This window comes from Pseudomonas sp. NPDC087342 (assembly GCF_044744265.1).
In the GTDB taxonomy this organism is placed as follows: domain Bacteria; phylum Pseudomonadota; class Gammaproteobacteria; order Pseudomonadales; family Pseudomonadaceae; genus Aquipseudomonas; species Aquipseudomonas nunensis.
The window spans coordinates 1-56,646 of the sequence record NZ_JBIUXZ010000033.1 but is presented as its reverse complement, the minus strand read 5'-3'; the positions used below and the strand labels follow the sequence as shown (position 1 = coordinate 56,646).

General features: G+C 59.3%; 51 protein-coding genes, 1 other RNA gene and 1 pseudogene. 28 read left to right on the top strand and 25 right to left on the bottom strand.

Annotated features, from left to right (window positions below; translation table 11 throughout):
- Positions 1-458, top strand: a 458-nt coding sequence (locus ACIOYV_RS31460) for an outer membrane protein assembly factor BamE (protein WP_401330126.1), incomplete at its 5' end; no start/stop codon positions are given.
- Positions 459-519: 61 nt separating this feature from the next.
- Here the strand turns inward: ACIOYV_RS31460 and ACIOYV_RS31455 are convergent.
- The 3 genes from ACIOYV_RS31455 to ACIOYV_RS31445 are packed head-to-tail and all read right to left on the bottom strand — an operon-like array spanning position 520 to position 2,672.
- Positions 520-834, bottom strand: a complete 315-nt coding sequence (locus ACIOYV_RS31455; RefSeq protein WP_401330123.1) for an RnfH family protein — start codon at positions 832-834, stop codon at positions 520-522.
- Positions 827-1,261, bottom strand: a complete 435-nt coding sequence (locus ACIOYV_RS31450; protein WP_054050071.1) for a type II toxin-antitoxin system RatA family toxin — start codon at positions 1,259-1,261, stop codon at positions 827-829. The genes ACIOYV_RS31455 and ACIOYV_RS31450 overlap by 8 nt, the downstream gene beginning before the upstream one ends.
- Positions 1,262-1,268: 7 nt before the next feature.
- Complete coding sequence (locus ACIOYV_RS31445) at positions 1,269-2,672, bottom strand: sodium-dependent transporter (protein ID WP_054050073.1); 1,404 nt, start codon at positions 2,670-2,672, stop codon at positions 1,269-1,271.
- A 118-nt stretch (positions 2,673-2,790) separates the two neighbouring features.
- Between ACIOYV_RS31445 and smpB the strand changes: the two genes are divergently transcribed.
- Positions 2,791-3,273, top strand: coding sequence for an SsrA-binding protein SmpB (gene smpB, locus ACIOYV_RS31440; protein WP_007900551.1), 483 nt, complete (start codon positions 2,791-2,793; stop codon positions 3,271-3,273).
- 107 nt (positions 3,274-3,380) lie between these two features.
- Here the strand turns inward: smpB and ACIOYV_RS31435 are convergent, their stop codons facing one another.
- Positions 3,381-4,148, bottom strand: a complete 768-nt coding sequence (locus tag ACIOYV_RS31435; protein WP_163908333.1) for an FCD domain-containing protein — start codon at positions 4,146-4,148, stop codon at positions 3,381-3,383.
- 261 nt (positions 4,149-4,409) lie between these two features.
- Between ACIOYV_RS31435 and ACIOYV_RS31430 the strand changes: the two genes are divergently transcribed.
- The 13 genes and pseudogenes from ACIOYV_RS31430 to ACIOYV_RS31370 all read left to right on the top strand — a co-directional run bounded on the left by ACIOYV_RS31430 (position 4,410) and on the right by ACIOYV_RS31370 (position 17,133).
- The gene (locus tag ACIOYV_RS31430; RefSeq protein ID WP_265043110.1) at positions 4,410-6,104 is read left to right on the top strand and encodes a lactate permease LctP family transporter; all 1,695 of its coding nucleotides are present in this window, start codon (positions 4,410-4,412) and stop codon (positions 6,102-6,104) included.
- A 150-nt stretch (positions 6,105-6,254) separates the two neighbouring features.
- On the top strand, positions 6,255-7,079 hold the full coding sequence (locus tag ACIOYV_RS31425; RefSeq protein ID WP_290025581.1) for a (Fe-S)-binding protein: 825 nt from the start codon (positions 6,255-6,257) through the stop codon (positions 7,077-7,079).
- Entirely contained in the window at positions 7,076-8,530 is a 1,455-nt protein-coding gene (locus tag ACIOYV_RS31420; protein WP_401330117.1) for a LutB/LldF family L-lactate oxidation iron-sulfur protein, read from the top strand. The genes ACIOYV_RS31425 and ACIOYV_RS31420 overlap by 4 nt, the downstream gene beginning before the upstream one ends.
- Positions 8,530-9,201 (top strand): lactate utilization protein, encoded by a 672-nt coding sequence (locus tag ACIOYV_RS31415; RefSeq protein WP_265043108.1) that lies wholly within the window; start codon positions 8,530-8,532, stop codon positions 9,199-9,201. Before ACIOYV_RS31420 ends, ACIOYV_RS31415 begins: the two co-directional genes overlap by 1 nt.
- Complete coding sequence (locus tag ACIOYV_RS31410) at positions 9,198-12,017, top strand: FAD-binding and (Fe-S)-binding domain-containing protein (RefSeq protein ID WP_401330114.1); 2,820 nt, start codon at positions 9,198-9,200, stop codon at positions 12,015-12,017. The genes ACIOYV_RS31415 and ACIOYV_RS31410 overlap by 4 nt, the downstream gene beginning before the upstream one ends.
- Positions 12,018-12,136: 119 nt before the next feature.
- Complete coding sequence (locus tag ACIOYV_RS31405; protein WP_163908323.1) at positions 12,137-12,412, top strand: hypothetical protein; 276 nt, start codon at positions 12,137-12,139, stop codon at positions 12,410-12,412.
- A gap of 245 nt (positions 12,413-12,657) precedes the next feature.
- Complete coding sequence (locus tag ACIOYV_RS31400) at positions 12,658-12,909, top strand: hypothetical protein (protein WP_054050090.1); 252 nt, start codon at positions 12,658-12,660, stop codon at positions 12,907-12,909.
- Between the two features lie 108 nt (positions 12,910-13,017).
- Positions 13,018-13,414: a transfer-messenger RNA gene (gene ssrA / locus ACIOYV_RS31395) on the top strand.
- A gap of 130 nt (positions 13,415-13,544) precedes the next feature.
- Positions 13,545-14,006 (top strand): isochorismatase family protein, encoded by a 462-nt coding sequence (locus tag ACIOYV_RS31390; protein ID WP_401330110.1) that lies wholly within the window; start codon positions 13,545-13,547, stop codon positions 14,004-14,006.
- A 163-nt stretch (positions 14,007-14,169) separates the two neighbouring features.
- Positions 14,170-14,538: a DUF6124 family protein gene (locus ACIOYV_RS31385; RefSeq protein WP_401330107.1), complete on the top strand. Its 369-nt coding sequence runs from the start codon at positions 14,170-14,172 to the stop codon at positions 14,536-14,538.
- Positions 14,539-14,711: 173 nt separating this feature from the next.
- Positions 14,712-15,209: pseudogene (locus tag ACIOYV_RS31380) on the top strand (DUF433 domain-containing protein); the annotation flags it as partial.
- Positions 15,206-15,619, top strand: coding sequence for a hypothetical protein (locus ACIOYV_RS31375; RefSeq protein ID WP_401330105.1), 414 nt, complete (start codon positions 15,206-15,208; stop codon positions 15,617-15,619). The pseudogene ACIOYV_RS31380 and the gene ACIOYV_RS31375, both read left to right, overlap by 4 nt.
- 107 nt (positions 15,620-15,726) lie before the next feature.
- Positions 15,727-17,133 carry a DUF2252 domain-containing protein gene (locus tag ACIOYV_RS31370; RefSeq protein ID WP_401330102.1) on the top strand — a complete coding sequence of 469 codons (1,407 nt, stop codon included), beginning with the start codon at positions 15,727-15,729 and terminating at the stop codon, positions 17,131-17,133.
- A gap of 158 nt (positions 17,134-17,291) precedes the next feature.
- Here the strand turns inward: ACIOYV_RS31370 and ACIOYV_RS31365 are convergent, their stop codons facing one another.
- On the bottom strand, positions 17,292-17,822 hold the full coding sequence (locus ACIOYV_RS31365; RefSeq protein WP_401330099.1) for a GNAT family N-acetyltransferase: 531 nt from the start codon (positions 17,820-17,822) through the stop codon (positions 17,292-17,294).
- Positions 17,823-18,012: 190 nt separating this feature from the next.
- Here ACIOYV_RS31365 and ACIOYV_RS31360 point away from each other — a divergent pair, with 190 nt between their 5' ends.
- The 5 genes from ACIOYV_RS31360 (at position 18,013) to ACIOYV_RS31340 (ending at position 23,099) form a co-directional block, all read left to right on the top strand.
- On the top strand, positions 18,013-18,447 hold the full coding sequence (locus tag ACIOYV_RS31360) for a hypothetical protein (RefSeq protein WP_239511939.1): 435 nt from the start codon (positions 18,013-18,015) through the stop codon (positions 18,445-18,447).
- Positions 18,444-19,901: an ATPase domain-containing protein gene (locus ACIOYV_RS31355; RefSeq protein ID WP_163908277.1), complete on the top strand. Its 1,458-nt coding sequence runs from the start codon at positions 18,444-18,446 to the stop codon at positions 19,899-19,901. The genes ACIOYV_RS31360 and ACIOYV_RS31355 overlap by 4 nt, the downstream gene beginning before the upstream one ends.
- Positions 19,902-19,910: 9 nt before the next feature.
- Positions 19,911-20,933 (top strand): sensor histidine kinase, encoded by a 1,023-nt coding sequence (locus ACIOYV_RS31350; RefSeq protein WP_401330095.1) that lies wholly within the window; start codon positions 19,911-19,913, stop codon positions 20,931-20,933.
- Between the two features lie 55 nt (positions 20,934-20,988).
- Positions 20,989-21,576, top strand: coding sequence for a ribosomal protein S5-alanine N-acetyltransferase (gene rimJ / locus ACIOYV_RS31345; RefSeq protein ID WP_401330092.1), 588 nt, complete (start codon positions 20,989-20,991; stop codon positions 21,574-21,576).
- Between the two features lie 83 nt (positions 21,577-21,659).
- A complete protein-coding gene (locus tag ACIOYV_RS31340; protein ID WP_401330090.1) occupies positions 21,660-23,099 on the top strand; it encodes an ArnT family glycosyltransferase in 1,440 nt (479 codons plus the stop codon).
- 176 nt (positions 23,100-23,275) lie between these two features.
- On the opposite strand, the gene ACIOYV_RS31335 is transcribed toward ACIOYV_RS31340, so the two are convergent.
- Positions 23,276-24,109, bottom strand: coding sequence for a phosphatase PAP2 family protein (locus ACIOYV_RS31335; protein ID WP_401330087.1), 834 nt, complete (start codon positions 24,107-24,109; stop codon positions 23,276-23,278).
- A 22-nt stretch (positions 24,110-24,131) separates the two neighbouring features.
- Positions 24,132-24,803 carry a histidine phosphatase family protein gene (locus ACIOYV_RS31330; protein ID WP_401330084.1) on the bottom strand — a complete coding sequence of 224 codons (672 nt, stop codon included), beginning with the start codon at positions 24,801-24,803 and terminating at the stop codon, positions 24,132-24,134.
- Positions 24,804-25,065: 262 nt separating this feature from the next.
- Between ACIOYV_RS31330 and ACIOYV_RS31325 the strand changes: the two genes are divergently transcribed.
- A complete protein-coding gene (locus ACIOYV_RS31325; RefSeq protein ID WP_401330081.1) occupies positions 25,066-26,985 on the top strand; it encodes a methyl-accepting chemotaxis protein in 1,920 nt (639 codons plus the stop codon).
- A 126-nt stretch (positions 26,986-27,111) separates the two neighbouring features.
- On the top strand, positions 27,112-27,576 hold the full coding sequence (locus tag ACIOYV_RS31320) for a hypothetical protein (RefSeq protein ID WP_401330078.1): 465 nt from the start codon (positions 27,112-27,114) through the stop codon (positions 27,574-27,576).
- A gap of 144 nt (positions 27,577-27,720) precedes the next feature.
- On the opposite strand, the gene ACIOYV_RS31315 is transcribed toward ACIOYV_RS31320, so the two are convergent.
- From ACIOYV_RS31315 to ACIOYV_RS31275, 9 genes are all read right to left on the bottom strand, one after another.
- Positions 27,721-28,089, bottom strand: a complete 369-nt coding sequence (locus ACIOYV_RS31315; protein ID WP_401330075.1) for a glyoxalase superfamily protein — start codon at positions 28,087-28,089, stop codon at positions 27,721-27,723.
- A gap of 118 nt (positions 28,090-28,207) precedes the next feature.
- Entirely contained in the window at positions 28,208-29,665 is a 1,458-nt protein-coding gene (locus ACIOYV_RS31310) for an amidohydrolase family protein (RefSeq protein ID WP_401330072.1), read from the bottom strand.
- Between the two features lie 14 nt (positions 29,666-29,679).
- Positions 29,680-30,318 carry a YdcF family protein gene (locus ACIOYV_RS31305; RefSeq protein ID WP_401330069.1) on the bottom strand — a complete coding sequence of 213 codons (639 nt, stop codon included), beginning with the start codon at positions 30,316-30,318 and terminating at the stop codon, positions 29,680-29,682.
- Positions 30,315-30,989 carry an HAD family hydrolase gene (locus ACIOYV_RS31300; protein WP_401330067.1) on the bottom strand — a complete coding sequence of 225 codons (675 nt, stop codon included), beginning with the start codon at positions 30,987-30,989 and terminating at the stop codon, positions 30,315-30,317. Before ACIOYV_RS31300 ends, ACIOYV_RS31305 begins: the two co-directional genes overlap by 4 nt.
- A 1-nt stretch (position 30,990) precedes the next feature.
- Positions 30,991-32,166 (bottom strand): MFS transporter, encoded by a 1,176-nt coding sequence (locus ACIOYV_RS31295; RefSeq protein WP_401330064.1) that lies wholly within the window; start codon positions 32,164-32,166, stop codon positions 30,991-30,993.
- 64 nt (positions 32,167-32,230) lie between these two features.
- A complete protein-coding gene (locus ACIOYV_RS31290) occupies positions 32,231-33,952 on the bottom strand; it encodes a carbamoyltransferase (protein ID WP_401330062.1) in 1,722 nt (573 codons plus the stop codon).
- Positions 33,953-34,460: 508 nt separating this feature from the next.
- On the bottom strand, positions 34,461-35,354 hold the full coding sequence (locus tag ACIOYV_RS31285) for an NAD-dependent epimerase/dehydratase family protein (protein WP_401330060.1): 894 nt from the start codon (positions 35,352-35,354) through the stop codon (positions 34,461-34,463).
- A 103-nt stretch (positions 35,355-35,457) separates the two neighbouring features.
- Positions 35,458-36,369 carry a LysR substrate-binding domain-containing protein gene (locus tag ACIOYV_RS31280; RefSeq protein ID WP_401330057.1) on the bottom strand — a complete coding sequence of 304 codons (912 nt, stop codon included), beginning with the start codon at positions 36,367-36,369 and terminating at the stop codon, positions 35,458-35,460.
- 232 nt (positions 36,370-36,601) lie between these two features.
- The gene (locus tag ACIOYV_RS31275; RefSeq protein WP_401330054.1) at positions 36,602-37,192 is read right to left on the bottom strand and encodes an NAD(P)H-dependent oxidoreductase; all 591 of its coding nucleotides are present in this window, start codon (positions 37,190-37,192) and stop codon (positions 36,602-36,604) included.
- Between the two features lie 161 nt (positions 37,193-37,353).
- On the opposite strand from ACIOYV_RS31275, the gene ACIOYV_RS31270 reads away from it, so the two are divergent.
- A complete protein-coding gene (locus ACIOYV_RS31270) occupies positions 37,354-37,668 on the top strand; it encodes a putative quinol monooxygenase (RefSeq protein WP_054050153.1) in 315 nt (104 codons plus the stop codon).
- On the opposite strand, the gene ACIOYV_RS31265 is transcribed toward ACIOYV_RS31270, so the two are convergent.
- Complete coding sequence (locus tag ACIOYV_RS31265) at positions 37,658-38,422, bottom strand: sulfite exporter TauE/SafE family protein (RefSeq protein ID WP_401330050.1); 765 nt, start codon at positions 38,420-38,422, stop codon at positions 37,658-37,660. The two genes, ACIOYV_RS31270 and ACIOYV_RS31265, sit on opposite strands and share 11 nt — an antisense overlap.
- Before the next feature lie 230 nt (positions 38,423-38,652).
- Here ACIOYV_RS31265 and ACIOYV_RS31260 point away from each other — a divergent pair, with 230 nt between their 5' ends.
- The 4 genes from ACIOYV_RS31260 (at position 38,653) to ACIOYV_RS31245 (ending at position 41,032) form a co-directional block, all read left to right on the top strand.
- Positions 38,653-39,537, top strand: coding sequence for a LysR substrate-binding domain-containing protein (locus tag ACIOYV_RS31260; RefSeq protein ID WP_401330047.1), 885 nt, complete (start codon positions 38,653-38,655; stop codon positions 39,535-39,537).
- A 45-nt stretch (positions 39,538-39,582) separates the two neighbouring features.
- Positions 39,583-40,158, top strand: coding sequence for an NAD(P)H-dependent oxidoreductase (locus ACIOYV_RS31255; RefSeq protein WP_401330044.1), 576 nt, complete (start codon positions 39,583-39,585; stop codon positions 40,156-40,158).
- Positions 40,159-40,206: 48 nt separating this feature from the next.
- Positions 40,207-40,596 (top strand): MerR family transcriptional regulator, encoded by a 390-nt coding sequence (locus tag ACIOYV_RS31250; protein WP_054616202.1) that lies wholly within the window; start codon positions 40,207-40,209, stop codon positions 40,594-40,596.
- Positions 40,597-40,687: 91 nt separating this feature from the next.
- Positions 40,688-41,032 (top strand): cupin domain-containing protein, encoded by a 345-nt coding sequence (locus ACIOYV_RS31245; protein WP_401330041.1) that lies wholly within the window; start codon positions 40,688-40,690, stop codon positions 41,030-41,032.
- Between the two features lie 180 nt (positions 41,033-41,212).
- Here the strand turns inward: ACIOYV_RS31245 and mmsB are convergent, their stop codons facing one another.
- Together mmsB and ACIOYV_RS31235 are read right to left on the bottom strand one after the other, a co-directional pair.
- Positions 41,213-42,100, bottom strand: coding sequence for a 3-hydroxyisobutyrate dehydrogenase (gene mmsB / locus ACIOYV_RS31240; RefSeq protein WP_265042933.1), 888 nt, complete (start codon positions 42,098-42,100; stop codon positions 41,213-41,215).
- Positions 42,101-42,110: 10 nt separating this feature from the next.
- A complete protein-coding gene (locus tag ACIOYV_RS31235) occupies positions 42,111-43,637 on the bottom strand; it encodes a CoA-acylating methylmalonate-semialdehyde dehydrogenase (protein ID WP_401330038.1) in 1,527 nt (508 codons plus the stop codon).
- Between the two features lie 149 nt (positions 43,638-43,786).
- Here ACIOYV_RS31235 and ACIOYV_RS31230 point away from each other — a divergent pair, with 149 nt between their 5' ends.
- On the top strand, positions 43,787-44,734 hold the full coding sequence (locus ACIOYV_RS31230) for a LysR family transcriptional regulator (RefSeq protein ID WP_401330036.1): 948 nt from the start codon (positions 43,787-43,789) through the stop codon (positions 44,732-44,734).
- Here the strand turns inward: ACIOYV_RS31230 and ACIOYV_RS31225 are convergent.
- From ACIOYV_RS31225 to recC, 6 genes are all read right to left on the bottom strand, one after another.
- Entirely contained in the window at positions 44,731-45,183 is a 453-nt protein-coding gene (locus ACIOYV_RS31225) for an OmpA family protein (protein ID WP_152981063.1), read from the bottom strand. The genes ACIOYV_RS31230 and ACIOYV_RS31225 overlap by 4 nt on opposite strands.
- 56 nt (positions 45,184-45,239) lie before the next feature.
- Complete coding sequence (locus ACIOYV_RS31220) at positions 45,240-46,508, bottom strand: diguanylate cyclase domain-containing protein (protein WP_054050176.1); 1,269 nt, start codon at positions 46,506-46,508, stop codon at positions 45,240-45,242.
- Positions 46,505-47,080 carry a YfiR family protein gene (locus ACIOYV_RS31215; protein WP_054616207.1) on the bottom strand — a complete coding sequence of 192 codons (576 nt, stop codon included), beginning with the start codon at positions 47,078-47,080 and terminating at the stop codon, positions 46,505-46,507. The genes ACIOYV_RS31220 and ACIOYV_RS31215 overlap by 4 nt, the downstream gene beginning before the upstream one ends.
- Before the next feature lie 132 nt (positions 47,081-47,212).
- A complete protein-coding gene (gene recD, locus ACIOYV_RS31210) occupies positions 47,213-49,309 on the bottom strand; it encodes an exodeoxyribonuclease V subunit alpha (RefSeq protein WP_401330031.1) in 2,097 nt (698 codons plus the stop codon).
- Positions 49,306-52,995, bottom strand: a complete 3,690-nt coding sequence (gene recB / locus ACIOYV_RS31205; protein WP_401330028.1) for an exodeoxyribonuclease V subunit beta — start codon at positions 52,993-52,995, stop codon at positions 49,306-49,308. The genes recD and recB overlap by 4 nt, the downstream gene beginning before the upstream one ends.
- Entirely contained in the window at positions 52,992-56,444 is a 3,453-nt protein-coding gene (gene recC / locus ACIOYV_RS31200) for an exodeoxyribonuclease V subunit gamma (protein ID WP_401330025.1), read from the bottom strand. The genes recB and recC overlap by 4 nt, the downstream gene beginning before the upstream one ends.
- Positions 56,445-56,646: the final 202 nt, after the last annotated feature.

The following is a 56,646-nucleotide window of genomic DNA, read 5'->3' as shown; positions in this document are numbered from 1 at the left end:
GCCCCGGGGTTTACAAAATCGACATCCAGCAGGGCAATGTCGTCACGCAGGACATGATAGACCAGTTACGCCCGGGAATGACCCGTCGGCAAGTACGGTTTATCATGGGTAACCCTCTGCTGACCGACACGTTCCATGCCGATCGCTGGGATTACCTGTATAGCCTGCAACCGGGTGGTGGTGAACGCCAACAGGAACGCATAAGCGTTATCTTCAACCCTAATGACCAGCTTGTCAGCCTGTCGGGCGATTTTATGCCCGGTGTGAGCCGCGACGAAGCCATTCTCGGCAAGGAACCCGGCACTACTGTGACCGCTCCTGCAGAAAACACCGAGAAGCCAAAACCGGAAAAACCGGTGAAACCAGGTTCGCTGCTGGACCAGATCCAGAAGGACGTAGACGGTGTAGAAACCGTTCCAGTCCCGAGTCCGGAACCACTGGACACCACGCCGCAATAATTTGCGACGCAATAAAAAACCCGGCATGTCCGGGTTTTTTATTGTCTGGCGTTTGATCAGATCACTGATTGCGCGCTTTGGCCTCGGCAGCCTTGGCGGCACGCAAGCGGCGGACCTCTTTGGGATCGGCGAGCAGCGGTCGGTAAATCTCGATGCGATCACCCGCCTGAACCACGCGGGCATCGGGATCAGCGATCACTTTGCCGAAGATTCCGACCGGACATTCGGCCAGATCCAGCTCAGGAAACTCGGCACCTACACCGGATTCGAGCAGAGCGGCCCGAACCGTAGCGCCCGCTGGTACCGCCACAGCCAGCAACACCTGACGATCGACGGCGGCATACACCACCTCAACCTCGATCACCGGCTCAACCATGCATCTGCTTGGCGCGCTGACAGAACGCGTCCACCAGAGTGTTTGCCGCCTGATTGAACAAAGGCCCCAACGTTGCGCGCACGATTGGCCCGGCGTAGTCGAACGACAGGTCCAGGCTGATCTTGCAGGCCTTCTCGCCCAATGGCTTGAACACCCAGACGCCATGCAACTGGTTGAACGGACCTTCTTCGAGATTCATCTCGATCGAATGCCCGGGCACCAGCGTGTTGCGCGTGACGAAATGCTGACTCAAGCCACCCTTGGCCACACCCACACTGGCACGCATGTGCTCGGGGGAGCTTTCCAGCACTTCGGCCGCGGAGCACCACGGCAGGAACTCCGGATAACGCGCCACGTCGTTGACCAAGTCATAGAGGGCTTGTGCCGGATACGGCAACAGGGCCGAGCGTTGAATATGTGTCGTCATGTCAGCGTCACTTCCACAGCTGGGCGGCAAACACTACGAGAATGCCGATGGGCGCCACATAGCGCATCAAAAACAGGGACAGGTTGAACAACATCGGGTTGCGGATCGACAACTCATCGCGAACCGCTTCACGCCCCATGATCCAGCCTGCAAATACCACGAAACACAAACCACCGAGTGGCAGCATGATCCGCGAGGTGAAGAAGTCGATCACACCGAAGAAGTCCAGGCCACCGGCCGCACCCCATTGGTAGAGATGAAACATTCCACCTTCGTTCACGAAAAACTTGGCTTCCTTCCATATATTGAAGGAAAACACCGTGCCCAGACCAACGAACCAGCAGGTGAATGCCAGCCAGAACGTCACCCAGGCGCGGCTGATTTTGGTGCGCTCAACAAGGTAAGCCACCATCGGTTCGAGCAAGGAAATGGCCGAACTCCAGGCGGCAACCGCCACCAGTACGAAGAACACTACGCCCATCAACTGACCGAACGCTACGTTACCAAAGGCAAATGGCAGGCTTACAAACATCAGACCAGGGCCTTCGCTCGGGTTCAGGCCCGCGGCGAACACAATCGGAAACAATGCCAGCCCGGCTACCAGCGATACGAAGGTATCAAGCAACGCCACACCGACCACAGTGCCGGAAATCGACGAGTTCTTCGGCATGTACGCGCCGTAGATCATGATCGAACCCACGCCCACGCTCAGGGAGAAGAACGCGTGCCCCATGGCGGGCAACAAGCCGTCGAGGACTTTTTCCGGGTGGAAGTCGAACATGAAATGCACCCCCTCCATGAAATGCCCGGTGGTCATGCTGTAACCGAGCAGCACAATCACCATCACGAACAGCAACGGCATCATGATTCGCAGGCTGCGCTCGAGCCCGGCGACCACGCCTTTGGCGATCACCACGGCGGACAACAGCATAAAAATCGTGTGCCAAAGTGTCAGGCGCCAAGGATCGGCGATTACATTGCCGAAATAAGCGCCGACCTGATCCGCCGTCACGCCCTGGAAATCGCCCCGGCCCATGTCGATGATGTAATCCAGCGACCAGCCGCCGACCACGCTATAGAAAGACAGGATCAGCAACGCCGTGATCATCCCGGCGAATGCGCCCCAGGACCACTTGCCGGAATGCCCCGCCTCCTGCGCCAACACCTTCAGGGCATTCGCCGGACTTTGGCGCGCGCGGCGGCCGATCAGGGTTTCAGCCAGCATGACCGGCACCCCGATCAGCGCGATGCAGGCCAAAAACATCAGCACAAAGGCGCCGCCGCCATAGACGCCGACCATGTACGGGAATTTCCAGATGCTACCCAGCCCCACGGCCGAACCGGTCGCGGCGAGTATGAAGACCCAGCGGCTAGCCCAACTGCCGTGGACAGAAACCTTGTCTGTCGACATCGTTATCACGCCCAAGCGTTCAAAAAAGAGGCCGCATTGTCCGGGATTCAATCAACCTGCTCAAGCACGTAGCGATACCGTAGCCGACTCGCGCGCAACTCCCTATAATGCCGCCCCTATGGCTAAACAGAAGAAACACCCAACAGGGACCATCGCGCAAAATAAAAAGGCGCGACACGATTACTTCATCGAACATAAGTTCGAGGCTGGTCTGGTCCTGGCCGGCTGGGAAGTAAAAAGTCTGCGGGCAAGCAAGCTACAGCTTGTTGACAGTTACGTACTGCTCAAGGATGGCGAAGCCTGGCTGCTCGGCAGCCACATCACGCCGCTGATGACCGCCAGCACCCACGTGATTGCTGATCCGACCCGCACCCGTAAATTGCTGCTCAACCGCCGCGAGCTGGAAAAGCTCGCCGCCGCCGTGCAGCAAAAAGGCTATGCCTGCGTGTGCCTGTCCTGGTACTGGAGCAAGCACATGGTCAAGTGCGAGATCGCTCTGGGCAAGGGCAAGAAGGAATACGACAAGCGTGATACCGAACGCGAACGCGACGCCGGTCGCGAGTTGCAGCGTGCGGTGCGGAACAAGGGCAAGGAAGATTAATCTTTCTCCTTGAGATCGCTTTCGCGGGCAAGCCTCGCTCCTACAGAAGAACGTAACCCTGTAGGAGCGAGGCTTGCCCGCGAATGTTTCACCACCCATCTTCCTGGCTACATCCCCTTGCGTCGCTCCGCCCGAGCCATGCGCTGCACTTCCTGACGCACCTCCTCCAACACTTCCTGCACATACAAAATGTGTCGGCTGGAGACTTCCCGCGCCTGTTCCGCACGCCCTTCGATAATCGCCAGGTACAACTCCCGATGCTGACTGATCAACATGTCGCGGGTCTCGGTGCGCTGCTTGTACATCCCACCAATGTTGGTCACCACATTGCGCTTGAGCAAATCGAACAGCCCACGAATGGTGTGCAGCAGCACAGCGTTATGACTGGCCTCGGCGATGGCCAGGTGAAATTTCGCATCCGCCGCGCCCTCTTCCAACCGGCTCACTTCATCGTGGCGTGTGTAGCAATCCTGCAATTCTTCGAACGCCGCCGTCAGCCGCTCGCGATCCACATCGGTGGCGCGCAACGCGGCGTAATAAGCGCAGGACGCTTCCAACGTATGGCGAAACTCCAGCAGATCACGCTGCGCCTCGGGGTTGCTTTCCAGCAGATGCAGCAGCGGATCGCTGAAGGTCGAGCCGAGGGAATCCACCACATAATTGCCGCCGCCCTGGCGACTGACCAGCAAGCCTTTGGCCGCCAGCTTCTGAATCGCTTCGCGCAACGAAGGGCGTGACACGCCGAACTGCTCGGCCAACGCGCGCTCGGCCGGCAGACGCTCACCGGACTTCAGCGTGCCCTCGAGAATCATCCCCTCGAGCCGCTCGACAATATCGTCAGACAAACGGCGCTGACGAATCTGATCAAACCCCATAACTCAATTCTCCACGATCCCGGCAGCTCGCCGGGCTCTCTATTCTGGCCTATCGGCGCTGTGGCAGCACCTACCAGACGACGCTTGATCGAACAGATCAGATGCGTTGTGCACCGCTTATTCGACAAAAGTTTTAGGGCGGCAAATTGACACACCCCATACAAGGCTTTTACCCTAGCCAACAGCGATTGTAAATTGGTATTACCAATTAACCAAGAACGCTGACAGTGCCTGACCAACAACAATTAGGGGCCACCCCATATGCAAACCTGGCAACAGCTCTACAGCCCGCTCGGCAGTCTCGGCGTGTCCGCACTCGCGGCCGTCATCCCCATCGTATTTTTCTTCCTGGCCTTGGCCGTGTTCCGTCTCAAAGGCCACGTGGCCGGCAGCATCACCCTGGCCTTGTCGATTGCCGTAGCGATCTTCGCCTTCCAGATGCCGGTAGACATGGCCTTCGCCGCGGCCGGATATGGCTTTGCGTATGGTCTGTGGCCGATTGCGTGGATCATCGTCGCGGCGGTGTTCCTCTACAAACTGACGGTCAAGAGCGGCCAGTTCGAAGTGATCCGCAGCTCGGTGCTGTCGATCACCGACGACCAGCGCCTGCAAGTGCTGCTGATCGGCTTCTGCTTCGGCGCGTTCCTGGAAGGTGCAGCCGGCTTCGGCGCGCCGGTAGCGATTACCGCCGCACTCCTTGTAGGACTTGGTTTCAACCCGCTGTACGCCGCCGGCCTGTGCCTGATCGCCAACACCGCGCCTGTCGCGTTCGGCGCCCTCGGCATTCCGATCATCGTGGCCGGGCAAGTGACTGGCATCGACGCGTTCAAGATCGGCGCCATGACCGGCCGGCAACTGCCGCTACTGTCGCTGTTCGTGCCGTTCTGGCTGGTGTTCATGATGGACGGCCTGCGCGGCGTGCGGGAAACCTGGCCGGCCGCATTGGTCGCGGGCTTGAGCTTCGCCATCACCCAATACTTCACTTCCAACTTCATCGGCCCGGAACTGCCGGACATCACATCGGCCCTGGCCAGCTTGATTTCCCTGACGCTGTTCCTGAAAGTCTGGCAGCCAAAACGCGCTGCAGGCCAGCACATCGCCGGCGCTGTTTCGGCATCCGTTGTGACCGCCAGCGCCGGTGGTTTCGGTCAGCCGCGCAGCACCGTGGCGTCACCGTACAGCCTGGGTGAAATTTTCAAAGCCTGGTCGCCGTTCCTGATCCTCACCGTGCTGGTCACCATCTGGACCCTGAAACCGTTCAAGGCAATGTTTGCCGCCGGCGGCTCGATGTACAGCTGGGTGTTCAACTTCGCCATCCCGCACCTGGACCAAATGGTGATCAAGGTCGCGCCGATCGTGACGGTTCCGACCGCCATTCCGGCGGTGTTCAAACTTGATCCGATTTCCGCGACCGGTACGGCGATTTTCTTCTCCGCACTCATCTCGATGTTGGTGCTGAAGATCAATTTCAAAATTGGTCTTACCACCTTGAAAGAGACCTTCTACGAACTGCGCTGGCCGATCCTGTCCATCGGCATGGTGCTGGCTTTTGCGTTCGTCACCAACTACTCGGGCATGTCATCGACCATGGCCTTGGTGCTGGCGGCAACCGGCGCGGCGTTCCCGTTCTTCTCGCCGTTCCTCGGCTGGCTGGGCGTGTTCCTGACCGGCTCCGATACCTCATCCAACGCACTGTTCAGTTCGTTGCAAGCAACCACCGCGCACCAGATAGGTGTCAGCGATGTGTTGCTGGTGGCCGCGAACACCAGCGGCGGCGTGACCGGCAAGATGATCTCGCCGCAATCGATCGCCGTGGCCTGCGCCGCGACGGGGCTGGTGGGCAAGGAATCGGATCTGTTCCGTTTCACCCTCAAGCACAGCCTGTTCTTCGCCACGATCGTCGGCCTGATTACCTACGTCCAGGCCTATTGGTTGACCGGCATGCTGGTGCACTAAGACTACGAGCAACACGGAAAAAACCGACGCCGGACCACGATTCCGGCGTCAGCTATTCACTACCCGGTCTGTAAGGCTGCTGAAAGCTTGCCGCTCTATATTCAGCAGCCTCAACGGACGGATAACCGGGACCACCCGGAGACACGCCTGATGAGCGAGCTTTTTTACAACGCCGTGCCGAACGCGACCCGCGTCGCCCCGCCACTGCCCAAGCCTCGGCAATACCCCAGCGAAAAGCCGTCACGGGTTTACCTGTTCGGGACCTGCGTGGTGGATTTGTTCTACCCCGAAGCCGGGATGGACGCGATTCACCTGCTGGAACGCGAAGGCATCCGTGTCGACTACCCGCAAGGGCAAAGCTGCTGCGGACAACCGGCCTACACCTCGGGTTACACCGAACAGGCGCGGACCGTGGCGCGCTCGCAACTGGCGCTGTTTGCCGGGGATTATCCGGTGGTGGTGCCGTCGGGTTCTTGCGCAGGCATGTTGCGTGAACACTACGCCGACTTGTTTAAGGACGAGCCGGACACGCTGAAACAGGTTCAGGCGCTCGCAGCCCGGACTTATGAGTTGGCGGAATTCTTGCTGTTTGTCTGCAAGGTACAGCTCAAGGACGGCGGCGAACCGGTCAAAGTGGCGCTGCACACGTCGTGCTCGGCACGTCGCGAGATGAACACGCACCTGCACGGCCGCGAGTTGTTGGCGCAGTTGGGCAATGTGGAACGGGTCGAGCACAGCCACGAAAGTGAATGCTGTGGCTTTGGTGGGACTTTCAGCGTCCGTATGCCAGACATTTCCGGCGCGATGGTGGCTGACAAGACCCGCTCGTTGAAGGAATCCGGCGCGCACCAGGTGCTGAGTGCCGATTGCGGTTGCCTGATGAACATCAACGGTTCGTTGGAGAAACAAAAGGAAGCGCTGCGCGGCCAACATCTGGCCAGTTTCCTGTGGCAGCGCACCGGGGGTGTTCAATGAACGCTTCCGTGATTATTCCTACGGTTACCGTGGAAGAAGATTTCCGCAGCCGGGCTCACGAGGCTTTGGCTGACACGCAATTGCGAAACAACTTTCGCAGTGCGATGGATTCACTGATGACAAAACGGGCAGCGTCTTTCAGCGATGCCCACGAAAGAGAAAATTTGCGCGTGCTGGGCAATGCTGTCCGCGCCCGTGCGTTATCCAACTTGCCCGACCTGCTCGAGCAGCTTGAACAGAACCTGACCCGCAACGGTGTGACAGTGCACTGGGCGGAAACGGTGGACGAGGCCAATGGCATCGTCCTCTCGATCATCCGCGCTCACGAGGGGCGGCAAGTGATCAAGGGCAAATCGATGGTCAGCGAAGAAATGGAGATGAATCATTTCCTCGCTGAACAGGGCATTGAATGTCTGGAATCGGACATGGGCGAGTACATCGTCCAGCTCGACCACGAGAAGCCTTCACACATTATTATGCCGGCGATCCACAAGAATGCCGGTCAGGTCGCGTCCTTGTTCCACGACAAACTTGGCGTGGAATACACCAAGGACGTTGACCAACTCATTCAGATCGGTCGCAAGGTCTTGCGACAGAAATTCTTCGAAGCGGACATCGGCGTCTCCGGCGTCAACTTCGCCGTGGCCGAAACCGGCACCCTGCTGCTGGTGGAAAACGAAGGCAATGGCCGCATGACCACGACGGTCCCGCCGGTGCACATTGCCGTGACCGGCATCGAAAAAGTCGTTGAAAACCTGCGGGACGTGGTCCCTTTGCTGTCGCTGCTGACCCGCTCCGCGTTGGGCCAGCCGATCACCACTTACGTCAACATGATCTCCGGCCCGCGCAAGGAGCATGAACTCGACGGCCCGCAGGAAGTGCACCTGGTATTGCTCGACAATGGTCGCAGCCAGGCCTTTGCCGACAGCGAACTGCGCCAGACCCTGAACTGCATTCGCTGCGGCGCGTGTATGAATCATTGCCCGGTCTACACTCGAATCGGCGGCCACGCCTATGGGGAGGTTTACCCTGGGCCTATCGGAAAAATCATCACCCCGCACATGGTCGGCCTGGCGAAAGTCCCGGACCATCCGAGTGCCTCGTCGCTGTGCGGTGCCTGCGGTGAAGTCTGCCCGGTAAAAATTCCGATCCCGGCACTGCTGCGGCGCCTGCGGGAAGAGAACGTCAAAGCCCCGGACAGCCCACATAAAGTCATGCGCGGCCAAGGCAGCAAGTACTCGCGCAAAGAACGCTATATCTGGAATGCCTGGGCGAAACTCAACAGCTCGCCGACGCTCTATCGTTTGTTCGGCTTCTTCGCCACTCGCCTGCGCGCCCTTGCGCCAAGCAACGTTGGCCCATGGACGCAAAACCACAGCGCGCCAAAACCCGCTGCCCGCTCGCTGCATGACATGGCCCGCGAGCATTTGGCCAAACAGGGAGACCGTTGATGAGCGCCAAGCAAAATATCCTCGCCAAATTACGCAATAGTCTGACCGGAACTACACCGGTACCTGACGAGTTCGACGTCGAACTGCTGACCGCGCCTTACACCTACACGCCTGAGCAACGCATCCCGCAACTGCGCAAACTGATGGAAGCGGTGCACACCGAAATTCATCTGACCTCGGGCGAAGATTGGCCCGAGCTGCTGGCGCAACTTTTAAGGGATCGCCAGTTGCCGAGCCTGTTGATCGCGCCAACGACACCTCACGGTCAACGCATCACACAGCACTGGTCGAAAAATCCCGGCCTGCCGACGCTCAAATCCTACGATCGCCCAGTCGAAGAATGGAAAGCCGAATTGTTTAACGACACCCCGGCCAGCCTCACCACCACACTCGGCGCAATCGCCGCGACGGGTAGTCTGATTCTCTGGCCGACACGGGAAGAACCGCGCCTGATGAGCCTGGTGCCGCCGGTACATTTCGCCCTGCTCAAGGCCAGTGAAATCCGCGACAACTTCTATCAAGTGCAGCAGGAATTCGAGTGGGCCCAGGGCATGCCGACCAACGCCTTGCTGGTGTCCGGTCCGTCGAAGACCGCCGACATCGAACAAGTGCTGGCCTATGGCGCCCACGGTCCGAAAGACCTGGTGGTATTGATCCTGGAGGACCAATGACCCTACCGGCGGCTTTCCTGCGTGATGCGCAGCAACTGATTCCCCAGGACCGACGTTTCGATGATCCGCTGTCGACGTTGGCCTTCGGCACCGACGCCAGTTTCTACCGGTTGATTCCACAACTGGTGATCCGCGTCGAGTCCGAAGACGAAGTGGTCGAGCTGCTGAAACTGGCGCAACGAGATCAGGTCCCGGTGACGTTTCGCGCGGCCGGCACCAGCCTTTCCGGGCAGGCCATCAGTGATTCGGTATTGATCGTGCTCGGGGATAACTGGAACGGTCGCGAGATTCGTGGACAAGGCACGCAAATCCGTCTGCAACCCGGCGTGATCGGCGCCCAGGCCAACGCGTGGCTGGCGCCGTTTGGACGCAAGATCGGTCCGGATCCGGCCTCGATCAACGCCTGCAAAATCGGCGGCATCGTCGCCAATAATGCCAGCGGCATGTGCTGTGGCACGGCGCAAAATACTTATCACACCTTGGCCGGGATTCGCCTGGTGCTGGCCGATGGCAGTCGTCTCGATACCGAAGACGCCGCCAGTGTTGCCGCGTTTCGCCAGAGCCATTCCGAACTGCTGGAGCGTCTGGCGACATTGGGCCGCGAGACCCGCGCCAATTCCGAACTGGCTGCAAGAATTCGCCACAAATATCGTCTGAAAAATACCACCGGCCTGTCGCTCAATGCGCTGGTGGATTTCGACGAGCCTGTGGATATCTTGAGCCACTTGCTGGTGGGCTCCGAAGGCACGCTCGGCTTCATCAGCGCAGTGACTTACGACACGGTGATCGACCACCCGAACAAAGCGTCGGCATTGATCGTTTTCCCGGATGTTGAAACGTGCTGCAACGCCGTGACCGTGCTGAAAAACCAACCGGTGTCAGCGGTGGAGCTGCTGGATCGCCGCAGTCTGCGCTCGGTGCAGGACAAACCCGGCATGCCCGCTTTCGTACAGCAGCTGTCGAATAATGCCTGTGCATTGCTGATCGAATCCCGCGCCGCATCGCCCACTTTGCTGCGCGAACAGCTGGCACAGATCATGGCGTCCCTGGCTTCCTTCCCGGTGGAGAAGCAAGTCGATTTCACCGAGGATCCAGTGGAAAACGCCCGGCTCTGGGCGATCCGCAAGGACACCTTTCCGGCGGTCGGCGCAGTACGCAAAACCGGGACCACGGTGATCATCGAAGACGTGACCTTTCCGGTGGAACAACTGGCCATCGGAGTGAACCGCCTGATCGAGTTGTTCGACAAACATCACTACGACGAAGCGATCCTTTTCGGACACGCACTGGAAGGTAATCTGCACTTCGTCTTCACTCAAGGCTTCAACAATCCGGAAGAAGTCGCACGCTACCAGGCGTTCATGGATGACGTGGCGCAACTGGTGGCCGTGGAATTCGGTGGGTCGCTTAAGGCCGAACACGGCACCGGTCGCAACATGGCGCCCTTCGTCGAACTGGAATGGGGCAGCGATGCTTACCAGTTGATGTGGCAACTCAAACGCCTGCTCGACCCGAACGGCATTCTCAACCCCGACGTGGTGCTCAGCAACGACCCACAGATTCACCTCAAACACTTGAAGCCGCTGCCCGCCGCCGACGAAATTGTGGATAAGTGCATCGAGTGCGGCTTCTGCGAGCCGGTCTGCCCGTCGAAAGGACTGACCCTGAGCCCGCGCCAGCGCATCGTTATCTGGCGTGATATTCAGGCGAAAAAACGTGCCGGCGTCGACACCAGCGAACTCGAAGCGGCTTATGAATATCAAGGCATCGACACCTGCGCCGCCACCGGGCTATGTGCGCAACGTTGCCCTGTAGGAATCAATACCGGCGAACTGGTGAAAAAGCTTCGCAGCCGTAAGGCGACGCATACGAAAACCGCCAATTGGCTTGAAGGAAATTTCGCCACTGCGCTGCAAGGTGCGCGTTTCACTTTGCACGTCGCCAACGGTGCGCGGATGTTGTTGGGTGCGCCACGATTGGCAAAGCTCTCGGCAACGCTGACGCGATTGTCCAAAGGTCAGGTCCCACAATGGACCAACGCCATGCCGCAGCCGGAAAAAGCCATTCGCTTCAGCCCGGTCGTGTCGGACGAACGCCCTCGGGTGGTGTACCTGGCGGCCTGCGTCTCGCGGGCAATGGGTCCGGCGGCGGGTGATAAAGAGCAGATGTCGCTGTACGACAAAACCCGTGGGTTGCTGGAAAAGGCCGGCTACCAGGTCGTCTTCCCGGACAACCAGGACAACCTCTGCTGCGGTCAGCCGTTCGCTTCCAAGGGCTACGCCGAACAGGCCGAACACAAACGCCAGGAACTGATTGGCGCGCTGCTACACGCCAGCCGCGGAGGGCTCGATCCGATCTACTGCGACACCAGCCCCTGTACGTTGCGGCTGGTTCAGGACCTCGGTGAAGTGCGCCTGGACCTGTACGATCCGGTGCGTTTCATCCGTACGCATTTGATGGAGCGTCTGGATTTCACACCGCAGGAAGCGCCGATCGCGGTGCACGTCACCTGCAGCACTCAGCACTTGGGTGAGAGCCAGGCGTTGATCGATCTGGCACGCAAATGCAGCAACAACGTGGTCATTCCCGAAGGCATTCACTGCTGTGGATTTGCCGGTGACAAGGGTTTCACTACGCCAGAGCTGAACGCGCATTCACTGCGCTCGCTCAAGGAGGCGGTGCAGCATTGCAGCGAGGGGATTTCGACCAGCCGCACCTGTGAGATTGGCCTGACGCAGCACGGAGGAATTGACTACCACGGGTTGGTCTATCTGGTGGATCGGGTGACCCAAGCGAGGGTCATGCAAGAAAAATAGAACCCTGACGAACCGCCGTAGTCCACAGATTAAGCCCGGTAAATGCCGGGCCTTACCCAAACTCGGCAGCCCGTCCTGATGGCCAGCGATGCCTGGACCCTCAGTTCAAGGAGATACACATGAAACGTTCTGTACTGTTAGGTCTGTTCGTTACTGCTTCGCTGATGGCATCCACCTCGTTTGCCGCCGAAGACCTCTGTGCGGTCAACTTGAAAACCATCGAAAATGCCAAAGCTCAGATCTCTCCGGAGATGACTGAGCAGGTACAGGCTTCCGTCGAAAAAGCCAAAGCCGATCACGCGACGAACACCAAAAAAGGCACTGAAGATTGCATCGCCGAAACGACCCAGACGATTCAGGATATTCAGAAGTCCAGTGACGGCGGCAAACAATAGTCCCCGACAAGGCCAACCTTCGGGCTGGCCTGCTTCGCAGACGCTGATGTAAAGCACACAGGCTTGTTGCTCATCTGAATTCAGAGGGCAACAGGCCTGTCGTCGTTCACGATTCTCAAAACCGAATTACTTCGCAGCGCCGTGGTCTTTTAAGTAGGCCCCATCCATCGTGGCCAGTTTTCAGACCTCGGCCGAGCCGCCCGCTCATACGGCAGCACCGAGACCATCAGTCTTAGGAGATATCCATGAAACGTACCGCACTCGCTGGTCTGTTCATGTCTGCTGTTATGTTGGCCTCTCCCGTATTTGCTGCGGACAACAACCTGTGTACAAGCAAGCTGCAAGAACTCGAAGCCAAAGTGAATTCGCTGCCAGCGACCTCTCCCAACGCACCGGAGATCAAACGACTGCTGGCCAGCGCCAAGGCTTCGCAAGCCTCAAAAGACGACAAGAAATGCGCCACCGAGGCCAGCCAGGCATTGTCGATGGCAAACTGAGCAGCGAACCCTGATCACTCGCGGCTAACCTTCGGGTTGGCCTTCTGACGCGCGTTGGCGTACACTGCACACGTCTGTTGCTCACTTGATTCACCGAGCAACAGACACGGGGCCGTTTAGGATTCGACGCCGGTCGCGAAACTTTAGGTGCATGCCGAGTTGGTAACAGAACTCGTAAATCCACTGTTGCAACTTCTTATAGTTGCCAATGACGAAACCTACGGCCAGGAATTCTCTCTCGCTGCGTAAGCAGCTTTAGACCTGAGCTTCTGGTACCTTCGGGTCCAGCAATCACCAGGGGATGTCTGTAAACCCAAAGTGATTGTCATATAGAACAGAATCGCCGTGCAGTACGTTGTGGACGAAGCGGCTAAAACTTACACAACTCGCCCAAAGCACCCTGCCCTTCGGGTCGCTGAGGGTTAACTTAATAGATACGGCTACGCATGTAGTACCGACAGCGGAGTACTGGCGGACGGGGGTTCAAATCCCCCCGGCTCCACCAAATATGAAGCAAACCAAAACCCGCCAAGTGCGGGTTTTGTTGCATCTGGGGTTTGATGATTAAAATCCCCTGTGGGAGCGGGCTTACACGCGAAGAGGTCAGCCAGACCAACATACTTTCGGAGAAGCCAGTGAACCAAGCCCTCCTTATCATCGACGTGCAACCCAGCTTCGCACCGCCCCAGTGGCTGATTGACGGCATCCAGTCCCTCATCGGCACGCTCCCAAGCATCGCCACGGTCGAGCGCCATGACGAAGCCAAAACCCCGTTCCAGAAACAACTCGGCTGGCACCCGGCACCGGACGACGACAGCCTGATCCAGGCCGATCGCATTTTCATCAAGTACGGTTATGCGCCGCCTCCGGAAACCATCGAATATTTGAAAAGCCTGAAGGTGGATCGGGTGTTGGTCTGTGGGTTGCAGACTGAAACTTGCTGCCTGGCGGCCGGGTTTGCGCTGTTCGATGCGGGATTGCAGCCGACGTTGATCACGGATCTGACGGTGGGATCGTCGCTGGATCGGACGGGTGGGTTGGGGGTGCGGCTTTGGGAGCATCATTTCGGGCACACAGTGAGCTCGCGGGATCTGTAATTCCTACTTAGCACGTCCTAGGAAATTTCCCTCAAGTTGTGTCGAACTCCATGAAGTATCGGGCAACCAGCCGAGAAGATAACCTCCGATTTGTGCTGCAACCCGGCGAACGGTTTTGACAGACCGTAAAGCGTAGGGACACTCAATCTTTCGGAGTTCTTCCATGAAAAAGCCCCGCTTGACCTTGATTAAAAATCCGAACTTCTCAGATTCGGACGCCCTCGATCTGAACGAACTCACCCAAGCCGTCGAACACTATCGCAGCGTTCGCCAGAGCAACCCCAGACCACCTGTTCCGGCGCGAAATATCTACGTCGTCAACCCGGATATCGACGCACGCTCCCTGCTCGCTTACGCCAGCGAGAACCTTGCCTTGGCGACGTCTATTGCTGCCGACCTGACCACCCAGCTCGAAGATCCGCATCGCAGCGTGGCATACGCGATTCATCGGCTGGCTGGTTTGGCAGAATTGTCGCTCAATCAATTGCTGGCAAAAATCGAAGCGTCTGAGTCCGGGATCAAACCGGTCTGATGCTGAGTGGGCGCATTCGCTAATCAACTAACCGGTTCATCAACCAAAAAAATGGCACCTTGCGAGAATATCCCTGGTGCCTTTGTGTTTGAACGGAATACCGCTAGCCCGAAGACTCAACAGAAGGTTTCACAAACTGTAACTTTCTGTCGAGCACCCACACGGGCAAACCCGAGCGGCTGGAAATTCGTTTTGTTCATGCCTTTCGGCAACATGGCGTCAGCCTGCAAGCTATCCGCAGCGCCTCGCAACAAGCCAAAGAAATGTTTAACCAAGCTTACCCATTTACCTGCAAGCGCTTTCAAACTGATGGCCGAAGCATCTTTGCGACCGTTTTGAGTGAAACGGGAGATGAGGCGCTTCTGGACCTGGTCAAGCGGCAGTACGCGTTCGAGCAAGTCATCAAGCCTTCGTTGTATGAAGGCATCGATTACACCGGATCAGGTGATGCTCAACGTTGGTATCCGGTAACGCGCAGTAAGGCCATTGTTCTAGACCCTTCCAGAAATTTCGGAAAGCCCGTTCTCACTACCGTGGGAATCGACACGGCAGCTATTTTTAGTGCTTATAAAACTGAAGGTCAGAGTACCAAGCGTGTAGCACTTCTATACGAGATCCCCACTTCCTCAGTTGTGGCAGCCGTACGTTTTGAGCAGAGCATGGCGGCTTGAAGTTCCTATTGGATAATAATCTGCCACCCGCCTTGGCCCGTGCGCTGAATGAACTGACCAAAGCTCACGCTGAGGGGCATTCGGTATTGCCTTTAAAAGATAAATTCCCACAGGGCACCGCAGATATCGAGTGGATTTCAACGCTAAGCGATGAAGGCGGATGGGCTGTCATTTCTCAAGACAAATTTACAAAAGGTGATATCGAAAAGAGAGCGTTCCGCGAATGCGGACTACCTATTTTCTGCCTGGCCAAGCACTGGGGGAACGAATCCTATTGGAACAAAGCCCATAACCTGGTGCGTTGGTGGCCCGCGATCATGAATCAAGCCGAGCTGATCCGCGGCGGAGCTGCCTTTCGCGTGCCGTGGAAATTCCCCGCACACGGAAAGTTTGATCAGATAAAGATGTAAAGCCCGGCCTCCACCGGGCTTTTTTCACTTCGACGATTACAACGTCACCCCGAGCCCCTTCTACACTCACTCCGCACACGCCCTCCCCAACGCGGACCGAATCCCCCATGACCACCCTCAAAGACCGCCTCAAACAAGGCAAGGACGCGCGAAAGACCTGCCCCCGCAACACACAATCGGCCTTGGGCAATATTGACCGCGACCCACTGCCGCTGATCAAGGCATCCAGCGAGGGCCGGATAAAATCGCTGGTCGAATTGCGCTACGGGCGCATGCTGGTTTCCCCGTTCACCTTCTATCGCGGCAACGCCCTGCTCCAAGCCCATGACCTGGCTGGCACGTCGAGCATGGGCCTGATTTCGCCGATCTGTGGCGACAGTCACTTGATGAACTTCGGCGGTTTTGCCACGCCTGAACGCAATCTGCTGTTCAGCGTCAACGACTTCGACGAAGCGCATCCGGGGCCGTGGGAGTGGGACCTTAAAAGGTTGGTGGCGAGTTTTCTGATTGCGGCGCGGGATCTGCGTCATGGTGAGACGGTCGAGGAAGATGTCTGCCGCCAAGTGGTCGCGGCCTATCAGAAGACCATGACCGAGTGCGCCGAACAAAGCGCCCTGGAAACCTGGTACGAGTCCATCAGCTACGACGATTTGCTGGAGCAAGCGAGCAAAGCCACCTTGGAACATGTGGAGCGAGCCATCGAGAAAGCGGAGCGCCGCACCCATGCCGAGTTGCTGCCAAAAATCTGTGAGCGTGATGCCCACGGCCGTTTGACAATTCGCGATGACTTGCCGGAAATCTTCCACCTGCACACCACCACGACGTTGCTGGATGCCGACGATGACTGGCTGCGTCTTTCGGATTGGAAGCCACTCTACGAAACCTTCATGGGCGACTATCGGGCCACGCTGCAAGCGGACCGTCGTGAGTTGTTGTCGCGATTTCATGCCCACGACATGGCATTCAAAGTGGTGGGTGTGGGCAGTGTCGGCACCCGTTGCCTGGTGGCGCTGTTGACTGACGAACAGGAGAACCCGTTGTTCCTGCAATTCAAGGAGGCGCGACGCTCGGTGCTCGCCGGTTACGTCAAGACCAAGTCGCGGGTGCAGCACAACGGGCAGCGTGTGGTGAACGGCCAACGGCTGATGCAATCGGCCAGCGATCTGTTCCTCGGCTGGACCACCGGGCCGAGTGGTCGACACTTTTATGTGCGCCAATTACGCGACATGAAAGTCTCGGCGGAGCTCGAGACGTTCGATGCACCCACCTTCGCCGCCTACGCACGCACCTGCGGCCGCGCCTTGGCCCGAGCCCATGCCAAATCCTCAGGACAAGCCGCGCAGATCAGCGGCTACATCGGTAAAAGCGATGCACTGGCCGATGCGCTCTTCAAGTACGCCGAAGGCTATACCAAACAGAATGAGCAGGACTTCGAGCGCTTCCAGCAGGCGTGTCGCAAGGGTCGCTTGAGGGCGCGTTCAGATGCCGATTTTGCGGCGGATCATCTGCCCTAGAGGCCGCTATTGGCCGAGGCGTTAACGTAGATGAATTTTTCTTCACCCTATCGCCCCGCGCCAACCGGTACATTGCCCTCGCTCATTCAAGAAACTACGGTTTGCCCGCCCTCCCGCGGGCTTTTTTTTGCCTGTCGAATGGCCCCCGACGGCTGCGCCTACAGGTTTTTCAAGCGATACAAGTAAGTGTCCTGAACGCCATGACTTGTAGTCTGCCGTGCTCGCGCAAACACCCTGATCAACTGAAACCCTGCCGCCACCGCCAGCCGCTGACTGGGCAGGTTGGCTGAGGATGTCGTCAGGTAAAACGTCTGGTCAGGCAGGCTTTTGACCAACGCCTCCAGCGCCCGGCGCATGTAACCTTTGCCCGAAAACTCGGTGTTGACCCAATACCCCACCTCATGGCGATTGCGCCCCCGAGGCTTCAGGCCTATGCAGCCAATGATCGCCGGGCCCTGATCCGCGACGATAAAAAACCGCCGCTCGCCTGTTTCGCTGTTGAAGTCATCGACCGAGCGCAGCATGAACGCCCGCGCTTCATCCTCGCTGGTATAGGGCTTGGCCCAGGGCAGAAACTCCGAATGCGCTGCAAAACTGAGATTCAGCGCATCCTGCAATGCTGTGCACAAGACGGGGTCCGGCGCCCGCAAACTCATAAAGGGCAGATCCGTTGGTAACGAGAACTCCATATTTCATCCTTAAAACAGCGTCCGTCAGCAGCGACGTTTAGATATTTGTGCAGCAAGTCGTGGAATTTTGTAGACCCTACAGGATTGAAAGCCCCTGTTTGCGGGGCGTGATTTTATCGTTGATGCAAATCACGTCCCCCCTCCCCATAGGGTGTACCATCAAGTTCTGTCAATCAGATATCAGTTAGCCATGTCCACGCTGAGCGAAGAGAGCCGCCAGATCGTAGCTTCTCTGGCGCACCGTGTTGGTCCCAACGCTGACACCGCAAGGATTGCCCAGGCGATCGTTACCACCTTGCAGGATATGAACGCAGCCCTGACGCCGATCATCGGCCAGCAAGGGGTTGTCGCGCTATACCGTCGCAGCCTCCATCTGTGCGCTTCCACTCATCCGCGTCTGGCCGACACCTTTGGCAGTGTCCAGGCCGCGCTGGATCTGATTGCCCTCAAATCCGTACTCGTCGAGCAAAACGAAGTCGATGCGCTGTTTTTCGGTGAAGTGTTGCTGACTACGTTTTACGAGTTGCTGACCACGCTGATCGGGCCCTCGCTCACCGCACGTTTGCTTCGTAGCTGGTGGGAACCTTCTTTGAGCGACACCCCTTCGCAGGAAACTTTGCCATGAGCACCAAAGTGACTATCAACCGTCTGGCCACCGGCGTGCCAGGCCTGGACGAGGTGCTGGGCGGAGGTTTGCCGGAATTTTCGTTCAACCTGATCGCCGGTCCTCCTGGCTGCGGCAAAACCACGCTGGCACATCAGATGATGTTTGCCTTGGCAACGCCTGAACGCCCGGCGTTGTTCTTTACCGTACTCGGCGAACCGCCGCTGAAGATGCTGCGTTATCAGCAGCAATTCGACTTTTTCGACAGCGAAGCGATCAATCAGTCGATCCGCTATGTAAACCTCGCCGACGATACCCTCGCCGGTGATCTGGACGAAGTATTGCGGCGCATCGTCAGCGAGGTAGAGGCTCACTCGCCGTCGCTGGTGTTTGTCGACTCGTTCCGCTCCGTGGTCCTGGCCAGCCAGACCCAGGACAACCCCAACAACAACCTGCCGCAGTTCGTTCAGCAGCTCGGCATGTTGATGACCACCTGGCAGGCGACGACCTTCCTGATTGGCGAATATTTCACCGAAACCGACACCAATCCGATCTTCACCGTCGCCGACGGCCTGATCTGGCTGCGCCAGAGCGTTCAACGCAACTCGATGGTGCGCAAGATGGAAATCATGAAGATGCGCGGCCAGCCGACATTGCCGGGGCTGCACACCTTCCGCATTGCCACATCGGGGATCAAGGTCTTCGCGCCTGCCCCACTCACTCCGGTGGAAACACCGCTGGAATTCCCGATCAAACGCCTGAAAATGGGCGTGCCGCAGCTCGACGAGATGCTCGGCGGCGGTTTACCCCGGGGTTATTCGTTGCTGGTGGCCGGGCCGTCGGGTTCGGGCAAAAGCATTCTGGCCGCGACCTTCCTTGCCGAAGGCGCGCGCAATGGCGAAACCGGCGTGATCGCGGTGTTCGAGCAACGGCCCAACCATTCGCAAAACGCGACGTTGGCCAGTTTGATCCAGAAGGGTCAGGTCGGCCTGGTGGATAGCCGTGCACCGGATCTGTCCATCGATGAAATCGTCCAGTTGCTGCTCAGCGAGATCCGCCGACTCAACGCCACCCGGGTAGTCATCGATTCGTTGTCGGGATTCGAGCTGGCACTGGCGCCGACCTTCCGCGACGACTTCCGCGAGTCGCTGTCGCGCATGGTCACCGCGCTGACCAGCGCCGGGGTCAGCGTCCTGATGACCTCCGAGCTGGAAGACCGCTACACCGACCTGCGCTTCAGCCCCTACGGCACAGCGTTCTTGACCGACGCCATCATCGTGCAACGCTACATTGAAGTAGAGAGCCGTCTGTTGCGCATCATGGCGGTGGTCAAGGTACGCGCCAGCGCTCACTCCGATGAGCTGCGCCAGTACCACATTGACGATAACGGCCTGCAAATCGGCGAGATGCTGCCGGACCAGGAAGGGCTACTCGGCGGCCGGCCGACCCGGCAGCGCAGCAAAGACAAGGTGTAAGCCAGGATCATGACAGAGGCCAATGGCACGAACGCACAAGCGATGGCTACGGCTGCTCGCGAGTTGTTCCTGCTTGGCCAGAAAACCGTCGAAGCCCGCGCGGTGCTGGCGGCGCTGCAGAAAGAACTGAGCGACACCAACAACCGTTTGGTGGACGCCCAGCAAATCGAACAACTGGTCGAAGCCAATCAGCAATTGGTGCTGGCGATTCTGCTGGCGCAAACGGACGCGGAAAAACCCCAGCGTTCGAAAGAAGAGCAACGGCTGTTCCTGGAGATGCGCGAGGCCAATGCACAATTGGTGATAGCCGCCCTCAGCGCGCAAAACCTGCAAGCCTCGGCAGAACATACGCTGGCGCAGCAACGCAACATCCTTACCCTGGTCGCCCATGAATTGCGCAACCCGCTGACGCCCATCAGCATGATCGCCGGCCGCCTGGTACGGGTGCCCGCCGAAGAGCTGCCGCGCATGCAGGCGCTGATCGAAAGCCAGGTGGCGCACATGTCGCGGCTGGTGGACGACTTGCTCGACGTGTCCCGCGCCAGCACCGGCAAGTTGCGCCTCGATTGCGAGATCGTCGACATGGTGCAGATCATCCAGAGCGCCATCGACGTGTGCAGGCCGGTGATGAACACCCGACACCTGCACTTCAACGCCGAACTGCCCGCTCGCGCGCTGTCGGTGGACGGCGATCCGGTGCGCCTTACGCAGATCCTTGGCAACCTGCTGGGCAACGCGGCCAAATACACACCTGCCGGGGGTAATGTCACGCTGTCGGTCACGACTACGGACGATGTGCTGGAGATGCGCATTTGCGATGACGGCATCGGCATTTCCGCGCAGGCCCTGCCGTTTATCTTCGAGCCGTTTGTGCAGGACGTGCATGCCATCGGCTTCAACGGCGCGGGCCTGGGCATCGGCCTGACCGTCGTTCGCGAGTTGGTGGAAGCCCATGGCGGCACCGTCGTCGGCATCAGCGACGGCGATGGCCGGGGCAGCACCTTTATCGTGACATTGCCGCTGGTGATTTGAGTTTTTCCGCCGGCCACGCAATGCTTGCGCATCGACCGCGTAACCCGGAGCGCCCATGCCGCTGCTGACCCTGCCCTGTAAACGCCTGACGCTGGCTGTCCTCGCCCCTGAAGAGGCGGCGCTGGAAAGCGACTTCTATCGGCGCAACCAGCGGCACCTGGCCCGATGGTCACCGATTCGCCCCGCCGACTACCACAGCCCTGAACGCATCCGCCCGCGCCTCGAAATACAAGCCAGCGCTTTGATCGCCGGTTTGGCGGTGCACTTCGCGCTGCTGGATCCGGACAGTGGCCAGATGATCGGCGCGTGCAACTTCAGTGGCATCACGCGCGGCGCGTTCCAGGCCTGCTACCTCGGTTACCACATCGACGAAGCCCATCAAGGCCAAGGCTTAATGCAGGAAGCACTGGAAGTGGGCATCGGCTACATGTTCGATGAACAGAAACTGCACCGGATCATGGCCAACTACATACCCGGCAATGAACGCAGTGCGCGGCTGCTGGAACGCCTGGGATTTGAACGTGAGGGCTACGCCAAGGCTTACCTGAGCATCGCCGGACGCTGGCAGGATCATGTGCTGACAGCGTTGATCAATGATCGATTTGAAACCCCGGAGCAGCGCTGGTCCAGACCGCTCAAGTAATACTTCGCAGCCGTTCACAATTTGTTAAGTATTCACCCCGTATGCTCGGGCTTCCCGTTCCCCTGTCCGGTAGCCAGAAGCCCATGTCACGAGCCGTCTCCTCTCTGTTTCTGCTTGCCGCGCTGCTGTTTTTCTTCGCCCTGGGCAATCATCAACTGCAAGGTTCCACCGAAGCCCGGGTCGCCGGGATCGCCATGGAAATGCACGTCGATAATGACTGGGTGACGCCGCGCCTGTTTGGCGAACCGTTCCTGGAGAAACCGCCCCTGAGCTTGTGGCTGGATGCCGGAGCAATCCGTGCATTTGGCGGTACGCCGTGGGCCGTGCGACTGGCGTCGGCGTTTGCCGGATTGTTCAGCGTGATGCTGTTGTACGGCATGCTGCGACGGTTTGGCCGCCCCAGAGCCGTGGCCTGGACCGCGGGTTTTATGCTGGCAACCATGGCCAGTTACTGGAGCAACACCCGTGGCGTCGGTGAGGACGGCTTGCTGACCCTAGGCGTGACCATGGCGTTGCTGGCGTTCTTCCAGGGGTTGCGGCAATCGACCGTCGGCACCTCGCTGCTGTTTGTCACCGGGATTACCATCGCCACCTTGAGCAAAGGTGTGCTGGGCCTGGCCATGCCGGGGGTGGTGATCTTCGCGTTCTTGCTGGCCGAGAGCCTGATGGATAAACGCCTGAAGGTCGGCGACTGGCTGCGTCCGGGCCTGTTGACGCTGGTGGGTTTGATCCCGCTGCTGATCTGGCTCGTCGTGCTGTATCAGCGTGGCGGTGCCCATGCCGTCACCGAAGTGCTGTTGACCAACAGCGTCGGGCGCTTCAGCGGCTCCTTCGTCGAGGCCGGGCATTACGAGCCGTTCTATTACTACCTGATTAAACTGCCCCAGGCCTTTCTGCCCTGGAACATTTTGGTGTACCTGGGGCTGTGGCACTTTCGTAAAAGCCTGATGGCCAATCGGTATTTGCTGTTTTTCACGGTATGGATATTGGCGCAGTTCCTGATGCTGACCCTGGCGTCGAGCAAGCGCACGGTGTACCTGATGTCCCTGGCGCCGGCTGCTGCGGTTATTGCTGCCGAATATGCGCGGGTGTTGTACGAAAAGTTGCAGGCCCACGAAGGCGCTTCGAGCCTGATCGGCCGCATTGCACGTCACCGGCATGCTTTGATCGGCGGTTTGTTGGTGGTAGTGCTGGGTTGCTACCTGATCAGTGCGCAATGGCTGCTGCCTCATGCGGATCGCAAGTTGTCGTTCGTGCCTCTGGTCGAGCAGATTCAAGCGCTGCAAGCCAATGGGCAAAACGTCGCGTTGTTCCAGGCCGATGAGCGGGTCGGTGGTGCCAGCGTGTTTTATACCCAGCGGGTGCTCAAGGGGTTAGACACTGAGGCACAGTTGCATGCGTTTCTGACGGCTTCACCGACTAACGTGGCGGTCATGGCGGGTGCGAGTGAGCCGGTGGCGCCGTTGAAGGTGCTTAAGGTCATGATGGTCGGGCGGCAGCCGTATTACTTCGTTGGGGAGTGATATCGCGTTATCGTTCTTCGCGGGCAAGCCTCGCTCCTACAGATCCAGAGATCCCCTGTAGGAGCGAGGCTTGCCCGCGAAGACAATCTCCCAGCCACCGCAAGCCCCAAACCAGACAACAAAAAACCCGCCACCCTCGATCAGAGGCTGGCGGGTTTTGTCATTCAAACTATTGGTCAGCCAGCAACCTGCGCCTGCGCAACCGGTTCTGCCCGCTCATGCCTCTGCAACACCGGCACTTCCAACCGCGCCCGCCCATAAAACGCCAGCGCCGTCAGCAAACATGCCAGCCACACAAAGATCCCCGCCCAGAACGTGTGGGACATGTAGTGCCATCCCTGCAGGACCCGCGTGGTGCCATAGATGAAACCCAGCAACAACGATCCCCACATCACGGCTTTCGAAAAACGCCAACGGTAACGACGCGCCACAAAATACAACGCCAGCATGGTGAACCCGCCCGAGGCATGCCCGCCCGGCCAGCAGCGACCGTCGCCCGCTTCCTTGAATAGCTGGAAGTTGTTGTACCACTCCACATGGGCAAGTTTGCCGCCATACAGGGTCGTCTCAATCGGGCAATACACGCTGGTGTGGGCCTTGAGGAAATGGATCACTCCGGTGCAGATGGCAAAAGCGAACACCACAAACAGAAAATCCCTACGGTGCCCGTGGGCAAATCGCAGCACCGGCGCGACTTTACTGCGTTCAAGAAAACCGCCAAGCCGAGGACGCTTTTGCGGATTGATCAGCGGCCAGACAAACGACAGCATCGCGCCGATCAATGCGATTTCCGCCGTCCAGTTCGGAATAATCCGCGCCCACTTGTGAGTGAGCTTTTCAAAGAAGTGCACCTTGTCCAGCGGGAAGGTCTGGCTGACCGGATCAAACAGCAAATTGCTGAAGGCGATGTCGATGTTGGTCATGTCGAACATCAGGAACACCACCGCCGCGCAGGCCAGTGGAATACCGAAGTTCACCCAGTAAAAGCGGTAAGGGGAAACAGTCTGCATTGTCAGTCCTGAGCCAAAGAAATTATCGGGTCGTCACCGAGCGCCAGTCAGAGGCCTCGATGTAACCGAGAATGGACGGCGCTTGCGGGATTTCGGTGGAAACGAACAGCGAGGCGCCATAACCCAGCGTGTCTGTCGAAACGTTCATGCTTTTTTCCAGTTCGGTCATGCACTCGCTGTGGGTCACCAGGATCAGATTGCGGCCCGGCACCTTATGCGCCAAGGCGTCGCGCAGCATCGTGCCCTTGCAACTGATCAACCAGTCTTCACCGACACCCACCGAGTTGAACATGTAGCCGGCGGTCTGCGCGGTACGCACCATCGGGCTGTTGTAGATATCGGCCTTGGACAGGCCCAGGCGTTCGAAATGAGAGCCAACCGCCACCGCGACGCTGCGGGAGCGATCGGTGATGCCATCGTTGCCACTCAGGCAGGCAGCCTTGGAGTGATCGCAACGCTCGACGTGACGCACCAGCACGATCATGTCGCCCTTGGCCCAACCCGACAGCAACGCCTTGGCACCGGCCACATTGCCATGGGCCAAATCCGGGACAGCGGCGGGCGCCAGCAGCCAGAGCGTCAGTGGAATGACCAACAGCGCCGAGGCGATTACCACCCAGGCATTGCGATAGCGGGCAAAAAAGCTCAGATCAATCGAGCGTTTTATCCCGAACAGACTCAGTCTCAATTCCACAAAAAGCCGCCCCGCCGGCATGTCGCACCTGTCATTAGATGCCGCGAGGGTAGAGAGGCGGGCGTCGCCAGCAGGTGAAACCCATGTGAAAAAAAGCTTAAGACCTGCCACAAGTCTTGTTACAGGTTCTGTCCGACAAAAACCTTTCAGCTCTCGGGATTGCTGCCGATACAGGTCTGCAACACACCTTGCTGGCACCTAAAAACAACAATCTTCCAGCCAACTGACGATAAAGAAACACTACGTTCCTGGAGGAATTGTGATGAATAGCTGGTTCGGTAACATCAGTGTGAACATGAAGCTGGGCCTGGGATTCGGCCTGGTCCTGGCACTGACCTGCATCCTTGCCCTGACCGGCTGGACAAGCCTGGGTGGCTTGATTGACCGCAGCAACTGGATGAGTGATATCACCCAGCTCAACGCCGGCCTGACCAAGCTGCGCGTGGTGCGCCTGCAATACATGCTGACCAACGGCGACGAAACCGCCGCGCAAAACGTACAGACCACCCTCGACAGTTTTGTGACTCAGCAAACCGCTTTGCTGGGCAGCTTCAAAAACCCTGAAAACGTCAAGATGCTCAAAGAGCAGGCCGCGACCATCGCCGCTTACCAGACGTCCCTGAACAAAATGCGCAGCGCCTACCGCACCGGTAACAGCGCCCGCGACGCCATGGGCGCCAACGCCGAAAACGCCAGCACGCTGATCAACACCATCAGCACCCGCGTGCAGGACATGCCCCTGAGCGATCAGCGTTTCGAACAGTTCCAGGCCATCACCCAGGCCAAGGAAGCGTTCATGCTGGCGCGTTACGAAGTGCGTGGCTACACCGCCAGCACCAACGCCGAGACCGAGCAAAAAGCCGTCGGCCAACTGGACGCGGCCATCGCCAGCCTGAAGCCGCTGAACGTGCATTTCGCCGACACCCAGCAAGACGCCCTGCGTCAGTTGGACACCGCGCTGACCAACTACCGCAGCGCCCTGATGGCTTACAAAGCCGCCAACACCGATGCCGTGCAGGCGCGCAAGGAAATGACCGACCAGGGCACCGCCATCGTTGATCTGAGCGACAAGCTGTATCAATTCCAGCTCGATCGTCGTGACGTCGAAAGTGCCCAGGCGCGCACCCTGCAACTGATCAGCACCTTGCTCGCGTTGCTGGTCGGCGTGATCGCTGCCGTAGTCATCACCCGCCAGATCACCGGTCCGTTGCGCGACACCATGACCGTGGTCGACCGTATCGCCAGCGGAGACCTGACCCAAGACGTAAAAGTCACCCGCCGCGACGAACTCGGTGTGTTGCAGCAAGGTATCGGCCGCATGGGCGTGACCCTGCGGGACCTGATCAGCGGCATTCGCGACGGCGTCACCCAGATCGCCAGCGCTGCCGAAGAGTTGTCGGCCGTGACCGAACAGACCAGCGCCGGGGTCAACAGCCAGAAGATCGAAACCGATCAGGTGGCCACCGCGATGCACGAGATGACTGCCACCGTGCAGGAAGTCGCGCGTAACGCCGAAGAAGCCTCCCAGGCTGCCGCCGCCGCTGACGGCGAAGCCCGCGAAGGCGACAAAGTGGTCAACGAAGCCATCGCCCAGATAGAACGCCTGGCCACTGAAGTGGCACGTTCCACCCAAGCCATGAGCGTGCTGCAACAGGAAAGTGACAAGATCGGCAGCGTCATGGATGTGATCAAGGCTGTGGCCGAACAGACCAACCTGCTGGCGCTCAACGCGGCAATCGAAGCGGCCCGTGCCGGTGAAGCCGGTCGTGGTTTTGCGGTCGTTGCTGACGAAGTCCGTGGCCTGGCCCAACGCACGCAGAAATCCACCGAAGAAATCGAAGGCCTGGTGGCCGGTTTGCAGAACGGCACCCAACAAGTGTCGGCGGTGATGAACAACAGCCGCGCCCTGACCGACAGCAGCGTCGCCCTGACCCGCAAGGCTGGCGTCTCCCTGGAAAACATCACCCGCACGGTGTCGAACATCCAGTCGATGAACCAGCAGATCGCCGCTGCCGCCGAAGAGCAAAGCGCCGTGGCTGAAGAAATCAGCCGCAGCATCATCAACGTGCGCGACGTCTCCGAACAGACCGCCGCCGCCAGCGACGAAACCGCAAAATCCAGCGTTGAACTGGCGCGGTTGGGCGGTCAGTTGCAGCAGATGGTCAGCCACTTCCGGGTCTGACACCTCAGACCTGATCGTTCCCACTCCCGTGTGGGAACGATCAACCCGGCACGGTGCTTGTAGGCATGTTCCGAGCCTGACAGGCTACGCTCGAAGCAAATGCCGAGGCGCAACATGACAAAAAGAATGTCTACCAATAAGCGATTTTTTCTAGGGTTGGCCGTGTTGGTGCTTCTTAACGTGGCGGCGCTGACACCAGTTGTGCTCAATCATTTATCAAGCGCCTATGGCCTGAAAATGATCAAAACCAAAGAACCTCTTCTTCTTGAAGGGCCGAACGGCGATGAACATGACTATGTACTGCCCGTCGGAACAACCCTCTATCACGATAAAAGCTACCCCGAAGGGTTTGATCGCTATTTGGTTTATTTGAATCACAAAGGCGTTATCGCCCACGAAGTAGTGCCGATGAAGCCAGAGTACGGTGGAGCGCTTATTGATCCGCTCTGGCTATCAAATATCGATGCCGATACGTTGAAGGACCTGTTCAAACGCTTCCCACTGTCCAAGGAAGACGTCGCTGCCGCGATAAAGGCCAATGAAATCACCAAGGACGATTTGGCAGACATCATCCGCTCGATGCCGGAGTGATACAGCCATCGCGAGCAGGCTCGCTCCCACAGTGGAGGGTGGGCGTGCATAAAATCTGTGGTCGACATCGCCTCCCTTGTGGGAGCGAGCCTGCTCGCGAAGGCTATCTAACGAACAACCGAGCGCATCGGTTGTATTCCACTCTCAAGCACTGATCGCATTGGTAAACACCAGGCGATTGCCAAACGGATCGGTCACGGTCATGTCCTGACTTCCCCAGGGCATGGCCTGGATCTGGGGTTTGGCAAACATGTATTCCTTGGCGATCAATTGCTGCTGGAACGCTTCCAGTTCATCGGTCTCGATGCGCAGTGCCGAGCCCGGTGTGGCGTCGCCGTGGTGTTCGGACAGGTGCAGCACGCATTCGCCCCGGGAGACTTGCAGGTAAAGCGGGAAGTTGGCTTCGAAGCGGTGCTGCCAGTCGATCTTGAACCCCAGGAAGTCGACGTAGAACGCCACTGCCTTGGCTTCATCGAAGATCCGCAGGATCGGAGTGGTTTTGCCGAAGCTCATGGGGGTGCTCCCTGGTTGGAATAGCCCAGTGTAGCTGGGCTGGATGTCAGCGCTTCGGCTTGGTGATGGCTTTCTTTAATTGCACAACGCCATCAGTGTGACGCACCACTCGAAATGCTTACTGAAAGCCATCCCGCAAATCCCCATCCCGCGCCAGAAACCGCCCTTCCCTGCGCCCGTTCGCCTGGCCATCCACATAACTCAACGCACCGTTGACCCACACCCCGTCAATCCCTTCCGCCGCCCGTTGCGGGTCATGGAAATCCGCCACGTCGCGAATGGTCAGCGGATCAAATAACACCAGGTCCGCCCAATAGCCTTCACGAATTTCACCCCGCTCCTTCAGGCCAAAACGCGCCGCCGACAACCCGGTCATCTTGTGCACGGCGGTGTGCAGCGGAAACAACCCCACATCACGGCTGAAATGTCCGAGCACCCGTGGGAACGCGCCCCACAAGCGTGGATGCGGAAACGGGTCTTCCGGCAGACCGTCGGAACCGACCATCGACAACGGATGCGCAAGGATCCGCCGCACATCCGCCTCGTTCATGCCGTAATACACCGCGCCCGCCGGTTGCAGGCGTCGCGCGGCATCGAGCAGCGGCATGCCCCATTCGTTGGCGATGTCGATCAGATCGCGGCCACTTATCTCCGGATGCGGCGTCGACCAGGTGATGGTGATGCGATGGGCATCGGTGACTTGCTTGAGGTCCAGGGTCGAGGAACTCGCAGCGTAGGGATAACAATCGCAGCCCACCGGGTGGGTTTTCGCCGCGTGCTCAAGGGACGCCAACAACTCTGGACTGCGGCCCCAATTGCCGACGCCGGCACACTTGAGGTGAGAAACGATCACCGGGGCTTTCGCGTGACGGCCAATCTGGAACGCTTCGTCCATGGCCTCCAGCACCGGTTCGAACTCACTGCGCAAATGGGTGGTGTAGACCGCGCCGAAAGCCGTCAGCTCTTCGGTCAGTTGCATGACTTCATCGGTCGACGCCGAGAACGCGCTCGCGTACGCCAGGCCTGTGGATAATCCCAACGCACCGGCCTCAAGGCTTTCACGCAGCTGCTCGCGCATGGCGCTGATTTCATCGGCAGTGGCCGTGCGAAACAGATCGTCGAGGTGATTGCTGCGCAGCGCCGTGTGGCCGACCAGCGCCGCCACGTTGAGCGTGGTATTCGCCGCTTCGACCGCCGCGCGGTAGTCGCGGAACGTCGGATAAACGAACGCCGCACGCGTGCCGAGCAGGTTCATCGGGTCCGGCGGATCGCCGCGCAAACTGACCGGCGAGGCGCTGATCCCGCAGTTGCCGACGATCACCGTGGTCACGCCCTGGCTGAGCTTGGGCAACATCTGCGGATGGCGGATCACCACCGTGTCGTCGTGGGTGTGCACGTCAACAAAACCCGGTGCCAACACCCGGCCGGCGGCGTCGATTTCTGCTGTGGCGCGGGCGTCGTGCAAGTCGCCGATGCGCGCAATGCGGCCATCCAATATCGCCAAATCAGCGGGATAGCCGGGGCGGTTGCTGCCGTCAATGATGAGGGCATTGCGGATCAGCGTGTCGTACAACATCTCAGTCTCCTGGGTCAGCTCCTGCCTTTGATCAAATGGTGATCGAAGCCTTGCTCCACCAGATAACGCCAGGCGATCTGGACGTCTTCGGGAATCACCTGCTCGGCCTGAAAGCCCAACGAAGGGTAAACCATGATGCGGTGCACATCACCGACCATTTCGTCGATCAACCCCAGGACGCCGATCAGGTTGCTGACCTCGCCGGGGAAACCGAAAGACGGCGCATCCACGCAAGCCTCGAGCCCCGGCCACTGAATGGGCAGGGTCAGGGCCACGCGGCGGATCGAGTTCGGTTTGGTCAGGAAGGTCGCGCGGCGCACGTGCGGAAACAGTGCCTTGGCAAACGCGATGTTCTCGGCGAAGTTGGTGGCGCGAGGCTCCAGGGTGAATTGATCCGCCGTCACACCCAGCGCCAGGGCCCGTTGCGCAAAAATGTCGGCTTCGGTTCTTTCCCACAAATGCTTCGTCCAGTTTCCGGTATTGCCGGTAAACAAAAGATGCGGGGCGACGCCGTTTTTCAGCAGCTCGCAGGCGTAATCGCAGACCCGCAGATCGTACGATCCACAGACCACGATCAGCTCGCAATCCCGATGTTGGCGCCCCGCGCCGAGGAAGTCCCAGAGGACCGTGGCGTGTTGCAACGTGAGCGTCATGAGTGAGCAAACCTGCGGGCACCCGGCCCGCTGATAAACAAACCGCCGTCAGCATAGGCGTGTTTTCCCAGCTCGGTCATCGAGACCGGAAGCACCGTGAAATCCGCGTGCAACTGTGTTGCGCCGTGAGCGGGCAACGATTGATCGTCGCCGATGCCGATGCACAGCGCACCGCTGCTGACAGCCGAGCGTACGCCGCTGACAGAGTCTTCGAACACCAGACATTCATCGCTCTGACGCTCCAACTGCGCCGCCGCCAAGCGGTAGGCGTCGGGCGCCGGTTTGCCACGACGCACATCATCCCGACAGATGATGCTGTCGAAAGCCGAAGTCAGGCCGTGTTGCTGCAAGACGTTGTCGACACGCTCTCGCCAACTGCTGGTGACCAGCGCCATGGGCACCGCGCACGCCTTCAACCGGGCGATAAACGTAGCGACACCCGGCACCAGATCACAGGTCGAAACCTGCTCGATGGCATCGACTTCCTTTTTGATCATCAGGCGTTTCTGCTCGTCAAACTGGCCGAACAGGGCCTGCAAGGTATGGCCGCCCGGGCGACCGTGAATATGATCGTTGATAAACGCCTGATCGACGGCCACACCGTGGTGCCGCGCGACGGTGGTCCAGGCGAATTCAATGACCTCGCGGGACTGGATAAGTACGCCATCCATATCAAAGCAGACGGCTGTAAACGTTCGTTGTGTCATGAGTTGAACTTCGCATCCTCTGATGAGCAATAAACGCCAGCACCGTGCCGATCAAGGCAAACAGCGCCATCACGTAGTAGGACCACTGCGGCTGCGTTTCATACAAATAGCCGGCAAAAGGCGTGGCCAGGCCCATGGGCAGCGCAACGGCCAGGGAGTAATAAACGCCCTGGGTAAAGACCTGGATATCTTGCGGCGCATGGTCGCGAATGAACCGCATGATCGCCGAGTGATAGGCGGCAAAACTCAACGCATGCAGGCACTGCCCCAACAGGATTACCGACATCGCATCACTGTTGGAAAACAACGCCCAACGCAGCGCCGCACACACGCTGGAAAAGATCACGATGGACAACGGCGAGCAATACGCCAGGACCTTATTGGAGAGCGCGAAATAGGTAATTTCGGCAATCACCGCCACCGACCAAAACGCCCCGATAGACGCTGAAGAGTAGCCCTTCACGCCCCAGCCGATAGATGCGGTGGAAAAATACAGGGTATGGCTTAGTTGAATAAAACTCGCCGCCGCAATCGCGATCAACAGACTTTTTTGCGCGAACAGCGCTTTCCAGTCCGGACGTTTAATCGTGCGGCTGAGCGGTTGCAGATGCGCTTTGGAGACTTGGCGCTTCAATCGCAAACAGGCCAGCGCGGTGAACAACATGCTCGCCGCAATCACGATTGGCACCCAGGATTGGCTGAATTGCGCAAACAACAAACCGCCGAGGGTCGAGGTCAGGATAAACGCCGAAGAGCCCACCGCACGGACCCAGCCATAGTTCTGCAGCGCTTGCTTGTCACGCTTGAGCAGGTAGGACTCGGACAAGGGCAACACCACCATCCACAGCCCGCCAAACAGAACGCTCAGGCACACAAAGACCCACAGGTGCGCCGGCATAAAATAAAACAGCAACGTACAGAACGCCGCCGAGAACCCAAGAAAAGCCGCGAGACGCAGTTGGTCCACGCGCCAATCGGCCACGTAAGTAATGAACACCCCGGTGAACACCTGGGGCCAATAAGCCGCCGCAATCAACAGCCCTATCTGGCTGGCGCTGAAACCCAGCGAGTCCAGCCACGTCGGCCAGAACGGATAGATGATCCCTTCTGCCGCAAAGAACCCGAAAAAGATTAAATACATTCGTTAACCATACGCTCGAAGCTCCCTATCAGGGCTCCAAAGGAGCCCTGAAAATATCCATGCATTACTCGAAGCGTTGCTGGGTGAAACTGTTTTTGCCTTTGCGCCAGACGATCAGCGATTCACTCATCACCACCAGATCGACCATCCCTTCTTTCAACGCATCCAATGCATCTTGGGAAGAACACACGATCGGCTCTTCATGGCGGTTGAACGAGGTGTTGATCAACGCCGCCTGACCGGTCTTGTCGTACCAGGCATTCAACAAACGGTGCATAAACGCGTCGCCTTGCGGGCGGATAATCTGCGGCCGCGCCGTGCCATCGATGTGCACCACCGCCGGGCTCGCCTCGCGAAACTGCGGATGACAATCGTAGGTCATGGTCATGGTGTCCGCCGCCACTTGATCCTCTTCCCAACCCACGTAACACGCAGGCGCCTGCTCAATGGCCGTGACCGGGCCGAACGGCATGAACTCGGTGCGGTGCATGCGCTTGTTGAGCCAATCGTTCACCTCGGCATCCTGGGCGTGATAGACGATGCTGCGGTTGCACAGCGAACGCGGGCCGAATTCCATCTTGCCCTTGAACATGCCCAGTACCTGATTCTCTGCCAGTGCATCGGTCAGGACCTCGATGATGTTTGAGGGCGTGTAGTAACCGAGTTCAGGGTAGTCGCGAATGATCAGGTTGATGTTCTGCGAAACGCTGCGCGACTCCGGCCCGAGGGTCATCGCCGGGTTCTTGAAGCGGGTGCCGTTTTGCAGATAGGCCGCGCCAACCGCAGCGGCCAGCGCCAGGCCGCCATCGCCCATGCAGGGCAGCACATAGACGTTTTTCACCCCCGGAATTTCCCGCAGGCGCTGATTGAGTTTCACGTTGCCGAACACGCCACCGGCCAGGCACAGGTTGGTGCTGCCCCGATGGGCCAGGTGATGCGTGACGGTCGCCACCAGCAGGTCTTCGGTATGGCGTTGTACCGCTGCGGCGATGTCTTCCGGGGTTTCCCGGGCGAACAGGGTTTCCAGCGGTTCGCTGTAGTGGTTGTAGGACGGCAGGAACAGATCGCCGCAGCACGCCTTGATGCGCCCGTCCTCAAAACGGATCATCTGCTGCATCACCCCCAGCAGTTTTTGCGGATCGCCAAACGCCGCCAGGCCTGTGACTTTGCCTTCATGCCGGTTGGGTTTGTAACCCAGCAAGTGGGTAATCCGGCCGTAGAAATACCCCAGGCTGTCGATGCTGGTTTCACGCTGCAACACAGTGGTTTCGGTTGGGCTGTACCAGGTCACGGTCAGGGACTGGAAATCGCCGCGCCCGTCGCACGTCAGGGTCAACGCTTCGTCAAACGGTGAACAGACATAAGCGCCGAGGGCATGGCATTCATGGTGATCAATGTAATACGCCTTGCCGGTCAAACCATTGGCGGCAATGTATTCGTCAAACTCGGCGCGTTTCTCTTTATCGTTGCTTACTTCATCGGTTACACGCTGACGAAACTGCGCAAGCCCTTGGGGATTGTTTCTGACCTCTTCAACGATGCGATCGAAATACAACTCCAGGTGTTTATCCGCATTGAAACCGGCATTCCATCCATAGGCCACATAATCGACATCTTCCAGTGATACGCCCGCTTGACCCAATACAAACTCAATCGACTTTGCAGGCCAGATCTTATGATCTTTTATGCGGGCAAAACGCTCTTCACTGACCGCCGAAAGAATCTGACCATCACGTACCAGGCAGGCACCCGACAAATCATTGTTAGTAATGCCTAAAATGATCATAACTACTCCTTGTTCTTGCCAATTCCAATGATGACTGTGCCCGCACTCGATGAGCACGGCGCTCTAGCCTGGGTTTATGGACGGATTAACGGCATCAAGGGCCGAACGTCATAACGATTGAAGAGACGAAGTCATTTGATTCGCCCGGGATATGCCTTTACGAGAAGACATCAAGAAAGTGTGGTGCCATCGCAAAGTCCTTTTGCAAAAAAAGTCCACGGACATTGACCTGTTTATCCGGCTGTATGCCTGAGTAACAAGTTGGCTGTGTTTGTCCGGGTGAAAGACTAGTAGGAAATTTCCGAACAGCCTCATACACCTGCCACTAAAAATTAAATATCGCCTTATGTAGAAATTAAATAACTCTTTAACCTCCCCTGTTTACGGGGACTTGAACGACATGAAAAATATCATTTCATCCGGCACAAAAAAGCCCGCCGAGGAACATATTGCTCATCGGCGGGCTAATTTGTTCTGAAACTTGTAAAAGAATCAGCGGGTGTTTACATCACACCATTTCGTGCAAGATCCACTCGGTCACCGAAGTACGTTTCGGCGCCCAGCCCAGCAGTTCACGGGCATGTTTGCCGCGCACCCGGCTGTTGGAACCCAAGCCATAGTTGGCCATTTCATAACCCCACTCGGCTTCGGCGTCTTTCAGCGGCCAGTCTTGCGGCTCGCCGAGGTCCAGGGCTTTCGCCATGGCGGTGGTCATCTCGATAAACGACGATTCACCGCTTTCAACGAAGTAGAACGTGCCCGGGATGTTTTTGGTCAGTGCCAGCAAGTACAGGGCGACGACGTCTTCGATGTGCACGTTGGACCAGATGTTCTGGCCGGTGCCGACGTGACGGACCACACCGCTTTTGCGCGCCTGTTTCAGCAGACGCGGCAACTGCACGCTGTCGCGTTTGACGCCGAGGCTGTTGCCGTAGATCAGGGTGTTGCAGATGACGGCCGAATTCACACCGTCCTTCGCTGCCGCGAGGATCAGGTTGTCGATGGCCACACGGGCAGCCTTGTCGACGGTGGGTTCCGGCAGGTTGTCTTCGTAGTAGATGACGTCGCTGGATTTACCACTCGATGCGTCACCGACGATGCTCGAACCGCTGGTGTGCAGGAACACTTTGTTGGAGCCGCGAAGCGCATTGAGCAAAGCTTCTACTGCGGCGCGATGGTCGCTGCTGGCGGCGTTGATCACGGCGTCGGCGGCGCGGGCCTGGTCGGCCAGCAGTGCGCTGTCATCGAGGGTGCCGATCACTGGGGTGATGCCCAGCGCGGTCAGTTCATTGGCTTGTTCGGCGCTGCGCACCAGACCGGTGACGTTATGGCCGGCCTGGACCAGGCCCGTGGCGATCGAGCCGCCGATAAAACCGGCAGCGCCGGTAACGAATACGTTCATGGAGAAACTCCCTGCGTTAATAAGTGATGCAACGAGTATCAACGACCGATCCGTGTCGAAAAATCCCCGGTGGCCCAATTCACTCTTGCGCAGGGATCACGAATCAGCCTTTGAAATCCGAGTTCGCGTATACCGCCAATTTGCCCTGGATGAAATCCAGGAAGCACTGGATGCGCAGGGCCAACTGCGAGTTGCGGTAGTACACGGCGTTGATCGGTTGGCGATAACCACTGTTGAAGTCCGCCAGCACAGCCTTGAGGCGCCCGGCGCGCAGGTCATCATTGGTCATGAAATCCGACAGGCACGCGATGCCTTGGCCTGCCAGCGCCAAGTGCCGCACGGTCTCACCGCTGGAGGCGTTGATCGCCGCGTTGATCGGCCAGCGATCGCCGTGCACATGCCGCAGCGGCCATTGGTTGAGGCCTTCGTTCTGGGTGAAGCCGATCAGTGTGTGATCGTTGAGATCGGCCACGGCGGCGGGTGTGCCGTGTTGCTCCAGATAAGCCGGGCTGGCGACGATGTGCAGCGGACTGCAACCCAGGGAGCGCGCGTGCAAGGTCGAATCCGCGAGCGTGCCAATGCGGATGGCGATGTCGGTGCTTTGTTCCAGCAGGTCAATGATCAGGTCGTTGCTGTTGAGTTCGAGCTGGATGTCCGGGTAGAGACCGCGGAACTCATCGATGTACGGCACGATGGCGTGCAGCATGAACGGCGACGCCGCGTTGATCCGCAGGCGTCCGGACGGGGTTTGCTGACGGGAGTTGAGGCGCTCTTCGAGCTCCTCCATCTGATCGAGAATCCGCTTGGCGTGTTCGAAGAAATACTTGCCCTCTTCGGTCAGGTCCATGCGTCGTGTGGTGCGGTTGATCAGCGTGGTGTCGAGCTTGGCTTCCAGGCGCGACAACGTGCGGCTGACCGCCGACGGCGTCTGCCCGACCTGCTCGGCCGCAGCAGAAATCGACCCGCATTCAATCACGCAGACGAAAATCTGCAACTCATCGGATCTGGCTTTCACTGAATTCCTCTTATCGAATATTGCTGCGGCAAGTCCCTTGGAATGAGGGGCTTACTGTGGCGAGGGGGCTTGCCCCCGTTCGGCTGCGCAGCAGTCGCGAAACCTGTGCATGCGGTATATCAAGCAACATTGCGGTGCTGGTTTAGGGCCGCTTCGCAGCCCAACGGGGGCAAGCCCCCTCGCCACAAAAGCTACCTCGCCACAGACTCCAACTTTCGATAGTAGCTGACTGTCAGACCTTGAGGCCAAACACCTCAGTCAAATGCTGCTCGTACCGCTTCACATCGCCTTCGATGTCCGGGCGCTTCATCACGTCCACGCACAGGAAGGTCGGCAAACCGGTCATGCCGAGGAAGGTGTTGGCCTTGTGGAACGGGAAGTACACCGCGTCCACGCCTTTGGCTTCGAAGAAGTCGGTCGGGTCGTCGAAGGCTTGCTGCGGGGCGTTCCAGGTCAGGGACAACATGTATTGCTTGCCCTGCAACAAACCGCCGCTGCCGTACTTTTGCGACGCATCGGAACGGGTGCGGCCATCGCTGGCGTAGAGGCTGCCGTGGCCTTCGGTAAAGACTTCGTCGATGTACTTCTTCACGGTCCACGGCGCGCCCATCCACCAGCCCGGCATCTGGTAAATGATCACGTCGGCCCACACGAACTTGGCGACTTCTTCCGCGAGGTCATAGCCCTCGTCGATGAATGTGGTCTTCACGTCCAGGCCACCGCGATCCAGCACGCTGAGTGCGGTGTCGTGCAGGGTGGTGTTATAGCGGCCATCAGAGTGGGCAAACTTTTTGCCGCCATTGAGCAACAGGACTTTTTTCATGGGAGGTCTCGGAAGGTTGGAATTCGATGGCGGCAGAGTAGCGATCCGCCTCGCGCGGAATAAGCGCTGAATTCACAAAATTCATTTGACCAATACGCACGAATCGATAGGCGATTGTTGCCATAGACTTGCGCCGATTCTTAACTTCGATGGAGATTTCGATGAGTGAAGTGCAAGGTTTCATCCTGATGGCCAAGACCCGACCGGAAAAAGCCGAGGCTTTCGAAGCGTTCTTTCGCGCCTATGTCGAGCCAAGCCGCGCCGAACCCGGTTGCATCGAGTACCACATGCTGCGCGACAAGCAGGACCCGACGCTGTTTATCTTTTATGAGATCTGGGCGTCCCAGGCGGATCTGGACGTGCACTCGAACCTGCCGCACATGAAGCTGTTCCGCGATCAGCGCATGGACTATCTGGAGCGGGATTTCGACATCCGCGCCATCGACATGCTCAGCCCGTCGTCGGCTAGCCGCTGATCAGCAAGTGGCCGCCGAGCACGCCGAGGCCAATGAAGAACACGCGCTTGAACAGTACGGCGCTGATCCGCTGACGCAACCATTGCCCGAGCAACATGCCGAGCACCGCCGGGATCAGCGCCAGCAGCGAAGCACTCAGCTCGCCACCGCCTAGGGCACCGCGCCAGAACAGGCCGGCGGCGAGCGCCAGGGTCGAAACAGTGAACGAAAGGCCCAGCGCCTGCACCAGTTCATCCTTGTTCAAACCCAGCGCTTGCAGGTACGGCACCGCCGGAATCACGAACACACCGGTGGCCGAGGTGATCACGCCCGTCAGCACGCCGCACACCGGTCCGAGCCAACGCTCAGAGCGACTGCCCACCCGCAAGGTCGGCAGAAACAGACCGCTCAAGGCGTACAGCAACAACGCCGCGCCCAATCCCCGCACCACCCAATGACCGCCGGCCATGCCGATCCACAGCGTGCCAGCACCGGTGCCGAGGAAAATCGCCAGCAGCATGGGCCACAGGCGTTTGATCAGCCCTTGCAAGTGGCCACCGAACGCCAGTTGCCAGACGTTGGTCAGGGTTGCCGGGATGATCAACAGGGCGGCAGCCTGCGACGGCACCATAGCCAGACAGAGCAGGCCCATCGCGATGGTTGGCAGGCCGAGACCGATTACGCCCTTGATCATGCCGGCCAGGAGGAATGTGGCGATGACCAGTATCGACAAGGCCAGGCCAAGGTTTTGGTAGAAAGCGGCGAGAGTATTCATGGGGCTATCCTGCGCCCGGGCGGTGGGGTTGGAAATCTGCCATATACTGAGGGTGCCTCTTGTTTTGCGATAGGCTAAAGACTTCGTCGTGGCTGATGACGCCTTCGCGGGCGAGCCTCGCTCCTACAGGGAATGCCGCAGATCCAACGGAATGCCGCAAATCCAATGTAGGAGCGAGGCTTGCCCGCGAAGAGGCCCGCCCAGACAACACACCTTCAAAGGCTGCCACGATGCACTTCGACCTCACCGACCTGCGCCTTTACCTCAACATCCTCGACACCGGCAACATCACCGCCGGCGCCGGTCGGACGCATCTGTCCCTGGCCGCCGCGAGCGCACGCATCCGTGCCATGGAAGCCTCACTGGGCATCGATTTTCTTGAGCGAGGCCGTCGCGGCGTCACGCCAACACCCGCCGGTAAAGCCTTGGCGCAACACGCCAGGGTGCTGCTGCAACAAGCCGAACGCATGCAGCAAGACCTCGCCGACTACGCCAAAGGCGTCAAAGGCCAGGTGCGGTTGCTGTGCAACACCACGGCGATCACCGAATACCTGCCGGAGTTGCTCGCGGACTTCCTGCGCGAGCATCCGAACCTCGACATCGACCTGCAAGAACTGCCCAGCACCCGCATCACCCACGCCCTGCGCCAGGGAGCTGCCGACCTGGGTATTGTGTCCGACGCAGTGGACACCGGCGACCTACAGACCCAAGCGTTTCGCGACGATCCGCTGGTACTGATCCTGCCCAATGACCACCCTTTGGCCGACGCCAGCGAAGTCAGTTTCAGTGACACCTTGCACCACGACTACGTCGGCCTCGGCGCCAACAGCGCGTTGGCGGTGTATCTGGAAGAACAAGCCCTGCACGCCGGCCTGCGCATGCAAATACGCATCCGCGCCGACGGTTTCGATGGCGTGATGCGCATGGTGGCTCGAGGTGCCGGACTGGCAATCGTGCCGTTGGCGGCGGTTGAACGTGGCTCGGCGCAGCAGCCGTTCAAATGTGTCGCCCTCAAGGAGCCTTGGGCTCAGCGCAAATTGCTGCTGTGCGCACGGGACTTCACTGCGTTGCCCGGCTATGCCCAAGCCCTGTTGCACGCCTTGACTCTCCCCTGAGGGGCAGACTTTATCCTTGGGGTTTGATCTTCAAGGACGCAGACGATGGGCAAAAAAATCCTGGTGATTCTCGGCCATCCGTCGAGTAGCAGTTTTTGCGCTGCGCTTGCCGAACGCTATGCGCAGTCAGCGTTGCGCGCCGGGCATGAGGTGCGGCAATTATTTCTCGGACAACTGGATTTCGACCCGGTCCTGCGTGAGGGTTACCAGCAAATCCAACCCTTGGAAGCCGATCTGCGCCACGCGCAGGCCGACATCCTGTGGGCCGAACACCTGACGCTGATTTATCCGATCTGGTGGGGCGGAATTCCGGCGTTGCTCAAGGGCTTTTTTGATCGGGTGTTCCTGCCGGGGTTTGCCTTCAAGTACCGCGAAGGCAAAGCCTTCCCCGATAAACTCCTGCGTGGTCGCAGCGCGCACTTGCTGGTCACCATGGACACGCCACCCTGGTATTACCGCTGGGTGTATCGCATGCCCGGGCTGCATCAGATCCGTAAAACCACCCTGGCCTTTTGCGGTATCGAACCCAAGCGCACGCTCACCTTCGGCCCGATTCTCGGCTCCAGCGCCCGCCAGCGCGAAGCCTGGTTGCTGCAAGCCCAGGCTATCGCCAGCCGTTGAGTCTGCCGATAATGCGCCTGACTGTACTTCGGCAAAAAGGGACTTTTCATGTACATCGGCCAGGCCGCGCAACGTTCAGGCACCACCATCAAGAGCATCCGCCATTACGAGTCGATCGGCTTGCTGCCGGCCGCCCAACGTCTGGGCAACTACCGGGTCTACGACCAGCAAAGCGTCGACCTGCTGATCTTTATCAAATGCGCTCAGCAATTGGGTTTCCGGCTCAAGGAATTGCAGGCGATCTTCGCCGGGCATCAAGGCGCGGCGACGCCGTTACAAAGGGCGCAACAGGCCATTGCGGCCAAGAAGCGAGAGATCAACGAACAAATTGCCGCGCTGTCGCAGCAGCAAGCGCAATTGATCGAATTTGAAGCCAGCCTCGAACACGCCAGGATCGATTGTCCGCTGGAAAACTTTGAGGCCGGCGCGCGTTTCTGAGCAGGTCGATGTCGAGCACAGACAACTGACGGGGGAACGGGCGCTATAGGGTGGCGACTTCAGTTCTTCAGCCTGCTTGCCCGGAGTCCACATGACCGCACCTATCACCGTTCTTCGCGACACTCACCCGCTGCCGGTGCTCGACGCCTGCAAATGGGAGAAACTCGAAGGCGACCCGCACACCGTCAACCTCAACGCCTACACCAGCGAAGACGGCAGCAAGATCATGGGCACCTGGATCTGCACGCCCGGCAAGTGGTACGTGGAATACGTGAAGTGGGAATACTGCGATTTCCGCGAGGGCTACTGCATCATCACCCCAGAAGGCAAAGAGCCGATCCACCTGCGCGCCGGGGATATCTTCGTCATCGAGCCGGGGATGAGAGGCACGTGGGAAGTGGTTGAGACTGTGCGTAAGTATTTTGTGTTTGCCTGATGCAAAAAAACCGGGAAATCACCCGACGTGATTCCCGGTAAATATCGAGAGGTTCATGCAGTACCTGTGGGAGCGAGCTTGCTCGCGATGGCGGTGGGTCAATCAACATCAATGTTGAATGTACCGGCCTCATCGCGAGCAAGCTCGCTCCCACAGGGGTTCAGCCTGATATGAAGGGTTTTACTGGGGTTTGCGATAGCTGTTGATGATCGCCGAGAAGTCCTTGCCACCCTCCCCACGCTGGCTCATCGCCTGATACAACTGCTGCGCCACCGCGCCGAGCACCACCGGTTGGTGCGCCTGACGGGCCGCTTCCGTCGCCAGCCCCAGATCCTTGAGCATCAGTTCGGCACCGAAACCGCCGGTGTAGCCACGCGAGGCCGGCGCCGTTTCGACGATGCCCGGCCACGGGTTGTACATCTCCGAACTCCAGCAACGCCCGGTCGAGCTGTTGATGATCCCGGCCAACACGCCGGTGTCGATCCCCAGCGCATCGCCCAAGGCCATGGCTTCACTGACGCCCACCATCGAGATCGCCAGCAACAGGTTGTTGCAGATCTTGGCGATCTGCCCGGTGCCGACTTCGCCGCAATGCACGATGTTACGGCCCATCTGCGCCAACACCGGTTGCAGAGTGGCGAACAGTTCAGGCGTAGCGCCGACCATAAAAGTCAGCGTCCCGGCCGCCGCACCGCCAGTGCCGCCAGAAACCGGTGCATCGGCCATGGCCACGCCTTGCTTGGCCGCAGCCGCCGCCACGTCGCGCGCAGTTTGCGGATCAATAGTGCTGCAATCAACCGCTGGCACGCCTTTGCCGATACCAGCGAGCACGCCATCCTCACCGAGCCACACGCTGCGCACATGCACAGCGGCGGGCAGCATGGTGATCACCAGTTCTGCGCCTTGTGCCGCTTCCCGCGCCGTAGCGCTGATGCTACCGCCCAGCTGCTCCAGTTCGGCCAGCACGGTTTTGTTCAGGTCGACCAGGTTCAGCGAATGGCCAGCCTTGATCAGGTTGCGCGCCATCGGCGCGCCCATGTTGCCGAGACCGATAAAAGCGATTTTCATGTCCGGCTCCTTAACGCAAGTTGATGGTGGTGTTCACACCGTCGTTGACGCTGTCGTCATCGAACCAGCGACTGGTGACAGTCTTGGTCTGAGTGTAGAACTGCACCACTTGCTTGCCATACGGGCCGAGGTCGCCGAGTTTCGAGCCACGGGAACCGGTGAAGCTGAAGAACGGCACCGGCACCGGAATCGGGATGTTGATACCGACCTGGCCGACGTCGATTTCGCTCTGGAATTTACGCGCCGCCGCACCGCTCTGGGTGAACAGGCCCGTGCCGTTGCCGAACGGGTTGGCGTTGACCAGGGCAATCGCCTGATCGAGGGTGTCGACTTCCAGCACCACCAGCACCGGGCCGAAGATTTCCTGGGTGTAGATCTGCATCTCGGTGGTCACACCGGAGAACAGGGTCGGGCCGACAAAGTTGCCTTTCTCGAAGCCCGGAACGCTGATCTCGCGACCATCCAGTTCCAGTTTGGCGCCTTCCTTGATGCCGCTTTCGATCAGATCGAGAATCCGCGCCTTGGCCTTTTTCGAGATCACCGGGCCGACATCGGTGCCCGCCTCACTACCCGCGTTCACTTTGAGCTTCTGCGCCAGCGCTTTCAGGTCCGGCAGCCATTGCTTGGCCGCGCCCACCAGCACCACCACCGAAGTGGCCATGCAACGCTGACCGGCCGCACCGAAACCGGCGCCAACCAGGGCATTGAGGGTTTGTTCGCGATTGGCGTCCGGCAGCACCACGGCGTGGTTCTTCGCGCCCATCATCGATTGCACGCGTTTGCCGTGTTTGCCGGCCAGGTCGTAGACGTGCGTTCCGACGGCGGTCGAACCGACGAAGGAAACCGCCTTGATGTCCTTGTGAGTGCAGAGCGCGTCCACCACGTCCTTGCCGCCGTGAACCACGTTAAGCACGCCCGCCGGAACACCGGCCTCGATCGCCAGTTCCACCAGCAGCATGGTTGACATCGGGTCCTGTTCGGACGGCTTGAGCACGAAGGTGTTGCCGCAGGCGATGGCCATCGGGAACATCCACAGCGGAATCATCGCCGGGAAGTTGAACGGGGTGATGCCGGCGCAAACGCCGATGGGCTGGCGCAGGGTGTAAGTGTCGACGCCGCCCGCCACGTTCTCGGCGAACTCGCCCATTTGCAGGGTGCCGATGGAGCACGCGTGCTCGACCACTTCCAGGCCACGGAAAATGTCGCCTTCAGCGTCAGCGATGGTTTTGCCCTGCTCGGCACTCAGCACCACGGCAATGCGTTTGGAGTGTTCACGAATCAGCGCCTGAAGCTTGAGCATGATGCGCATCCGCGCGCCGATCGGCGTCAACTTCCAGGTCTGGAAGGCGCGATGCGCAGCGCTGATCGCGGCGTCGACTTCCTGCGTGGTGGCAAACGGAACCTTGGCCAGCACTTGCTGGGTCGCCGGGTTGATGATGTCGTGCCATTCGGTGGTCTGGGACTCGATCCACTCGCCGTCGATCAACAGCTTGACGTTCTGGACGGTGGTTTCGTTAGGCGTGAGCGATGCGTTCATGCTGGTCTCCAATACTTATTGTTATGCAGGGAGCCAAGGCGTGTAAGTCGCCTTGAGATGAGGCGTGTGTCGCGAATTGGTTGTCGGACTGTTTTTGGAGTATAGATGTGCAAACTTCTAATAAGAACGCACATAAAAGCCGGTCCAACATGCAAAAAAACATCACATCTTTAGGTTCGCTGAACTGGGATGACCTCAAGTTTTTCCTCGAAGTCGCCCGCACCCGCAAGGCCAGCACCGCGGCCAAGCGCCTGGCGGTGGACTACACCACCGTGTCGCGACGCATCAGTTCGCTGGAAGCGGCGCTGGGCACATTGCTGTTCGAAAAGTCCCGGACCAGCGGCTTCGTCCTGACCGCCGAGGGTCAGCGATTGCTGGGTTACGCCGAGTCGATTGAAAGCACGCTGCACATGGCCTGCGAGCAGGTTTCCGGCTCCGGCGTCGCGCTGTCCGGGCACGTGCGCATGGGCTGCACCGAAGGCTTCGGCAGTTTCTTCATCACCCCGCAGTTGAGCCACTTCGTCGACGCCTACCCGGCCATCTCGGTGGACATCCTGCCGCTGCCGCACTTCATCAGCCTGTCCAAGCGCGAGGCAGACATCGTCATCGCCCTGGAACGCCCGGAACACGGGCCGTACGTCTGCTGCAAACTCTGCGACTACAAATTGCAGCTGTACGCGACCCAGGACTACCTCGACAAACACCCACCGATCCGCCGCCCGGCCGACTTGGGCAAGCATTCATTCATCAGTTATGTGGACGATCTGGCCTTCAGTTCGGAGCTGCTCTACTTGGCGAACGTCCTGCCTGGCGCCAGTGCAAATCTGCGCAGCACCAGCGTGATCGCGCAGTTCGTGGCGGCGCAACAGGGGCGGTCGCTGGCGATTCTGCCGTGCTTCCTGGCGGCCCAGGATCCGCGATTGCTGCCGGTATTGCCGGCGGAGATCAACATCACCCGGCAGTTCTGGATGTACTGCCGCGAGGATCTGAGGAAGCTCAAGCGGATCACCCTGTTGTGGGATTACATCCGCGAAGTGACTGAGCAGAATCAGAGCCTGTTGATGGGGGAGACTCGGGAGATGGTGTTCGCCGACTAGTCGGCGATGACCACGATCGACACCCGGCGATTCTCGGTGCGGCCGGCCGGTGTGTCGTTGGACGCTACCGGCTCCGTGCTGCCGAGCCCTTGCAGCTTGATGTTCTCTTCTTTCATCCCGACAGCGGCCAAGACCTTGCCGACGCTTTTTGCGCGACGCAGGGACAGTTGTTGGTTGTAAGACTCTTTACCGGACCCGTCGGTGTGGCCATCGACGCGCACTCGCTCGATCCCGATGCCTACCAAAGACTTGCCAATGCGCTGGACGATTTCAGTACTTTGCGGATTCAGGCTTTCGACATCACTGCCAAACAGTACTTTGCCGGACAGGCCAAAGGCCCAGCCGTCATCGGTCAATTCGAAGCCTTGTTGCTTGAGCACCGCGACCTGCGCCGGGGTCAGGCCTTTTTGTGGTGCGGTTTGGCACCCGGTCAATGTCAATAAAGCCATGAACAGAGTGATGGTGAAAAATCGCAGGGAACGCTGAGGCAGTGAGAACACAGAAATTAGCTCCTGGTTTGAACGTGAACGACGGGGTGCTCCGACCCGGCCGTGTGCTGTGCGCCTCGCGACAGGCGCTTGGCTTGATACATCGCCGCATCGGCAGCGTTGAGCAAGGCGCCCGGAGTGGCACCGTGATCGGGATAGACGGCGATGCCGATACTGAGTGAGGTCAACACCGTAGTGTTGCCCGGCAACGTGATCGGCACTTCCATGCTGGCAATGATTTTGTCGGCGATCCGCTCGGCATCTTCGTTCTTGTGCAGCGGCGTCAGCAGCACGGCAAACTCATCGCCGCCCAGGCGCGCCACCAGGTCTTCTTCGCGCAATTGCGCACGAACCCGTGTGGCCACCGCTACCAGCACCGCATCGCCGGCGGCATGGCCGAAGTTGTCGTTGATTTCCTTGAACCGGTCGCTGTCGAGAAACAGCACGGCCACGCGCTCGTTGAGCTTGTGCGCGTTGCGCAGCGCACGAATCAGCCGTCCTTCGAAAAACGCCCGGTTCGGCAAACCGGTGAGGCTGTCATGGCTGGCCTGGTGAGCCAGGGTTTCATTCTCGCTTTGCAGATGGGTCTGCCAGGATTCGAGTTCATCGAGCAAGGCATTGAAGTCGTTGCCCAGGTTATCCAGTTCGGCGATGGCGGCGGGCGGCACACGCTGGTCGAAGGCCCGTTCGCTGCGCGCGGCGTGAGCCACGAAAGCCAGACTGCGCAGTGGGCGGGTGATTGCGCGAAGTTGCCGGCGCGCCAGATACAGTGCGACCCAGGCACTGATGGCCGTGCACACCACGATGCCCATCAGGCCACTGAGCAAAAAGCGCATCAGGCTGCCGCCGTGACCGGTGAGCTGGATGCTGCCGATTTCCTGGCCCTGATGGACGATGGGCATGTTGATGGGTTCTTCCAGGAAGGCCTTGGCGATCTGCATTTCCAGGTCGGAGAGCAATCCGGTTTCCGGTCGCTGCCAACGCGCGAGTAAAGCACCCTGCGTATCATGCACCTGGGCATCGGCGACTTCTTCGGTGGACGCGATCAACGCCAGCGCTTCGGTGGCAGCGGCCTTGTCGTTGAACACCACCGCCGCTTCCACGGTGTAATTGATCGAGCGCGCGATCAGGTGCAGGTTGTGATCGGCATACACCCGCAACGCCAGCACCCCGAGCAAGGTCAGCGACACGCTGGCCATGGCCACGCCAACCAGGGCGACGATCAAATGGCCGCGACCGATGACGGAGCGCAACGTGGGGCGAGTATCCGGTTTGAATAGACTCATGGCGCCGCCGGCTTACGGCGCGACAGTTGCAACACGCTCGGGTGAATGCGTACGCCACTGCGGGCGACGGAGTCGAGGTTGACCTCGAAGGACACTTGATCGTCGCTGACCCGCAGACAGAAAAGACTGCCGACGGTGCACTGATCGCTGCTTTCGCTGATGCTCAACACCGGTTGACCGATCAACGAGGCGAACAAGCGGCTGCGCTCATCGGCGGTCAACTTGCCGATGTAGACCGCATCGCACTCGCCGACAATCGCCGGATTGTCGGCCAGCAGGCGTCGTACAGTGACAGGACGGCCGGTGGCCTGGGTCGAGCCCTTGACCAGGTCGTCGGTGTATTCGGTCGGGCCCACCACGCACAGGCGTAACTGCGCGGGTTCGACAGGCCAGCGGGCATAACTGAGAATCCCGAGCACTACCTGCGTGACCGCTTTCGCCCGTTGGTCAGCCATACCGACGGCGGTTTCAGGCTGAGCGAATGCGATTCCGGCCAGCAACCAGAGCAGGCCGACAAGCAATATTCGCTTGCAGCCGATAACGCTCTCTGTCGCCCGGACAGCCAACTTCATGCAGGGATTCTCTTCGGATTCAACGGAATAGTGCCGCAACGATAGCACAGCACCGAAACGCCCGCGAGCCTGTAAAACCGGGCGTTTCAGACAGATTTACGTCGTCAACCGATTGGCATATAAAGGGCTAAACTAAACGCCCTCCTCCAGTTCCAGCATCAGCCCGCTCAAGCGCTTAACTTTGCGTTGCACCGCCTCCTCGAACACCCCGGCACGAGGTTCGATCAGGGTGAACCAGTCCTTGGCCCGGGTGATTCCGGTGTAGATCAGCTCCTTGGTCAACACCGGGTTCAGGGCGTCCGGCAGGATCAACGCGGTGTGGGCAAATTCCGAACCCTGGGATTTATGCACCGTCATCGCGTACACCGTCTCGACATCATTGAGCCGGCTCGGCAGCACAAAGCGCACACCGCCCTGGCCGTCGTTGCGCGGGAACGCGACACGCAGCACATGCTTGCCAGCCTCAGGGCCGTCGCGCTCCGGTAGCTTGAGCGCAATGCCGATGTCACCGTTCATCAAGCCCAGGCCGTAATCGTTGCGAGTCATCAACACTGGCCGCCCTTCGTACCATTGCTGGTCGCTGTCGATCAGCCGCGCCTTGAGCAAGGAGTCAGTCACTCGCTGGTTCAGGCCTTCCACGCCCCACGGCCCTTTGCGCACGGCGCACAACAACTGGAAGGTGTCGAAAGCATTCAGCACCTGCCGCGCCCACTCGGTCCAGCGTGGATCATCGAGGCTGCTGTCGAGAGGCGGCCGCTGCTTGCGCAGCAGACTCAGGTAATGCCGATAACCGTGGGGCCCGTCGTTATGGCCGTCGAGCAGCAAACGCTCCAGCGCTTGGTCCTGCTCACCTTTGAGGGGCAGGGAAAACACGTCTTTAAAGCTGCGTTCGGCCAGGAGCTTGCGCGCTTCATCGGGGAGTTGTTGATTGACGCAGCGGGCTAACTGGCCAATGCCGCTACCTTCGCCGAATCGGCGGGAATGACGCAGCATCACCACTTGCTGAGCCAAGGGATGAGTGCCGTCGGTGTCCTCGTGCAAACCGCTGGCTTCAAGGCTTTCACCGCTGACGGTCTCCAGCCACTGGCGGGTCTGCGGGCTGTACCAACCGGCCTCGGCGTCGCGACACAAATCCCCCAGCACGGCGCCCGCCTCCACGGATGCCAGTTGGTCTTTGTCACCGAGCAATACCAGACGCGCATGGGCCGGCAACGCGTCGAGCAAGTTGGCCATCATCTCCAGGTCGATCATCGACGCTTCATCGACCACCAACACATCCAGCGGCAAGCGATTACCGGCGTGGTGACGGAAATGTCGGGTGCCGGGCCGACTGCCCAGCAGACGGTGCACAGTGGTGACGTCGGACGGAATCTTGTCGCGCACCGCTTCGGCAACGGTCAGGGTTTGTACTTGCTGACTGATGGATTCCGTCAGTCGCGCGGCAGCCTTGCCGGTAGGCGCGGCCAGACGAATACGCAGCGGTTTGCCAGCCTCCACGGCCGGTGCCTGGAGCAACGCCAGCAAGCGCACCACGGTGGTGGTCTTGCCGGTCCCCGGGCCGCCGGTGACGATACTGAAAGCACTGCGGGTGGCCAGGGCACAGGCAAGTTTTTGCCAGTCGATCACCTCGCCCGGCTTGGCGGGGCCAAACAAACCGGTCAGGCGCTGGAGCAAATCCGCCGGTGTCGCTTCATGTTCTGACAGGCGCTGACGCAGGGCATTGTCGATGCGCCGTTCGTAAGCCCAGTAGCGGCGCAAGTACAGGCGTTTGCCCGACAGCACCAACGGCCGATGCTGAGCTGCCTCACGCCCATCCACTGCCAGCGCCACCAGACTGCTGGCGGCCAGCACCTTGCACCAATGCGCGCCGTCCAGCGCTTCCAGCAATTGCGACGGCAGCAACATCGCGCCGCTTTGCACATCGCCTTCGGGGGGCAACGACAGGGCGAAGTCCGGCGCCTTGAGCGTCTCGAACAGGTCCAGGCACACGTGCCCGTGGCCGAGTTGGTGACTGGTCAACGCTGCGGCCAGCAACACCAGCGGATCATCATCGGGAGCGAGTTCATGGAGAAAGGCAACGAAGGCCTTGTCCAGCGCCCGCAGCCAACCGCGTTCGACCCAGCGGGTGAGCAACAGCAAAAGATCGTCGGCGCGAGTTAACGGCGCCAGGTCGGCCAGGCTTTCCGCCGCCAATGGCGTGGGCAACAAATCGGCGAAGGTGCGGCTCATAGCAGTTCTCCCTGTTCCCAGGCGGGCTCAGCCTTGGGTTCCGGCTTACCTTGGAACATACGATCCAGACGCTCGATCAATTCCCGTGGCGGACGGGCAAAATACACGCCTTGGCTGGCGGCTCGCGTACCGCGCAAGAACAGGTACAACGCACCGCCGACATGCCGGTCGTAATCGTAATCTGGCAGCCGTGCCTTGAGCTGGCGATGCAGGGCCAACAGGTACAACACGTATTGCAGGTCGTAGCGGTTATCGAGGATTGACTGCTCCATGGCCTGCTCGGTGTAGGCCGCGTCATCAACGCCAAGCCAGTTGGATTTGTAGTCGGCGACGTAGTAGCGACCGTCGTGTTCGAACGTCAGGTCGATGAAGCCCTTGAACATGCCATTGAGCAGCACCGGTTCGGCGGCCACGCGGGCCACGCCGTTGTGGGTGTGTTGGCGCACCAGTTCATCGAGCTTGAGCACGTCGACCTTGTGACTGGCGAACCAGAACTCCATCTCGACCCGGTACTGGGTCAGTTGCTCGAAGACCACCGGCGGCTGTCCGCCACCGATGTGCAACGGTGACTTGAGCAGGTGCTGCAACCAGTCGCTCAACGTAACGATCCAGCCTTCCCAGCCACGCCGATTGCAGCGCCGGCCAACCGCGTCTTCCACGGCTTTCGGCGTTGCGCTGAAGCCTTCGTCACCGGCCCACTCCAGTAAACCATGGAGAAAGGTGCCGGGATTCGGGCCACGGGGAAAGCGGTGAATATCCGCGCCGCCGGTCACCACTTCCCGTGGTGCCTCGGGATCTAGACGTTCATCATCGAACAGCTTTTGCGCTTGCGGGCTCTCCGGCGCTTCGTCAGTGCCCACGCTCATGCTGTCGCCAATGCGCAAGGCGCTATAGGAGGCAATCCACCAGTTTTCGCTGGCCTTGCGTTTGGGAAGCAACGGCGCGAGCAAGGTCGCTTCGTTACGCGGCGGATGGTAGTGCTCGGCAGTCGCCTCAGGCATCTCGCTATAACTGAGTGCCGGACAATCCTGCTGCAGGTCTTCCAGCCAACGCTTCAGGCCGGCGGACTCGGCCAATGCCGCGCCACCGCCCAACAGATAACCCAATGCCGATAAATGCAGCACCGAGCTGTTGTTATTGCCGCGTTTGAGGTCAGTCACACCGAGCCAGCACGCGTGTTGCGCGCGGGTCAGTGCCACATAGAGCAATCGCAAATCCTCGGCCAGACGCTCGTCATCGGCCAGGGCGATCAACTCGGGTGTCGATTTCAACGTCACCTGCGCCTTGCCCGTGGCGTCGTGGTAATGCAGCGGCAAACGACTGCCATCCACCGGTTTCGCCGAGCAGATAAAGGGCAGGAACACCAACGGATACTCAAGGCCCTTGGACTTGTGAATGGTCACAACCTTGACCAATTGTTCGTCGCTTTCCAGGCGCAGGATTTGTTCTTCACCCGCCTGGCCGGACAGCGCCAGATGCTCGGACAAATGCCGGATCAGCGCTTGTTCGCCATCGAGTTCGGCGGCCGCCTGCTGCAGCAACTCGGAGAGATGCAGCAGGTTGGTCAAGACACGCTCGCCGTCGCTGCGGGTGATCAATGCCTGGGGCAACTGGAAGTCGTGCAGCAAGCGTCGCAGCATCGGTAGTACGCCTTGCTTGCGCCAGATCTCGCGATAACGGCGGAACTGCATGACCCTCGCTTCCCAGGCCAGTTCGTCCTGATTCAGTCGCTCCAGTTCAGCCAGCGAGAGGTTCAACGTGATGCAGGCCAACGCGGCTCGCAGTGGACGCTCGACGTCAGGCTCGGCGCAGGCCTTGAGCCAGGTCAGCAGGTCATGCGCTTCCTGGGCGGCGAACACCGAGTCCTTGTCCGAGAGATAAACGCTGCGCACACCACGAGCGGACAGTTCGCCACGCACTGCCTGGGCCTCTTTGCCGTCGCGCACCAGAATCGCGATGTCCGCCGGTAGCAGGCCTCTGAAGTCTTTGCCGTCCTGTATGAAACCTGCCCGGCCTTGCTGCCCGCCGTTAAGTAACGCGGTGATTTGACTGGCGCAGGCTGCGGCCAATTGTTGTCGGTACACCACGCCGGACAGCGGCTGCTCGGCAGGCAGATGCCAGATGTTCAGCGCCGGAACATTCTGGCCATCGATTTGCAAAACCTCTTTGCGCCCTTGGGATTCGACGGGCAGGAACGGTACGGGGTTATCGCCATTTTTCTCGCGAAAGAGGAACGCACCGCGTCCGGTTTCACGCGACTCGGCACGCTCGAAAACATGGTTCACCGCATTGACCATGCCATGGCTGGAGCGGAAGTTGGTGCCCAGCGTATGCAAGCGGCCGGTGGTGGCCTGACGGGCCCGCAGGTAAGTGTAGATGTCGGCGCCGCGGAAGGCGTAGATCGCCTGTTTCGGGTCACCGATCAGGAACAGGCCGCACTCGGGGTTGTTGTCTTCGATGCGATAAATGCTTTCGAAGATGCGGTACTGCACCGGGTCGGTGTCCTGGAATTCGTCGATCAACGCCACCGGGAATTGCTCGCGAATCAGGGTCGCCAGGCGCTCACCGCCGTCGGACTGCAAGGCTGCGTCGAGGCGCAGCAACATGTCATCGAAGCCCATTTCTGCGCGGCGCCGTTTTTCCTCTTCGAAACGTGCACCAACCCACTGGGCCGCGTGCTGCAGAACGGCCGCATCAGGCGTCGGCAAACCATCGAGACTGACCTTGAGGCCAGGCATCGCATCCAGACCGGGATGACGGGGTGCTTCACCCTTCCAGGCTTCGGCCATGCCGTCAGGGGTTAGTCGGCTGAATCCGGTGCCGATGTCCAGCTGTTCGAGGGATTCGTCTTCGGCCCAGGCCTTGAGTTTTTCGAACCAAGGCTCGAAATAGCGCGCCTGCATTTTGCGCCCGTCGACGCTTTTGCTCGCCACGCCTTGATGACAGATCGCGAGCAATTCGTCTGCCCATTGGCGCCATGGCATTTTGAGTTCAAGCAGGGCTGTGCGCCGTTCGTGCAGACACTCGGCGATGAGTTCGGCGGGTTCTTTGCCCTCGACGCTATCGCGCTCGCTGGCGAACAAACCACGCACTCGCGGCAGCAACGCTGCGGGGCCGCCCCAATTGGCGCGAACCCAGTTCAGCGCATCGCCTTGCATCGGGTAGCAGAACAGCCGCCAGTAATCGCGCAGGACTTCGCCCAGTAGATCGCTGTGATCGGTTTCCAGGGTTTGGGTGAACAGACTGCCGCTGTCGAACGCGTGCTCGCGCAGCATGCGCTGACACCAACTGTGGATGGTCGAGACGGCCGCTTCGTCCATCCATTGAGCAGCGATGTCCAGGCGGTTTGCGCAGCCGGACCATTGCTCCGGAAGGAACTGGTCTCGCAAATCTGCAATCAGGCTATCGGGCGCCGGGATCTCATCCCGGAAGAACCGCGCAGCTTCGGCCAGACGGGTGCGAATACGCTCGCGCAGTTCTTTGGTGGCGGCATCGGTGAAGGTCACGACGAGAATTTGCGGCGGCAGCAATTCACGCCCGAAACCACTCGACTCGCCGCCGTGGCCCAGGACCAGACGCAGATATAGGGCGGAGATAGTGAAGGTCTTGCCGGTGCCGGCACTGGCTTCGATCAACTGGCTGCCGCGCAGGGGGAACGCCAGGGCCAACGGTGTCTTCGTGGTCATGAGCGCGCGCCTTCGCTGGTCAGTGAACGCCAAGGGGCTTCGAGCAGTGGCCGGTACAAAGCGTCGCACCAGCCGGGGAAGGTTTCATCGGCGATCAGGCTGTCGTAATCCGCGTATTGTCGGGCGAGGGCCGGGCTTTCACGACGCTCGCCGTCGGTGGTCTGGCCGTCACCTTCGTAGGCTTTTCGTGCAGCGGCTTCGGCTTTCACCGGGTCGCTTTGACCGAGCCAGGCGAAGGCAGTTTTTACCGCGATCGGCAGCGGTTGGCGCATGCCCGCTTGCCAGGCCAGCAGCAGGTTACCGAGGATTTGTAGCGCGGCCTCCTTCTGCAACGGTTCCAGCAGCAGAGTGTCGTCGGAGGCGACCAGCGCGGTGGTCATCGACAAGCCGCTGGCGCAGGCGACCAGATGGTTGACCCACGGTCGTGTCAGTCGATGCCACTTGCGGGTCTTGATCGAGCCGATGCTGTTGGGGATCGTGGTGATCGACAGCATGCCCGCGTCTGCGCGTTCGTGCAGGCCACTGAGCCAGCCTTCAAGACGCAAACCGTGCAGTTCCAGATTCACCGGCAACGCGCTGGTCAGTGGCGTCGGCCATAACGCCAAGAGTTGTTGATAGCGTTGCACCAAGTCCGGCAACGGTTCGATCAACTCGCGTTGAAGGCATTCACCGAAACCGGCCATAGGCAACAGGCCACTGTTTTGCAGGCGGATGGCTTGAGCTTCCAATGCCTGATCGGAGCTGTCCAGTTGGCTCAATGCCGCCTCAAGCAAACTGTCGCTGAGGCTGTAGCGTTGCAGCGCGTCGAGGACGAAAGGTTCTTCATCGGCCAACGGCACTTCAGCCGCTTCAAAGAACACCTTGAGCCGCTGGCTGAAGAAATGTCGTACGGGGTTGCGCAGGAAATCCTGCAATTGCCCCAGGCCCAGGGGTTCGTCCTGAATGTAGGGTTCGAGAATCTCGATATCAGTCGTTTGCTCATTGGACTGATGAAGCACCTGCCATTCGCTGGCGTAGCTGAACAGCGCATCGCCTTCGTGGAAGTAGCGGGCACTGAAAGGTTGCAAGGGGTGTTCTTGCGTCATTGCTTCAAGCAGCTCATCGGCGTGGTCGTCCAACCGCCAACCGCTGGCGAGATGGTCGCGTAACTGGCCAATCAACACCGACGCAGGACGCTCGCTGTTATCGCGAATGCTCCGGCCTACCCAGCTGATATAAAGTTGATTGCGTGCCGACAGCAGTGCTTCCAGCAGGAGGTAGCGGTCATCTTCGCGCCGGGAGCGATCGCCGGGGCGGTAGTCACTGCCCATCAGGTCGAAGTCCAGCGGCGGTTGGGCGCGAGGATAATCGCCGTCATTCATACCGAGCAGACACACCAGTTTGAACGGGATCGCGCGCATGGGCATCAAGGTGCAGAAGTTGACGGCGCCGGCCAGGAAACGCTTGGACAAGCGGCCCTGATCGAGACCGGCCAGCCACGCCTCGCGCACGACTGTCAGCGGTAACTCGTCCTGCAATCCCACGGATTCGCAGGTGTCGAGCCAGGTTTCGCGCAGTTCTTCGAGCTGAGCCAGCAAGTAGTCGTCGTGCTCGTTGCTGGCCTTGAAAAACAGCTGAACCAACCCTTGCAACCGCACGCCCCATTGCTTGGGCGGAGCCGGTTGTGTGAGTTCCTGGTGCGCGATTTCCAGTGCATCCAGCAGGGCAACCAAAGGACCGATGAGCGCGGCATCCAACCCACCGATCTCGTCGTAAGGCTCAATACCTTCGCAGGCATTGGCGCTGCCCACCGCATAACCGAGCAGCATGCGTCGCAGGCCGAAACGCCAGCTGTTTTGCTCAAGCTCTTGCGGCAGACCGAGGGCGGCTCGTTGTTCGGCATTCATGCCCCAGCGTATACCGGCACCTTCGATCCAGCGGTGCAGGGTCGGCAGATCAGGTTCTTCTACGCCAAAGCGAGCCCGGAGTGCGGGGACGTCCAGCAGGTCGAGAATCTCGCTGACCGGAAAGCGACTGTCAGGCAGCTTGAGCAGGTGTTCGACAGCGATCAACAGAGGATCGCGGCCGCGCTGGCCCTGGTCTGCCAGAGTGAAGGGAATAAAGCGCGGGTCATTGCGCTCCAGCTGGCCGAATACCGCGCGGATATGCGGAGCGTAGCTGTCGATGTCCGGCACCATCACGATTACATCGCGAGGTCTTAAATCCGGGCTAGCGCTGAAGCGCTCGAGCAACTGATCGTGAAGGATTTCCACTTCCCGCTGGGCACTATGGGCAATGTGAAAACGGATCGATTTGTCGTTTTGCAAATCGACGGCAGGCCAATGCTCTCGGGTCTCGTTTAAAGGACGCAGCTCAAGGATGTCGTCTTGCAGCTGATTGAGCATGTTTTGTGGTTGGCTGTCGCTGAACAGGTCGATGCGACCACCGCGAAATGCCGCACGATAGCTGCCGGGATCGTCATAGCTGTCGAGCAGGTTGATGTAGTCCCGCCCCTGTTTGCCCCATGCGGCCAATAGAGGATGAGCGTGTTGGTGAAGGGTTTGCGGATCGAGGACAACCGGCATCCCGCTTTTACGGGCCTGGCGTTTGTATTGGTGCCGCAACAGGTCTTTATCGGCGACGATGTCAGCCCAATGGTAACGACATGGGTTGTGGACGCAAAGCAAGACCTGGCTGAATCGAGCCAGTCCGGCGAGTGCTTCCAGTGCTTGGGCGGGCAGCGAAGAAATCCCAAAAACGATCACTCGGGACGGTAATCCACCAGGCGCTTCGTCGAGACTGTTGATACGTTCAATAAACCGTTGATGGACGCCAGCACGGCTTTGGGCCATGCCTTGTTCCCCCACATCCAGCAGCAGCGCACGCCATAGCTCTGCCTGCCAGCAATTCGCCGGGGTCAGGGCCTTGGCTTCGCCTCTGCCATTGCGTAATTGATGTCGGCCTTCAGCCCAATCCTCAAGCCAGTCGGCCCGGTATACCTGATATTGGTCGAACAGATCCGCCAGACGCTCGGACAATTGATAGCGTTTACGCAAATCAGTGTCGTGGGTAAGGAATCGTTGCAAGGGTTCGAAATGCGGCTGGTCGATTAACTGCGGCAGCAGGCGCATCAGACGCCAGGTCAACGGGGCTTTATCGAGCAGGGATTTGACCGGAATTTCATCCCGGCCCAAGACCATGCGATAGAGTTGCCACATGAAGCTGCCGGGTAATTGCACATCGATTGCCGCCGCGATGCCACAGCCGCCCATATCATCGTCTTCAGGGTCTTCGGCCAGTGCGAGCTTCAGCCATTGAGCAATGCCGTTGCTCTGTACCAAGGCTATTTCATTTTCCAAGGGCGCCAGTGGGTAGTGCCGCATTACGCTGATCACCAGGCTACGCAGTTCATCCAGACTGTTGCTTTGAACCACCATAAAACCAGCATTGAGGGACGCAGCGTCCGGCATAAAGGCTTCCTTGGAAAAATACAAAAGCTAGGGCCGAACCTTAGCACTGTCGCGAGACTGTGACAGCCAGGAGCCGTCTGATGGTGCTGTACGAACTTTCCTGCGGACAAAACAAAACCCCTACCTGCATACGCAGATAGGGGTTTCGGAATTTAATCTTGACGATGACCTACTCTCACATGGGGAAACCCCACACTACCAT

What these genes read in the sequence shown, in the direction of transcription:
- ACIOYV_RS31455 (WP_401330123.1), bottom strand. Translation starts at nt 834, where the DNA reads ATGGTTGAGCCGGTGATCGAGGTTGAGGTGGTGTATGCCGCCGTCGAT.
- ACIOYV_RS31450 (WP_054050071.1), bottom strand. Translation starts at nt 1,261, where the DNA reads ATGACGACACATATTCAACGCTCGGCCCTGTTGCCGTATCCGGCACAA.
- ACIOYV_RS31445 (WP_054050073.1), bottom strand. Translation starts at nt 2,672, where the DNA reads ATGTCGACAGACAAGGTTTCTGTCCACGGCAGTTGGGCTAGCCGCTGG.
- smpB (WP_007900551.1), top strand. Translation starts at nt 2,791, where the DNA reads ATGGCTAAACAGAAGAAACACCCAACAGGGACCATCGCGCAAAATAAA.
- ACIOYV_RS31435 (WP_163908333.1), bottom strand. Translation starts at nt 4,148, where the DNA reads ATGGGGTTTGATCAGATTCGTCAGCGCCGTTTGTCTGACGATATTGTC.
- ACIOYV_RS31430 (WP_265043110.1), top strand. Translation starts at nt 4,410, where the DNA reads ATGCAAACCTGGCAACAGCTCTACAGCCCGCTCGGCAGTCTCGGCGTG.
- ACIOYV_RS31425 (WP_290025581.1), top strand. Translation starts at nt 6,255, where the DNA reads ATGAGCGAGCTTTTTTACAACGCCGTGCCGAACGCGACCCGCGTCGCC.
- ACIOYV_RS31420 (WP_401330117.1), top strand. Translation starts at nt 7,076, where the DNA reads ATGAACGCTTCCGTGATTATTCCTACGGTTACCGTGGAAGAAGATTTC.
- ACIOYV_RS31415 (WP_265043108.1), top strand. Translation starts at nt 8,530, where the DNA reads ATGAGCGCCAAGCAAAATATCCTCGCCAAATTACGCAATAGTCTGACC.
- ACIOYV_RS31410 (WP_401330114.1), top strand. Translation starts at nt 9,198, where the DNA reads ATGACCCTACCGGCGGCTTTCCTGCGTGATGCGCAGCAACTGATTCCC.
- ACIOYV_RS31405 (WP_163908323.1), top strand. Translation starts at nt 12,137, where the DNA reads ATGAAACGTTCTGTACTGTTAGGTCTGTTCGTTACTGCTTCGCTGATG.
- ACIOYV_RS31400 (WP_054050090.1), top strand. Translation starts at nt 12,658, where the DNA reads ATGAAACGTACCGCACTCGCTGGTCTGTTCATGTCTGCTGTTATGTTG.
- ACIOYV_RS31385 (WP_401330107.1), top strand. Translation starts at nt 14,170, where the DNA reads ATGAAAAAGCCCCGCTTGACCTTGATTAAAAATCCGAACTTCTCAGAT.
- ACIOYV_RS31370 (WP_401330102.1), top strand. Translation starts at nt 15,727, where the DNA reads ATGACCACCCTCAAAGACCGCCTCAAACAAGGCAAGGACGCGCGAAAG.
- ACIOYV_RS31365 (WP_401330099.1), bottom strand. Translation starts at nt 17,822, where the DNA reads ATGGAGTTCTCGTTACCAACGGATCTGCCCTTTATGAGTTTGCGGGCG.
- ACIOYV_RS31360 (WP_239511939.1), top strand. Translation starts at nt 18,013, where the DNA reads ATGTCCACGCTGAGCGAAGAGAGCCGCCAGATCGTAGCTTCTCTGGCG.
- ACIOYV_RS31355 (WP_163908277.1), top strand. Translation starts at nt 18,444, where the DNA reads ATGAGCACCAAAGTGACTATCAACCGTCTGGCCACCGGCGTGCCAGGC.
- ACIOYV_RS31350 (WP_401330095.1), top strand. Translation starts at nt 19,911, where the DNA reads ATGACAGAGGCCAATGGCACGAACGCACAAGCGATGGCTACGGCTGCT.
- rimJ (WP_401330092.1), top strand. Translation starts at nt 20,989, where the DNA reads ATGCCGCTGCTGACCCTGCCCTGTAAACGCCTGACGCTGGCTGTCCTC.
- ACIOYV_RS31340 (WP_401330090.1), top strand. Translation starts at nt 21,660, where the DNA reads ATGTCACGAGCCGTCTCCTCTCTGTTTCTGCTTGCCGCGCTGCTGTTT.
- ACIOYV_RS31335 (WP_401330087.1), bottom strand. Translation starts at nt 24,109, where the DNA reads ATGCAGACTGTTTCCCCTTACCGCTTTTACTGGGTGAACTTCGGTATT.
- ACIOYV_RS31325 (WP_401330081.1), top strand. Translation starts at nt 25,066, where the DNA reads ATGAATAGCTGGTTCGGTAACATCAGTGTGAACATGAAGCTGGGCCTG.
- ACIOYV_RS31320 (WP_401330078.1), top strand. Translation starts at nt 27,112, where the DNA reads ATGTCTACCAATAAGCGATTTTTTCTAGGGTTGGCCGTGTTGGTGCTT.
- ACIOYV_RS31315 (WP_401330075.1), bottom strand. Translation starts at nt 28,089, where the DNA reads ATGAGCTTCGGCAAAACCACTCCGATCCTGCGGATCTTCGATGAAGCC.
- ACIOYV_RS31310 (WP_401330072.1), bottom strand. Translation starts at nt 29,665, where the DNA reads ATGTTGTACGACACGCTGATCCGCAATGCCCTCATCATTGACGGCAGC.
- ACIOYV_RS31305 (WP_401330069.1), bottom strand. Translation starts at nt 30,318, where the DNA reads ATGACGCTCACGTTGCAACACGCCACGGTCCTCTGGGACTTCCTCGGC.
- ACIOYV_RS31300 (WP_401330067.1), bottom strand. Translation starts at nt 30,989, where the DNA reads ATGGATGGCGTACTTATCCAGTCCCGCGAGGTCATTGAATTCGCCTGG.
- ACIOYV_RS31295 (WP_401330064.1), bottom strand. Translation starts at nt 32,166, where the DNA reads ATGTATTTAATCTTTTTCGGGTTCTTTGCGGCAGAAGGGATCATCTAT.
- ACIOYV_RS31290 (WP_401330062.1), bottom strand. Translation starts at nt 33,952, where the DNA reads ATGATCATTTTAGGCATTACTAACAATGATTTGTCGGGTGCCTGCCTG.
- ACIOYV_RS31285 (WP_401330060.1), bottom strand. Translation starts at nt 35,354, where the DNA reads ATGAACGTATTCGTTACCGGCGCTGCCGGTTTTATCGGCGGCTCGATC.
- ACIOYV_RS31275 (WP_401330054.1), bottom strand. Translation starts at nt 37,192, where the DNA reads ATGAAAAAAGTCCTGTTGCTCAATGGCGGCAAAAAGTTTGCCCACTCT.
- ACIOYV_RS31270 (WP_054050153.1), top strand. Translation starts at nt 37,354, where the DNA reads ATGAGTGAAGTGCAAGGTTTCATCCTGATGGCCAAGACCCGACCGGAA.
- ACIOYV_RS31265 (WP_401330050.1), bottom strand. Translation starts at nt 38,422, where the DNA reads ATGAATACTCTCGCCGCTTTCTACCAAAACCTTGGCCTGGCCTTGTCG.
- ACIOYV_RS31260 (WP_401330047.1), top strand. Translation starts at nt 38,653, where the DNA reads ATGCACTTCGACCTCACCGACCTGCGCCTTTACCTCAACATCCTCGAC.
- ACIOYV_RS31255 (WP_401330044.1), top strand. Translation starts at nt 39,583, where the DNA reads ATGGGCAAAAAAATCCTGGTGATTCTCGGCCATCCGTCGAGTAGCAGT.
- ACIOYV_RS31250 (WP_054616202.1), top strand. Translation starts at nt 40,207, where the DNA reads ATGTACATCGGCCAGGCCGCGCAACGTTCAGGCACCACCATCAAGAGC.
- ACIOYV_RS31245 (WP_401330041.1), top strand. Translation starts at nt 40,688, where the DNA reads ATGACCGCACCTATCACCGTTCTTCGCGACACTCACCCGCTGCCGGTG.
- mmsB (WP_265042933.1), bottom strand. Translation starts at nt 42,100, where the DNA reads ATGAAAATCGCTTTTATCGGTCTCGGCAACATGGGCGCGCCGATGGCG.
- ACIOYV_RS31235 (WP_401330038.1), bottom strand. Translation starts at nt 43,637, where the DNA reads ATGAACGCATCGCTCACGCCTAACGAAACCACCGTCCAGAACGTCAAG.
- ACIOYV_RS31230 (WP_401330036.1), top strand. Translation starts at nt 43,787, where the DNA reads ATGCAAAAAAACATCACATCTTTAGGTTCGCTGAACTGGGATGACCTC.
- ACIOYV_RS31225 (WP_152981063.1), bottom strand. Translation starts at nt 45,183, where the DNA reads ATGGCTTTATTGACATTGACCGGGTGCCAAACCGCACCACAAAAAGGC.
- ACIOYV_RS31220 (WP_054050176.1), bottom strand. Translation starts at nt 46,508, where the DNA reads ATGAGTCTATTCAAACCGGATACTCGCCCCACGTTGCGCTCCGTCATC.
- ACIOYV_RS31215 (WP_054616207.1), bottom strand. Translation starts at nt 47,080, where the DNA reads ATGAAGTTGGCTGTCCGGGCGACAGAGAGCGTTATCGGCTGCAAGCGA.
- recD (WP_401330031.1), bottom strand. Translation starts at nt 49,309, where the DNA reads ATGAGCCGCACCTTCGCCGATTTGTTGCCCACGCCATTGGCGGCGGAA.
- recB (WP_401330028.1), bottom strand. Translation starts at nt 52,995, where the DNA reads ATGACCACGAAGACACCGTTGGCCCTGGCGTTCCCCCTGCGCGGCAGC.
- recC (WP_401330025.1), bottom strand. Translation starts at nt 56,444, where the DNA reads ATGCCGGACGCTGCGTCCCTCAATGCTGGTTTTATGGTGGTTCAAAGC.